The sequence below is a fragment of the Agreia sp. PsM10 genome, assembly GCF_030433855.1.
Taxonomy (GTDB): domain Bacteria; phylum Actinomycetota; class Actinomycetes; order Actinomycetales; family Microbacteriaceae; genus Agreia.
Genome location: NZ_JARUXC010000013.1, coordinates 1 through 56,905, shown reverse-complemented (window position 1 = coordinate 56,905; position 56,905 = coordinate 1). Strand labels below are relative to the sequence as shown.

Annotated in this window: 54 protein-coding genes and 3 tRNA genes (1 of these 57 cut by a window edge); 27 read left to right on the top strand and 30 right to left on the bottom strand. The window is 68.7% G+C overall.

Annotated features, from left to right (window positions below; translation table 11 throughout):
- The 3 genes from ftsH to tilS all read right to left on the bottom strand — a co-directional run.
- Positions 1-321 carry the 5' end (the start) of an ATP-dependent zinc metalloprotease FtsH gene (gene ftsH, locus QCD70_RS15015; protein WP_301217683.1) on the bottom strand. The gene continues 1,692 nt to the left of window position 1, outside the view, so only the first 321 of its 2,013 coding nucleotides appear in the window; its start codon is at positions 319-321; its stop codon lies beyond the left edge, outside the window.
- 118 nt (positions 322-439) lie between these two features.
- Positions 440-991, bottom strand: coding sequence for a hypoxanthine phosphoribosyltransferase (gene hpt, locus QCD70_RS15010; RefSeq protein WP_055944985.1), 552 nt, complete (start codon positions 989-991; stop codon positions 440-442).
- Between the two features lie 14 nt (positions 992-1,005).
- Entirely contained in the window at positions 1,006-2,034 is a 1,029-nt protein-coding gene (tilS, locus tag QCD70_RS15005) for a tRNA lysidine(34) synthetase TilS (protein ID WP_301217678.1), read from the bottom strand.
- A gap of 47 nt (positions 2,035-2,081) precedes the next feature.
- Between tilS and ppa the strand changes: the two genes are divergently transcribed.
- Positions 2,082-2,573, top strand: a complete 492-nt coding sequence (gene ppa, locus QCD70_RS15000) for an inorganic diphosphatase (RefSeq protein WP_055926874.1) — start codon at positions 2,082-2,084, stop codon at positions 2,571-2,573.
- 68 nt (positions 2,574-2,641) lie between these two features.
- On the opposite strand, the gene QCD70_RS14995 is transcribed toward ppa, so the two are convergent.
- Positions 2,642-3,967, bottom strand: coding sequence for a M23 family metallopeptidase (locus tag QCD70_RS14995; protein WP_301217676.1), 1,326 nt, complete (start codon positions 3,965-3,967; stop codon positions 2,642-2,644).
- A 218-nt stretch (positions 3,968-4,185) separates the two neighbouring features.
- On the opposite strand from QCD70_RS14995, the gene QCD70_RS14990 reads away from it, so the two are divergent.
- The 6 genes from QCD70_RS14990 to QCD70_RS14965 all read left to right on the top strand — a co-directional run bounded on the left by QCD70_RS14990 (position 4,186) and on the right by QCD70_RS14965 (position 6,692).
- A tRNA-Glu gene (locus QCD70_RS14990) sits at positions 4,186-4,258 on the top strand.
- An 85-nt stretch (positions 4,259-4,343) separates the two neighbouring features.
- Positions 4,344-4,420: transfer RNA gene (locus tag QCD70_RS14985), tRNA-Asp, on the top strand.
- 58 nt (positions 4,421-4,478) lie between these two features.
- Positions 4,479-4,551: transfer RNA gene (locus QCD70_RS14980), tRNA-Phe, on the top strand.
- A gap of 83 nt (positions 4,552-4,634) precedes the next feature.
- On the top strand, positions 4,635-5,321 hold the full coding sequence (locus tag QCD70_RS14975) for a histidine phosphatase family protein (RefSeq protein ID WP_301217673.1): 687 nt from the start codon (positions 4,635-4,637) through the stop codon (positions 5,319-5,321).
- Positions 5,322-5,349: 28 nt separating this feature from the next.
- The gene (locus tag QCD70_RS14970) at positions 5,350-5,916 is read left to right on the top strand and encodes a DUF3090 domain-containing protein (RefSeq protein WP_301217671.1); all 567 of its coding nucleotides are present in this window, start codon (positions 5,350-5,352) and stop codon (positions 5,914-5,916) included.
- Complete coding sequence (locus tag QCD70_RS14965; RefSeq protein WP_301217669.1) at positions 5,913-6,692, top strand: SCO1664 family protein; 780 nt, start codon at positions 5,913-5,915, stop codon at positions 6,690-6,692. Before QCD70_RS14970 ends, QCD70_RS14965 begins: the two co-directional genes overlap by 4 nt.
- A gap of 87 nt (positions 6,693-6,779) precedes the next feature.
- On the opposite strand, the gene QCD70_RS14960 is transcribed toward QCD70_RS14965, so the two are convergent.
- Both QCD70_RS14960 and QCD70_RS14955 read right to left on the bottom strand, forming a co-directional pair.
- The gene (locus QCD70_RS14960; RefSeq protein WP_055926857.1) at positions 6,780-7,025 is read right to left on the bottom strand and encodes a hypothetical protein; all 246 of its coding nucleotides are present in this window, start codon (positions 7,023-7,025) and stop codon (positions 6,780-6,782) included.
- Between the two features lie 117 nt (positions 7,026-7,142).
- On the bottom strand, positions 7,143-9,710 hold the full coding sequence (locus QCD70_RS14955) for an ATP-dependent Clp protease ATP-binding subunit (protein ID WP_301217664.1): 2,568 nt from the start codon (positions 9,708-9,710) through the stop codon (positions 7,143-7,145).
- Positions 9,711-10,096: 386 nt separating this feature from the next.
- Here QCD70_RS14955 and QCD70_RS14950 point away from each other — a divergent pair, with 386 nt between their 5' ends.
- Both QCD70_RS14950 and QCD70_RS14945 read left to right on the top strand, forming a co-directional pair.
- On the top strand, positions 10,097-10,813 hold the full coding sequence (locus QCD70_RS14950) for a hypothetical protein (protein WP_301217662.1): 717 nt from the start codon (positions 10,097-10,099) through the stop codon (positions 10,811-10,813).
- A gap of 304 nt (positions 10,814-11,117) precedes the next feature.
- Positions 11,118-12,443 (top strand): reverse transcriptase family protein, encoded by a 1,326-nt coding sequence (locus QCD70_RS14945; RefSeq protein ID WP_301217660.1) that lies wholly within the window; start codon positions 11,118-11,120, stop codon positions 12,441-12,443.
- Between the two features lie 7 nt (positions 12,444-12,450).
- Here QCD70_RS14945 and QCD70_RS14940 read toward each other — a convergent pair whose 3' ends face one another.
- The 4 genes from QCD70_RS14940 to QCD70_RS14925 form a co-directional block, all read right to left on the bottom strand.
- Positions 12,451-12,612: a hypothetical protein gene (locus tag QCD70_RS14940; protein ID WP_157412039.1), complete on the bottom strand. Its 162-nt coding sequence runs from the start codon at positions 12,610-12,612 to the stop codon at positions 12,451-12,453.
- A gap of 9 nt (positions 12,613-12,621) precedes the next feature.
- Positions 12,622-12,789 (bottom strand): multidrug transporter, encoded by a 168-nt coding sequence (locus tag QCD70_RS14935; RefSeq protein ID WP_301217657.1) that lies wholly within the window; start codon positions 12,787-12,789, stop codon positions 12,622-12,624.
- Positions 12,790-12,800: 11 nt separating this feature from the next.
- Positions 12,801-13,100 carry a YtxH domain-containing protein gene (locus tag QCD70_RS14930; protein WP_301217655.1) on the bottom strand — a complete coding sequence of 100 codons (300 nt, stop codon included), beginning with the start codon at positions 13,098-13,100 and terminating at the stop codon, positions 12,801-12,803.
- A gap of 78 nt (positions 13,101-13,178) precedes the next feature.
- On the bottom strand, positions 13,179-13,598 hold the full coding sequence (locus QCD70_RS14925) for a MarR family winged helix-turn-helix transcriptional regulator (RefSeq protein WP_301217653.1): 420 nt from the start codon (positions 13,596-13,598) through the stop codon (positions 13,179-13,181).
- 112 nt (positions 13,599-13,710) lie between these two features.
- Between QCD70_RS14925 and QCD70_RS14920 the strand changes: the two genes are divergently transcribed.
- Positions 13,711-14,523 carry a tryptophan-rich sensory protein gene (locus tag QCD70_RS14920; protein ID WP_301217652.1) on the top strand — a complete coding sequence of 271 codons (813 nt, stop codon included), beginning with the start codon at positions 13,711-13,713 and terminating at the stop codon, positions 14,521-14,523.
- Positions 14,520-16,181, top strand: a complete 1,662-nt coding sequence (locus QCD70_RS14915; RefSeq protein ID WP_301217650.1) for a DHA2 family efflux MFS transporter permease subunit — start codon at positions 14,520-14,522, stop codon at positions 16,179-16,181. Before QCD70_RS14920 ends, QCD70_RS14915 begins: the two co-directional genes overlap by 4 nt.
- Here the strand turns inward: QCD70_RS14915 and QCD70_RS14910 are convergent.
- A complete protein-coding gene (locus QCD70_RS14910; RefSeq protein WP_301217648.1) occupies positions 16,163-16,648 on the bottom strand; it encodes a GNAT family N-acetyltransferase in 486 nt (161 codons plus the stop codon). The genes QCD70_RS14915 and QCD70_RS14910 overlap by 19 nt on opposite strands.
- 2 nt (positions 16,649-16,650) lie before the next feature.
- Positions 16,651-17,538, bottom strand: coding sequence for a KPN_02809 family neutral zinc metallopeptidase (gene ypfJ, locus QCD70_RS14905; protein WP_301217646.1), 888 nt, complete (start codon positions 17,536-17,538; stop codon positions 16,651-16,653).
- A 68-nt stretch (positions 17,539-17,606) separates the two neighbouring features.
- Between ypfJ and QCD70_RS14900 the strand changes: the two genes are divergently transcribed.
- Entirely contained in the window at positions 17,607-18,854 is a 1,248-nt protein-coding gene (locus QCD70_RS14900) for an acyl-CoA dehydrogenase family protein (RefSeq protein ID WP_301217644.1), read from the top strand.
- 12 nt (positions 18,855-18,866) lie between these two features.
- On the opposite strand, the gene QCD70_RS14895 is transcribed toward QCD70_RS14900, so the two are convergent.
- Positions 18,867-19,442, bottom strand: coding sequence for a 1,2-dihydroxy-3-keto-5-methylthiopentene dioxygenase (locus tag QCD70_RS14895; RefSeq protein ID WP_301217641.1), 576 nt, complete (start codon positions 19,440-19,442; stop codon positions 18,867-18,869).
- 183 nt (positions 19,443-19,625) lie between these two features.
- On the opposite strand from QCD70_RS14895, the gene QCD70_RS14890 reads away from it, so the two are divergent.
- The 5 genes from QCD70_RS14890 to QCD70_RS14870 all read left to right on the top strand — a co-directional run bounded on the left by QCD70_RS14890 (position 19,626) and on the right by QCD70_RS14870 (position 25,715).
- Positions 19,626-20,714 (top strand): substrate-binding domain-containing protein, encoded by a 1,089-nt coding sequence (locus QCD70_RS14890; RefSeq protein ID WP_301217639.1) that lies wholly within the window; start codon positions 19,626-19,628, stop codon positions 20,712-20,714.
- Positions 20,711-22,303 carry a sugar ABC transporter ATP-binding protein gene (locus QCD70_RS14885; protein WP_301217637.1) on the top strand — a complete coding sequence of 531 codons (1,593 nt, stop codon included), beginning with the start codon at positions 20,711-20,713 and terminating at the stop codon, positions 22,301-22,303. Before QCD70_RS14890 ends, QCD70_RS14885 begins: the two co-directional genes overlap by 4 nt.
- Entirely contained in the window at positions 22,300-23,376 is a 1,077-nt protein-coding gene (locus tag QCD70_RS14880; RefSeq protein WP_301217635.1) for an ABC transporter permease, read from the top strand. The genes QCD70_RS14885 and QCD70_RS14880 overlap by 4 nt, the downstream gene beginning before the upstream one ends.
- Before the next feature lie 12 nt (positions 23,377-23,388).
- Positions 23,389-24,618, top strand: coding sequence for an S-methyl-5-thioribose kinase (mtnK, locus tag QCD70_RS14875; RefSeq protein WP_301217633.1), 1,230 nt, complete (start codon positions 23,389-23,391; stop codon positions 24,616-24,618).
- 368 nt (positions 24,619-24,986) lie between these two features.
- Entirely contained in the window at positions 24,987-25,715 is a 729-nt protein-coding gene (locus QCD70_RS14870; RefSeq protein ID WP_301217631.1) for a M50 family metallopeptidase, read from the top strand.
- 21 nt (positions 25,716-25,736) lie between these two features.
- Here QCD70_RS14870 and mtnB read toward each other — a convergent pair whose 3' ends face one another.
- From mtnB to QCD70_RS14850, 4 genes are read right to left on the bottom strand one after another with little or no spacing between them, the layout of a single operon-like run.
- Positions 25,737-26,390 carry a methylthioribulose 1-phosphate dehydratase gene (gene mtnB, locus QCD70_RS14865; RefSeq protein WP_301217629.1) on the bottom strand — a complete coding sequence of 218 codons (654 nt, stop codon included), beginning with the start codon at positions 26,388-26,390 and terminating at the stop codon, positions 25,737-25,739.
- Positions 26,387-27,115, bottom strand: coding sequence for an acireductone synthase (gene mtnC / locus QCD70_RS14860; RefSeq protein WP_301217627.1), 729 nt, complete (start codon positions 27,113-27,115; stop codon positions 26,387-26,389). The genes mtnB and mtnC overlap by 4 nt, the downstream gene beginning before the upstream one ends.
- Positions 27,112-28,338: a phosphotransferase gene (locus QCD70_RS14855; RefSeq protein WP_301217625.1), complete on the bottom strand. Its 1,227-nt coding sequence runs from the start codon at positions 28,336-28,338 to the stop codon at positions 27,112-27,114. Before QCD70_RS14855 ends, mtnC begins: the two co-directional genes overlap by 4 nt.
- A complete protein-coding gene (locus QCD70_RS14850) occupies positions 28,335-29,423 on the bottom strand; it encodes a hypothetical protein (RefSeq protein WP_301217623.1) in 1,089 nt (362 codons plus the stop codon). The genes QCD70_RS14855 and QCD70_RS14850 overlap by 4 nt, the downstream gene beginning before the upstream one ends.
- A 224-nt stretch (positions 29,424-29,647) precedes the next feature.
- Between QCD70_RS14850 and QCD70_RS14845 the strand changes: the two genes are divergently transcribed.
- On the top strand, positions 29,648-30,904 hold the full coding sequence (locus QCD70_RS14845; RefSeq protein WP_301217620.1) for a hypothetical protein: 1,257 nt from the start codon (positions 29,648-29,650) through the stop codon (positions 30,902-30,904).
- 127 nt (positions 30,905-31,031) lie between these two features.
- Here the strand turns inward: QCD70_RS14845 and pip are convergent, their stop codons facing one another.
- The 9 genes from pip to QCD70_RS14800 form a co-directional block, all read right to left on the bottom strand.
- Positions 31,032-31,991 carry a prolyl aminopeptidase gene (gene pip / locus QCD70_RS14840; RefSeq protein ID WP_301217619.1) on the bottom strand — a complete coding sequence of 320 codons (960 nt, stop codon included), beginning with the start codon at positions 31,989-31,991 and terminating at the stop codon, positions 31,032-31,034.
- A gap of 117 nt (positions 31,992-32,108) precedes the next feature.
- Positions 32,109-32,819, bottom strand: coding sequence for a response regulator (locus tag QCD70_RS14835; RefSeq protein WP_301217618.1), 711 nt, complete (start codon positions 32,817-32,819; stop codon positions 32,109-32,111).
- Positions 32,816-34,198, bottom strand: coding sequence for a histidine kinase (locus QCD70_RS14830; RefSeq protein ID WP_301217617.1), 1,383 nt, complete (start codon positions 34,196-34,198; stop codon positions 32,816-32,818). Before QCD70_RS14830 ends, QCD70_RS14835 begins: the two co-directional genes overlap by 4 nt.
- 5 nt (positions 34,199-34,203) lie before the next feature.
- On the bottom strand, positions 34,204-35,028 hold the full coding sequence (locus QCD70_RS14825; protein WP_301217614.1) for an ABC transporter permease subunit: 825 nt from the start codon (positions 35,026-35,028) through the stop codon (positions 34,204-34,206).
- Positions 35,025-35,951, bottom strand: coding sequence for an ABC transporter ATP-binding protein (locus tag QCD70_RS14820; protein ID WP_301217612.1), 927 nt, complete (start codon positions 35,949-35,951; stop codon positions 35,025-35,027). Before QCD70_RS14820 ends, QCD70_RS14825 begins: the two co-directional genes overlap by 4 nt.
- Before the next feature lie 161 nt (positions 35,952-36,112).
- Complete coding sequence (gap, locus tag QCD70_RS14815; RefSeq protein ID WP_301217610.1) at positions 36,113-37,114, bottom strand: type I glyceraldehyde-3-phosphate dehydrogenase; 1,002 nt, start codon at positions 37,112-37,114, stop codon at positions 36,113-36,115.
- A gap of 107 nt (positions 37,115-37,221) precedes the next feature.
- A complete protein-coding gene (locus QCD70_RS14810) occupies positions 37,222-38,166 on the bottom strand; it encodes a GlxA family transcriptional regulator (RefSeq protein WP_301217608.1) in 945 nt (314 codons plus the stop codon).
- Between the two features lie 44 nt (positions 38,167-38,210).
- Entirely contained in the window at positions 38,211-40,250 is a 2,040-nt protein-coding gene (locus tag QCD70_RS14805; protein WP_301217801.1) for an acyl-CoA dehydrogenase family protein, read from the bottom strand.
- Positions 40,251-40,552: 302 nt separating this feature from the next.
- Positions 40,553-41,818, bottom strand: a complete 1,266-nt coding sequence (locus tag QCD70_RS14800) for an MFS transporter (RefSeq protein ID WP_301217606.1) — start codon at positions 41,816-41,818, stop codon at positions 40,553-40,555.
- A 64-nt stretch (positions 41,819-41,882) separates the two neighbouring features.
- On the opposite strand from QCD70_RS14800, the gene QCD70_RS14795 reads away from it, so the two are divergent.
- On the top strand, positions 41,883-42,344 hold the full coding sequence (locus QCD70_RS14795; protein ID WP_301217604.1) for a winged helix-turn-helix transcriptional regulator: 462 nt from the start codon (positions 41,883-41,885) through the stop codon (positions 42,342-42,344).
- Positions 42,345-42,376: 32 nt separating this feature from the next.
- Here the strand turns inward: QCD70_RS14795 and QCD70_RS14790 are convergent, their stop codons facing one another.
- From QCD70_RS14790 to recQ, 3 genes are all read right to left on the bottom strand, one after another.
- A complete protein-coding gene (locus QCD70_RS14790) occupies positions 42,377-43,504 on the bottom strand; it encodes an AI-2E family transporter (protein ID WP_301217602.1) in 1,128 nt (375 codons plus the stop codon).
- 41 nt (positions 43,505-43,545) lie between these two features.
- Positions 43,546-44,256: a lysophospholipid acyltransferase family protein gene (locus QCD70_RS14785; RefSeq protein WP_301217600.1), complete on the bottom strand. Its 711-nt coding sequence runs from the start codon at positions 44,254-44,256 to the stop codon at positions 43,546-43,548.
- Between the two features lie 71 nt (positions 44,257-44,327).
- Positions 44,328-46,340 (bottom strand): DNA helicase RecQ, encoded by a 2,013-nt coding sequence (recQ, locus tag QCD70_RS14780; RefSeq protein ID WP_301217598.1) that lies wholly within the window; start codon positions 46,338-46,340, stop codon positions 44,328-44,330.
- 85 nt (positions 46,341-46,425) lie between these two features.
- Between recQ and QCD70_RS14775 the strand changes: the two genes are divergently transcribed.
- The 8 genes from QCD70_RS14775 to QCD70_RS14740 all read left to right on the top strand — a co-directional run bounded on the left by QCD70_RS14775 (position 46,426) and on the right by QCD70_RS14740 (position 55,178).
- Positions 46,426-47,319 carry an EamA family transporter gene (locus tag QCD70_RS14775; protein WP_301217596.1) on the top strand — a complete coding sequence of 298 codons (894 nt, stop codon included), beginning with the start codon at positions 46,426-46,428 and terminating at the stop codon, positions 47,317-47,319.
- Positions 47,320-47,400: 81 nt separating this feature from the next.
- On the top strand, positions 47,401-47,958 hold the full coding sequence (locus QCD70_RS14770; RefSeq protein WP_301217594.1) for an ECF transporter S component: 558 nt from the start codon (positions 47,401-47,403) through the stop codon (positions 47,956-47,958).
- Positions 47,955-49,733, top strand: coding sequence for an ABC transporter ATP-binding protein (locus tag QCD70_RS14765; RefSeq protein WP_301217592.1), 1,779 nt, complete (start codon positions 47,955-47,957; stop codon positions 49,731-49,733). Before QCD70_RS14770 ends, QCD70_RS14765 begins: the two co-directional genes overlap by 4 nt.
- A 17-nt stretch (positions 49,734-49,750) precedes the next feature.
- On the top strand, positions 49,751-50,554 hold the full coding sequence (locus tag QCD70_RS14760) for an energy-coupling factor transporter transmembrane component T (RefSeq protein WP_441004948.1): 804 nt from the start codon (positions 49,751-49,753) through the stop codon (positions 50,552-50,554).
- Between the two features lie 75 nt (positions 50,555-50,629).
- Complete coding sequence (locus QCD70_RS14755) at positions 50,630-50,908, top strand: hypothetical protein (protein ID WP_301217590.1); 279 nt, start codon at positions 50,630-50,632, stop codon at positions 50,906-50,908.
- Between the two features lie 100 nt (positions 50,909-51,008).
- Complete coding sequence (locus QCD70_RS14750; RefSeq protein WP_301217588.1) at positions 51,009-52,745, top strand: ABC transporter ATP-binding protein; 1,737 nt, start codon at positions 51,009-51,011, stop codon at positions 52,743-52,745.
- Positions 52,745-54,769 carry an ABC transporter ATP-binding protein gene (locus QCD70_RS14745; protein WP_301217586.1) on the top strand — a complete coding sequence of 675 codons (2,025 nt, stop codon included), beginning with the start codon at positions 52,745-52,747 and terminating at the stop codon, positions 54,767-54,769. Before QCD70_RS14750 ends, QCD70_RS14745 begins: the two co-directional genes overlap by 1 nt.
- Positions 54,770-54,773: 4 nt before the next feature.
- Complete coding sequence (locus QCD70_RS14740; RefSeq protein WP_301217584.1) at positions 54,774-55,178, top strand: VOC family protein; 405 nt, start codon at positions 54,774-54,776, stop codon at positions 55,176-55,178.
- Positions 55,179-55,345: 167 nt separating this feature from the next.
- Here the strand turns inward: QCD70_RS14740 and QCD70_RS14735 are convergent.
- The coding region (locus QCD70_RS14735) for a DEAD/DEAH box helicase (protein WP_301217582.1) at positions 55,346-56,905 on the bottom strand (1,560 nt) is incomplete at its 5' end.

Genomic DNA, 56,905 nt, shown 5'->3' with positions numbered 1-56,905 from the left:
CGGCACCTCGTCGTTGTAGCCCTTGGCCGGCGCGGCGTCGTTGACCGCGTCGATGACCTCGGTGCCCCGGGGAGTGACGTAGTAGAACTGCACCTGGGTGCCGTACTCCTTGTCGGCCTTCGCCAGGGTCAGGTCGACTCGCTGCTCGCCATCGATGATGGTGGCGGAGGAGACCTTGCCGTCTTTCAACAGCTGCAGGCCCTCCTGCGTGTCGATCTGCTTGTAGCCGCCGCCGGTGATGAGGCTGAAGCCGATCCACAGGGCGATCGCACCGAGCAGGATGTACGGAATGGGAGATCGGACGATCTTTTTAGCGTTCATGTCTCTTCATCGTGTCGAGAGGGGTGTATTCGATCGAAAGCAATCGAGGTAGTGGCAAGGGTAGCTGGCGGGCGCTGCACGCCGTCTGGATGTTCCCCGTGGGCGTAACGAATGCGGGCTACGAGTAGACGTGCGGCGCCAGCACCGCGACGTCGCGCAGATTGCGGTAGCGCTCCGCGTAGTCGAGGCCGTATCCGACCACGAACTCGTTGGGGATGTCGAAGCCGACGTACTTCACGTCGACCTGGATCTTCGCCGCCTCCGGCTTGCGGAACAGCGCGCAGATCTCCACGCTCTCGGCGCCGCGCGTACGCAGGTTGCCGAGCAGCCACGACAGCGTGAGCCCGGAATCGATGATGTCCTCGACGATCAGCACCTTGCGGCCCGAGAGATCGGTGTCGAGGTCTTTGAGGATGCGCACGACACCCGACGACTGCGTGCCCGCGCCGTATGAGCTGACGGCCATCCAGTCCATGTTGAGCGGAAGGGAGAGCTCGCGCGCGAGGTCTGCCATGACCATGACCGCGCCCTTCAGCACGCCCACGAGCAGAACGTCCTCGCCGGCGTAGTCCGCCTCGATGCTGCGGGCGAGCTGCGCGATCCGTTCGTGGATCTGCGCCTCTGTGTACAGCACGCTGGTGAGGTCGTCGGCGATGTCACTCGAAAGCACGGGGCTCCTTCACATTAGATGTCGGCTGCTGCCTGGAAGACGAGCTTCCCGGCGACCCTGACAACTCTAATGCCGGGCAGGTCCGCGCCCTTCTGCCCGTGCCAGTCGGTGACCAGCGCTGCGGCGGCCAGCGTCTGCGCGCGGCTGAGGCTCACGCCGAACTCGCTGAGCACGACGAAGCGGATGATGCGGTTGCGCAGCGCCGCCGGGTTCGCGGCGAGGGCTCCCACCGAGATGGCGATGCCGGCCTCGGCGTGCTCCACGATCTCCTCGATCGTCTCCTCCACCATGCGGTCGAGCGCGTCCGCGTCCTCCCGCAGCTGCTCGGCCGTGCGCGCCAGGGCCTCGGCGACGCCCGGGCCCAGCTCGCGCTCGAGCGTCGGCAGCGCGGTCTCGCGCACGCGAACGCGCGTGTAGGAGGGGTCGGCGTTGTGCGGGTCGATCCACGGCTCGATCCCCGCGTCGGCGCAGGCCGCCACGGTGGTCTGGCGCCGGATGCCGAGGAACGGGCGTACGAGGGCTCCCGAGACGGGCGCCATTCCGTGCAGGCTGGATGCGCCGGCACCGCGCGCGAGGCCGAGCAGAACGGTCTCGGCCTGGTCGTCGAGGGTGTGGCCGAGCAGAACCGCGACCGACCCGGTGTCGCGACGGGCGGCATCCAGAGCGGTGTACCGGGCGTCACGGGCCGCGGCCTCGGGCCCGCCCGAGCCCGGGCCGGAGCCGACCTCGACTTCTCGCACGATCACCGGGTCGAGACCCAGCGCCTGCGCCTGCTCGGCCGCTCTCGAGGCGACCAGAGCCGAGTCACGCTGAAGCCCGTGATCGACGATGACGGCGCCGGCGCGCATGCCCCGGCGGGGCGCCTCGAACGCCGTCGCGGCGGCGAGGGCCAGCGAGTCGGGCCCTCCGCTCAGGGCCACGAGCACGAGAGGTGCGTCGCCGGATGGCGGGAGCGCCTCGAGCGAGTCGCGCACGGCCCGGCGCACATCGGCGATCGCCGGCGTCAACCGGGGTCGGCGTTCGGAGGGAGTCTCGGGGGGCATCCAGTAACGTTATTGCAGTTCACGACCTACGAAGGAGAACCGCCGGCATGGCTGCTTACGACGCGATCATCGAGATTCCCAAGGGAAGCCACAACAAGTACGAAGTAGACCACGAGACCGGACGCGTTTTCCTCGACCGCGTGCTGTTCACCTCGTTCGTGTACCCCACGGACTACGGCTTCTTCGAGAACACCCTCGGCCTCGACGGCGACCCCGTCGACGTGCTGGTGCTGCTCGAGTACCCGCTGTTCCCCGGCGTCGGCGTCTCGGTTCGCCCCGTCGCCGTCTTCAACATGACCGACGACGGCGGCTCGGACGCCAAGGTCATCGCCGTTCCCGCGAAGGACCCGCGCTGGGCCCACATCCAGGACATCGACGACATCCCCGAGTCGACCCGCAAGGAGATCGAGCACTTCTTCGAGCACTACAAGGACCTCGAGCCCGGCAAATGGGTCAAGACCGAGGGCTGGCAGAACGCGGCCGCGGCCGAGCAGATCGTGCTCGACGGCATCGAGAAGCTGAAGACCGAAGGCCACTAGGCCCCTACGACGAAGGCCCTTCGACGCTCGTTCCCCGAGCCCGTCGAGGGGCCTTCGTCGTCGGGCTGCTAGCCGAAGTAGACGCCGCGGTCGGCCATCCACGGACGCGGGTCGATGGCGCCCCCGCCGACGCGCACCTCGAAGTGCACATGGCATCCGGTGGAGTTGCCCGTGGTTCCGGCATAGGCGATGAGCTCGCCGGCCGCCACGTACTGGCCCGACCCCACGTTGAGGCTGGTGTTGTGCCCGTAACCCGTGCGCACGCCGCCTCCGTGATTGATCTCGACGAAGTTGCCGTAGCCGCCGTTGTAGCCGGCGTAGCTGACCTGACCGGCCGCCGCTGCGTAGACAGGAGCGCCGCACGTTCCGCTGTTGTAGTTGAGATCGAGACCCGCGTGCAACGTGTAGTTTCCCGTGACGGGGTTCGTGCGCATGCCGTACTCGTCTGTGGAGTACGCGCCGGGGAAGGGGCTGGCCCAGCCGCTGGACACCGGGCCCGGCCCGGTACTGCCTCCGCCGCCTCCGCCACCGCCACCACCGGATGCCGCGGCCGCGGCCGCCGCCTCGGCAGCCGCCGCGCGCTCAGCCTCCATGCGCTTCTCTTCTGCGATGCGACGCGCTTCGACACCTGCGTTGTAGTCGGCCTCCGTGGCCTGCCGGTTCTGGGTGAGAACGGCGAGCTGGGTCTCGAGCTCGACCTCGTGCGTCTGCTGTGCGGCGAGCGACGCCTCGAGTGCCAGCTGCGCGGCGACGGCCTCGTCGCGGGCGGCCTCGGCCGCCTCGGCGAGTGACTGCAGCGCATCGCGGGCGACGACCGCTTGGTCGGTCAGCGACTGAGCCGTGTTCTTGTCCTGCTCGGCCGTGGCGTAGAGCTTCGATGCCGAGCCCGTGAGCTGGCTCATCGCGCCCAGCTGGTAGAGCAGGCCGTCGGCCTCGCTCGACTCGCTCGTGAAGAGGTTCACCGACAGGCCGTTGCCGCCGGACTTGGCCATCAGCGCGGCGAGCTGGCCCGCCTGCTTGATCGAGGCATCCGCCGTCGCCTGCGCAGCCGCGGCCTGGCTGTCGAGCTCATCGGCCTTGAACGCGGCCGTGTCGTACTTGGTCTGCGCTTCCTGATACTCGGTTCCACGCTGGATCGAGAGGGACTCGGCGGCCGCCGTCGCGTCGCGGAGCGCTGAGATCAGATCCTGGATGTTCTGGATCTCGGCCTGCTTGCTGGACTCGTTGGACTGAGCGGCCTGAACGTCCTCCCACGTGGGGTACTCGTCGGCGTACGCGGGGGCCGAGAGCACGGAACCGGTGGCGACGAGGGCGACCGTGACCGTGATCGAGCCGAGTAGGTGACGGAGACCCCAGGGGCCGCGGCGTCGACGTCGACTGGTCGTGGCGTTCAATGGTCCCCCGGGTGGTGGTGAGCGAACTTAAGTCACTCGAGTAACAGTGGCAACAGGTGTCACTCTAACAACAGAGCGTTTCGTCCTGCTGAGATCATGACTGCTTCGGGGTCCGAAACCCGGTACATTCCGCGTCGAGTCGCATCTCGGGCGGTGGACGCCCGACCGAATTGGCGAGAGCGAGAAGTGTGTGGCATACTCGTTGAGTTGTCACCAACGGCCCTATCGTTTAGAGGCCTAGGACACCGCCCTTTCACGGCGGCAGCACGGGTTCGAATCCCGTTGGGGTCACATTGGTAACAGCATGCAGAACCACCAGTACGAAAAACACAGCACAACCACGACAACTTAACATTCAGTACAGATTCACCAGTATGGCCCTGTAGCGCAGTTGGTTAGCGCGCCGCCCTGTCACGGCGGAGGTCGCGGGTTCAAGTCCCGTCAGGGTCGCCAAGGCGACAAGCCCAACCGAAAGGAAGGGCTTTTTGTCTGTGAGCGACTTCGGTCACTCGCCTCTGTAGCTCAGTTGGTAGAGCGTTCGACTGAAAATCGAAAGGTCACCGGATCGACGCCGGTCGGAGGCACTGTCCCATCCCGCGGCTTCTACGCGAGGTGGGACTTTTTTGTTTAACAGCTGCCTGTTTGAGCACCTGTCTAGGCTGAAGACATGGGCACAGTCATTCTCGTGCGGCACGGCCGCACCCAGGCGAACGTCGACGGCATCCTGGCCGGGCGCACAGCGGGCGTAGATCTCGACGATCGCGGGCGCGAGCAGGCCGCCGCGACGGCCGAACGGCTGATGTCGGTTCCCCTCGTCGCCGTCGTCTCGAGCCCCCTCGATCGGTGTCGCCAGACATCCGCCCTCATCCTCGATCGCCAGCAGGGCTCCGCCGATCTCGTCGTCGAAGACGGCATCACCGAGTGCGACTACGGCGACTGGCAGGGCGGCACCCTGAAGCAGCTCAGCACGGAGAAGCTGTGGAAGGTCGTGCAGTCCAACCCGAGCGCGGCGGTGTTCCCCGGAGGCGAGTCGCTCGCCGCCATGCAGGCGCGCGCCGTCTCGGCCATCCGTCGCCTCGACGCGGAGTTCGAGGAGAAGCACGGCCCCGGCGCTGTCTGGGCCGCCGTGAGCCACGGCGACATCATCAAGTCGGTGCTCGCCGACGCCTACGGAATGCACCTCGACCTGTTCCAGCGCATCAGCGTCGGGCCGGCGTCCGTCTCGATCGTGCGCTACGGCGCCGATTCCCCGAGCGTGCACGCCACGAACACCGAATCGGGCGACCTGTCGTGGCTGCGCACCGCGCCGGCGCCCGCAGATGCGCCCGTCGGCGGTGGCGCCGGACCGGCCTGACCCCGTTCTGCGCTCGTAGACTAGACACATGCCTCCCCTCGTCCATGGCTTCGATTGGCCCGACCGGGTGGTGGTCGGCACGATCGGCCAGCCCGGCTCCCGTTCCTTCTACCTCCAGGCCCGCACGGGCAGACGCGTCGTCAGCGTCGGCCTCGAGAAGCAGCAGTCCGCTGCCCTCGCGGAGAAGATCGAGGAGATCCTCGACGAGCTCATGAGCCAGGAGGGCAACCCGGCCAGCGTGCCCGCCACGACCCCGGCAGAGCTGGTCGACAACGACCCTCTCGACCCAGTCGAAGAGGAGTTCCGCACGGGCACCCTCAGCCTCGGCTGGGATCCGTCGACGGCACAGGTCGTCATCCAGGCCTTCCCCGTCGTCGAGATCGAGATCGACGAAGATCAGGACGAGCTCGAGCTCGACCTCACCGACATCGAGCCCGACGAGATGCTGCTCGTGCGCATTCCAGTGGGCTCCGCGCGGGCCTTCGCCAAGCGCACCCTCGAGGTCGTCGGCGCGGGCCGCCCGCTGTGCCCGCGGTGCGGCATGCCCATCGATCCCGAGGGGCACGTCTGCGACCCGCTCCCGGGACTGGAATGACCGCGGCGCCCGACCCCGACGGCGCCCAGGGCGCCGAGCTGGTGATCACCGGGCGCATCACGACCGCGTCGAACGCGACCTTCCTCGCCGAGCTCGGCGAGACCGTCGTCGTCTACAAGCCGGTGGCGGGCGAGAATCCGCTCTGGGATTTTCCCGACGGCACCCTCGCCCAGCGGGAGGTGGCCGCGTACCTCGTCTCCGAGGCCTTCGGATGGAACGTCGTTCCCCGCACCTGGCTCCGTGACGGCCCGATGGGCGTGGGCATGGTGCAGCTCTGGCAGGACGTCGACCCCGATCAGGATGCCGTCGACCTGGTCGAGCCGGGAACGGTGCCCGACACGGGCTGGCGGCGGGTGCTCGACGGCACCGATGAGAACGACCGCGAGGTCACGCTCATCCACGAAGACGGCGATGCACTCAGGCGCATGGCGATCTTCGACGTGGTCGCCAACAACGCCGATCGCAAAGGCGGCCACATCCTGGCGATGCCCGACGGGCACAGGCACGGGGTCGATCACGGCCTCACGTTCCACGAGGAGCACAAGCTGCGCACCGTGCTGTGGGGCTTCGTCGACGACGAGCTGCGCCCCGACGAACTCGCCACGGTCGATCAGGTGCGATCCGCGCTGTACGGCGAGCTCGGCGAGCAGCTTGCAGAGCTCATCACCCCGCTCGAACTGGATGCGCTCGACGCCCGCTGCGAGCGCCTGCTCTCGCGCGGCCGGTTCCCCGCACCGCGCGGCCACATGCCCGCGGTGCCGTGGCCCCTGTTCTGAGCAGGTGCGCGGCATCCGCGCCCGTACGGCGCATGCGCTGCGGGTCGAGCGGCAGCGGATGCGCCGACAGGGCGCGGATGCTGCCGGCTACTCCTCGGTCTTGAGCGCGAGGCCGATCGCGAAGAACGTCGGCGCCCAGTGGCCGATGAAGATCCCCCAGCGGTCGGACTGCGCCTTGTCGTCGGACTTCTTGGCCCGCGACGCGAGCCAGGCGACGAGGGCGAGACCGATCGACGCGAAGCCCGCCAGATAGGCGTACTCACTGCGCAGCCCGAGGTCGTGAGCGGTGCGGATCGGGTTGAACCCGGCTTTCTCGATGACTTTCTTTGCCATGATGGCGACCTTTCGTCAGGAGCCCGAACGGGCCTGCCGCCACTGTGACACGAGAGAACGCCCAGCCCGCAGGGATTGCGCGGACTGGGCGTTCTCGTAGTATCCCTGCCTCTCGGACTATGCCGCGAGCGGCACCTCCGCCGTGGCCGAGACCACGCTGAGCCGGCCGTCGACGACATCGACCGAGACCGCGCCGCCATCCAGTACCGCGGAGCTGACGAGCAGCTCGGCGATACGGTCGTCGACCTCGCGCTGGATCACCCGGCGCAGCGGACGGGCTCCGTACTCGGGCTCGTAACCGTTCTCGGCGATCCAGTCGATCGCCGACTCGCTGATGTCGAACGAGACGTGCCGCGCGGCCAGACGCGACCGCGTCGCATCCAGAAGCAGGGCCACGATCTGCCGCAGCTGCGGCCGGTCGAGCTTCGTGAACAGCACGATCTCGTCGATGCGGTTGATGAACTCCGGGCGCATGGCCTCGCGCAGCTTGCCCATCACCCGGTCGCGCAGTGCCTTGTCGTCGCCGAAGCCGTCTGCGGCGTTCGGGGCCGCGAAGCCGATGGGGCCTCCGCGGCTCGCGAGGAACTCGGAACCGATGTTCGACGTCATGATGATGACCGTGTTGCGGAAGTCGACCGTGCGACCCTGGCCGTCGGTGAGGCGTCCGTCGTCGAGAACCTGCAGGAGCAGGTTGAAGACGTCGGGGTGCGCCTTCTCGATCTCGTCGAAGAGCACCACGGAATACGGGTTGCGCCGCACCCGCTCGGTGAGCTGGCCTGCCTCGTCGTAGCCGACGTATCCGGGAGGGGATCCGACGAGACGCGACATCGTGTGGCGCTCGCCGAACTCGCTCATGTCGAAGCGCACCATCGCCTTGTCGTCGCCGAACAGCGACGAGGCGAGCGCCTTGCCGAGCTCGGTCTTGCCGACGCCGGTCGGGCCGAGGAACAGGAAGCTGCCCACGGGCCGGTTGGCGTCGCCCATGCCGGTGCGGTTGCGGCGCACGGCCTTGGCGACGACCGAGACGGCGTCGTGCTGGCCGACGACACGGTCGTGCAGTTCGTCCTCGAGCACCGCGAGGCGCTCCCGATCGACCTGGGTCAGGCGGGAGGCGGGGATGCCGGTCGCCCGAGAGATCACGGCGGCGATCTCGGCCTCGTCGACGACGGCCTCGGCGGTGGATGATGCCGACGGCCGGGCAGCCGACAGCTTCTCGTGCACGCCCTCGATACGGTCGCGCAGGCTCGACGCCTCCTCGTAGTGCTCGAGAAAGACGGCCGAGTTCTTGGCCGCCTCGAGCTCGCTCAGCTCTTCGAGCAGGGCGGAGGTGTCGATGCGGGATCCGAGCTTCAGGCGCAGTCGAGCGCCCGCCTGGTCGATCAGGTCGATCGCCTTGTCGGGCAGGAAGCGGTCTGTGACGTAGCGCGCCGACAGCTCGACGGCGCCGCGGATGGCCTCGTCGGTGTAGCGCACGCCGTGGTGCTCCTCGTAAGCGCCGCGGAGCCCCGAAAGGATCGCGACGGCGTCCTCGATGGAGGGCTCACCGACCTGAACCGGCTGGAAGCGCCGCTCGAGTGCGGAGTCCTTCTCGATCGAGCGGTACTCCTTGAGCGTGGTCGCGCCGACCACGTGCAGTTCGCCGCGGGCCAGCCGGGGCTTGAGGATGTTTCCGGCATCCATGCCACCCTCGCCCGAACCGCCGGCGCCCACGACCGTGTGCAGCTCGTCGATGAACACGATGAGCTCGGTCCTGTGCGCGCTGATCTCGTCCATCAGCGTGGTGAGGCGCTCCTCGAAGTCGCCGCGGTAGCGGGTGCCTCCGAGCATCGCCGGGAAGTCGAGAGAGACGACGCGCTTGTCGCGCAGCTGCTCGGGCACGTCGCCGGATGCGATGCGCTGGGCCAGGCCCTCGACGATCGCCGTCTTGCCCACGCCGGCCTCGCCGATCAGAACGGGGTTGTTCTTGGTGCGGCGCGACAGGATCTCGACGGTCTGCTCGATCTCGTCGGCACGGCCGATCACGGGGTCGAGGCCGCCGTCGCGGGCCATGGCGGTGAGGTCGGTGCCGAACTTGTCGAGCATCGGGGTCGTGGATGCGTCGGCCGCGTCGGTCTGCGCGCTCGGCGCCTGCTCGCCCAGGGTCTCGCGCAGGCCGGACTGCAGGGCCTCAGGCGTGATGCCCGCGGCCGACAGCACCTGCCCGGCAGGAGCATCCTGACTGATGACGAGCGCGAAGAAGAGGTGCTCGGGGTCGATGTAGGTCGAGCCGGAGGCGCGGGCCACCTGGTAGGCGTGGAAGAGCGCACGCTGGGCGGACTGCGTGAACACGGGCGCCTGGTCGCTCTGGCCGGACTGCGCCTGGGGCAGGCGCTGCTCCGCGGCGTCGGCGATGTCGGCCGGGCGCACGCCCAGGCGGGCGATGACCTCGGCCGCGGGCTCGGTCTCGGCGAGCACACGCAGAATGTGCAGCGCGTCGAGCTCGCGGTGGCCGTGCTCGATGGCGAAGCGCCCCGCGGATGCGAGGACCTCGTGGGTGCGCCGGCTCATGAGTCGGCTGATGTCGATGGAGCGCCCGGCCTGGGCCGCGCGCTCGCCCTGCAGGTAGCGGGCGAGGAATTCGTCGAACGAGTTGCTCCCGGCTCCGTCGGAGTCGGGGGAAGAGTTGGGGTCGAAGCGATCGGGCAAAGTAACCTCCTGTGAAACTTGAGTGCCTTCGACTCAACTCAACAAAGCAGAGCGCGATCTATTCCCGCCTGCCCCGAGCACGCTGAGGTGCGGGTTGTGGCCGCTTCGATTCGCGAGGAAGCGGCCATCTCCCGCACCTCAACGCTCCCTGTGGAGAGCTGGAGCGGCGGGAACTCGAAAGTTGGCACCATGTGCGCATGAGTCCGCGTGCACCGAGGCCGTTTCACCATCCCAACAGGGCCTTCACGGTGAGGGAAGCGCGGGAACACGGCGTCTCGCGGCGCAGGCTACGGGCTCTCGATTTCGATAGGCCGTTCCATGGAATCCGCGTTGCCTCACAAGAGCTGGTCTCTCTCGATGATCGCTGCCGTTCATTTCTGCCCCGGATGCCACAAGACGGCGTCTTCAGCCAGGTCACGGCTGCGGGGCTCTACAGGATCCCTCTTCCGCTTCGGCTGAGTACGTCGACCGAGCTGCATGTCTCCGTTCCTGCGACGCGACGTGCGGTCGATGCGAAAGGAATCATCGGACACAAGGCGACCTTCGGCTCCGACGACTGGGACAAGCGATTCGGATTCCCCGTCACGACACCGGAACGCACCTGGTGCGGCCTCGCTTCGGTGCTCACCCTCCCCGAGCTCGTGGCCGCTGGTGACAAGCTGATCGCTCGACGGCTCCCGCAGACGACACGAGCCGCGCTCGAACGGGCCGTGTCCACCTACACGTCGCGGCGCGGCATTCGGAATCTTCGACGCGCACTCGGCATGCTCTCCGACAGGGCGGAGTCTCCGAGAGAATCGCTTCTGCGTGTCGCGATCATTCTCGCGGGGCTGCCTGAGCCGACAGTCAACATGCGCGTCTTCTCGGCCAAGGGAGAGTTCTTGGCCCGAGTGGACCTCTGCTACCCCCACCTCAAACTCTCCCTGGAGTACCAGGGGGACCACCACCGCGCCGACCAATCGCAGTGGCGTCGAGACATCTCGCGTACACGAGCATTGCAGGCCGAGGGATGGACTGAATTGCAGTTCACCCAGGTCGATCTCGACCACCCCGAGCACTTCCTCGAAGAACTTCGCACGATCCTTGCTCGTCTCAGCCACTGAAGTTCGGGGTATGGCCGCATAGATGCGAGCCGAAGCGGCCATTTCCCGCACTTCAGCCCTGGGAGTGAACAACAACCGCGCTCGACGGCGTCGGAGGCTGCCGTTAGCGTGGATGGATGCGACGGACTGCGGGCGAGGTGAACGGCGTCGCGAGACGATCGTTCTCTCCGGGGTCACCCCGGGGCACACATCCCAGCCAGAACGCACAACCGCAGGCACCACACCGCGCTTCGCGCGGCCGGGTGCCCGCACCGATCGATCGGTCGCCCGCGGTTCGTCGCGCCCCCATGCTGTCGGCGGCCGCGTGACGCGTCCCTCGATCGCCTCCGGCCTCTCGCACGCCCTGCTCGCCTCGCCCGAGTGGGCGTTCGACCCGCTGGTGGATGCCTGCGGCCGGGCACTCGGGGCACGCCCGGGCTGGCTGTGGCCGCTCGTCGACGGGGTCCTCGACGCCTATCGACGCCCTCCCAGAGACGCGCATCGCGAGCTCGCCCGGTGGATCGAGCAGAGCTCGGCATTCCGGGATGCGCTCGAATCCGCTCACGAGTCGCAGCGAGAGATCTCCCTCGTGCATCTCGAGACGGCACCGGCGCGCATGGCCCCCACCTCGGCGGCCGTGCCATCCATCGACGGGCTCGGCGAGCTCGCCGACTTTCTCGAGGTGACGTCAGGGCAGCTCGACTGGCTCACCGACACCGCGCATTACAGCCGCCGCACCCCGCGCGGCCGGCTGCACCACTACAGCTACGACTGGCTCGCCCGCCCAGGACGCGCGCCCCGGCTGCTCGAGGTTCCGACTCCGCGCATGCGGCGGGTGCAGCGACGGGTGCTCTGCGACATCCTCGGCGCGCTCCCCCTGAACGATGCGGCGCACGGCTTCGTTCCCGGCCGCTCCGCTATCTCGGGCGCGGCGGCGCACGCCGGCGCCCACACGCTCATCACGCTCGACCTCAGCACCTTCTTCGCCCGGGTGCCGGCACGCCGCGTCTTCTCCGTATTCCGGCAGGCCGGGTACCCCGAGGCGGTGGCCCACGCGCTCACGGGCCTGTGCACGCACGCGGTGCCGCCGTGGGTGGGTGCCCGGATGCCGCCGGGCGGCTCGCCCGAAGAGCGCGCGGCTCTCCGAGACGCGATCTCGCGGTCGCATCTGCCCCAGGGCTCGCCGACCTCGCCGGCCCTGTCGAACCTGACCGTGCGCCGTCTCGACTCCCGGCTCACCGGCTGGGCCGCGGCATCCGGTGCCGTCTACACCCGCTACGCCGACGACCTGGCGTTCAGCGGCTCCGGCCTGCGCGGGCGCGCCTCGACCTTCATCTCAGGGGTCGACAGGATCGTGCGTGCCGAAGGGCACGTTCTGAACAGGGCGAAGACACACATCGCGTCGCGAGGAGCCCGGCAGAGCGTGACGGGCCTCGTCGTGAACGACGGCCCCTCTGTCGACCGGCCCACCTTCGACGAGCTGAAGGCCCTTCTGCACAACTGCGTCGTGCACGGGCCGGCGAGTCAGAATCGCGCCGATCACCCCGAGTTCAGGGCCCACCTGCTGGGTCGGCTGACGTGGGTCTCCAGCGTCAGTCCGACCCGCGGCGCACGGTTGCGCCGAGACTTCGACCGCATCGATTGGTCGTGATTCGACGCTACTTGCCTGCCAGGGCGGCGCAGCGGGGGCACCGGGGGTAGCCGTTGGTTCCGAACTTCTTGTTCTCGAGCGGAATCGCAGAGCCCTCGGGGCACGTGCGCTCGTCGTGGAAGACGTGCGTGTCCTGCGGCTTCTTCGAGTAGTACGGGTTGACCTTCATGCACCCAGTCTACGAATCGGCGTCGGCGCCCGCTCCGGGCCGGAACGCCGCGTCGTCGCGGATGTCGATGCGGGTCGCCCCGTCATGCTTCGACACCTCGATGCGCGGCTCGGCGTCGACCTCGGTCGACTTCGGCGCCGTGGTCAGCTGGTCGTGGCGCTTCTCGTCGGCGTCCATGCCTCTCGCCCTCAGTCGTTCGCCTGGGCGGAGGAGGGCGACGAGGTCGAGGGCGACGTGTCGGCCGACGACGAGCCGGTGACCTTGTCCTTCGCGGCCTTGGCCACGTCGACGAGCTTCTCCTGAACGACCGGTGCGGCCTCGCGCACGAGGTCGCCGGCGTCGGAGACCGCCTTCTGCACGTGCGGGTCGTGCCAGACGTCACTGGCACGTGCCTTGAGCTCCGTGTACTTCGCGCGTCCGGCCTTGGTGCCGAGAACGTAGCCTGCGGCCAGGCCCACGCCGAGTCCGAAGATGAGTCGTGCTGCCATGATGGGCTTCTTTCTACTCGGAAGGATGCGGAGCCTCCAGAGTGGCACGATCGATTGAATGCTCACAGGGCTTGCGCTTCAGGCCTCCGGCTCCCAGCGCTTCGCCGCCGATGCCGAGATGATCGACAGCAGTGCGGCCCGGAACGCCTCGGGATCGTCGACGGTCGGCATCATGTCGCGCTCCAGGGTGTGCGCCGAGTTCCACACGTCGACACCGGCGGGCGTGACGGTCACGACATGACGACGCCGGTCGCTCGCGTCGGCTCGTCGCTCGACGAAGCCTTCGCGCTGCAGCCGCTCCAGGGTGCGGGAGATCGTCTGGTTCTCGACCCGCGCGAGCCGGGCCAGATCCGTCTGGCTGCGGGGGCCTTCCTGCAGCAGATGGAGGACGACAAGCCCGGCGTGCGTGAGACCCAGCCGATCGAGCGTCTCGATCCAGGCGTGTTCGACGAGCCGTGACGCGGTGGCCAGCAGCCGCCCCGTGGGCCACTCATGCATAGCCGGGCCGGCAGCGGAAGCCCCCCGGGCTTCTGTCGTCGGCTCCTCGCTCATTGTCCAAATGTAGGCTACCGTCGATTAGTAAGCTGGCTGACTAATTGAGAGGCGCCCCATGTCATCGACATCCATCGCAACACGCTCGGACCGCGCCCGCCAGGTCACCGTGGCCGTCAGCGCAGTGATCGCCGTGGTCGGATCGTTCATCGGCTCGGGAGCCGCGGGCGGAAGGCCCATCCAGAACGCCGCCGGCGGAGCGCTCGGCGCCGACTCCACCCCGATCGCGCCCGCCGGCCCCGCCTTCTCCATCTGGTCGGTCATCTACCTCGGCCTGCTGGCCTACGCGGTCTGGCAGCTGCTGCCCGCGCAGGCGTCCGCGCCGCGGCAGCGCCTCGTCGGCTACTGGGTGGCGGCCTCGCTCGTGCTCAACGCGGCGTGGATTCTGAGCGTGCAGTTCGACCAGCTCGCCCTCTCGTGCGTCGTGATCGTGCTGCTGCTCGCCGTGCTCGCCCGCACGTTCCTGCTCCTGGTCGATGGACGCCCGACCGGTTTCGTCGAGACGATCGTGCTCGACGGAACGATGGGGCTCTACCTCGGCTGGGTCTCGATCGCCACGGCCGCCAACCTGACCGCGGGCCTCACGGTCGCGGGCTTCGACGGCTTCGGCTGGGGCGAAGACGCCTGGGCGGGGATCGTGCTCGCCGTCGCCGCGCTCGTCGGCGTGCTCATCGCTGTCCGGGGCCGCGGCCGACTCTCCCCTGCGGCATCGCTCGCATGGGGTCTCGCCTGGGTGGCGGTCTCGCGCACGACCGGCGAGCTGGTGTCGCAGCCCGCCATGATCGCCGCGATCGTGGCTGCGGCGATCGTCGTGGTCGCGACCGTCGGCATCCGGATCGCGACGCGCACCTCTCAGCCCGCACGCGCATGACCTCGACGCCCACGACCCCGACCCCCACGACCTCGTCACGCGCGCGCTGGTACGGCCTCGTCTTCATCAGTATCGCCGTCGCGCTGATCATCGTCGACTCCACGATCGTCAACGTCGCCATCCCGTCGATCGTGGAAGACCTCGACATCTCGAGCACGCAGGTGCAGTGGGTGCAGGAGTCGTACACACTCGTGTTCGCGGCCCTGCTGCTGGTGTTCGGCACACTCGCCGACCGATTCGGGCGGCGCCGTATGCTGCTGCTCGGCGTCGTGATCTTCGCCGCCTCGAGCGTGCTGGCCGCGATGGCACCGACGGGCGATCTCCTCATCGGCGCGCGGGTGCTGCAGGGGGTGGGCGGCGCGATGGTGCTTCCCACGACCCTGTCGATCATCAACGCCACGTTCCGCGGCAAGGATCGCGCCGTCGCGTTCGCCATCTGGGGATCGACGATCGGCGGCATGACGGCGGTCGGGCCCCTGCTGGGCGGCTGGCTCACGACGGACTTCTCGTGGCGCTGGGCGTTCGGCATCAACGTGCCCCTGGGAATCGTGATCGTCGTCGGACTGCTGCTGTTCGTACGCGAGTCGCGCGAGGCGACGGCCGCCGGCAGGGTGGATGCCGTGGGCGCGTTGCTCTCGATCGTCACGAGCGCGACACTCGTCTTCGGGCTCATCGAGGGCCGAAGCCTCGGCTGGTGGACGGTGGACGAGCGCATCACGATCAGCGACTGGAGCTGGCCCGGAGACCTCTCTCCGGTGCCGATCTCGTTCGCGGTCTGCGTCGTCGCGGGTGTGCTCTTCGTGCTGTGGGGCAGGCGACGGCAGCGCGCCGGGCTGAGCACGATGCTCGCCTTCGGGCTGTTCCGCATCCCGTCTTTCCGCAACGGCAACATCGCCGCCATGATCGTGAGCCTCGGCGAGTTCGGCATCATCCTCTCGCTGCCCATCTGGCTGCAGAATGTGCTGGGCTACGACGCGCTGCAGACCGGGTTCATCCTGCTGGCGCTGGCGATCGGCTCGTTCGTGGCGAGCGGATTCGCGGGAGCGTTCGGCAACCGCATCGCGCCCGTCGCCATCGTTCGGGTGGGTCTGGCCGCCGAGATCATCGGGGTCGCCGGCATCGCCGTCGTGATCGGGCCCGACACGGGCTGGGGCCTGCTCGTGCCGTTCCTCTTCGTCTACGGATTCGGCGTGGGCCTCGCCACGGCGCAGCTCACGGGCGTCGTGCTGAAAGACGTGCCCGTCGAGCAGAGCGGGTCGGGCTCGGGTACGCAGTCGACCTCGAGGCAGATCGGATCGGCGCTCGGCATCGCGATTCTCGGCACGGTGCTCTTCACCACGGCTGGTGCGCAGCTCGACACCCGGCTGTCCGACGCGGGCGTTCCGGATGCCCAGCGCGAGCAGGTCGTGTCGGCCGTCGTCGACAGTTCCGGCGCGGCGATCGCGCAGCTCGCGGCCGATCCGTCGACCGCTGCGCAGGCGGAAGCGGCGAAGATCGCGTTCTCCGACGGAACGAAGTACGCGGCATTCTCGGCGGCCGCGTTCCTATCGCTCGGATTCCTTGCGACCCTGTCGCTCGGCGGCAGATCCGAAGGTCGGGATGCCCGCCGGAGACGAGCCGACGACGTGAAGGATGCCGCTCAGGGAACCCAGCGGTAGAGCTTGTCGGGCTCGCCCGCGGCGTCACCGGCGGAATGCCGACCGGTCGACCAGCCCTCTCGAACGAGCGAGAATCCCACGCTCTCGAGAAAGCGGATGGCGACCGCATTGCGCTGGAACGCCCAGAGCTGCAGGCCCTCGGGGCTCTCCCGCTTGGCGACCTCGATCAGTCGGTGCCCGACGCCGAAGCCCTGCGCCGTGGTGCGCACGAAGAGCTGGCTGAGCCATCCGTCATGCAGCGCGACGACGCCCACGATGTTGCCGTCGACCGTCGCGACCCACGCGTCGGTCTTGTGCAGCAGCACATTCGATGTCCACCAGCGGTCTTCCTCGATCGTGTTGCGGCCGCCGAGCCACGGCATCGAATCCTCGGTGGAATAGTGGATGACTTCGGCGATCGCATTCGCATCGCTCGAGTCTGCACGGCGCACGTCGTCGATGTGCGTCGTGACCCTCTCGCGCTTCATGGCTACAACTCTGACCCGCTGATCGAGAACGTGTCGCAGCTGCCGGCGCCGTTCTTCAGCCCGGTCTGGAACCACTTCTCGCGCTGCTCGCTCGATCCGTGCGTCCACGTCTCGGGGTTCACCTGGCCCGAGCCCATCTCCTGGATGCGGTCGTCACCGATGACCGACGCGGCGTTCAACGCGTCGGCGATCTGCGCATCCGTCACCGGCTCGAGGAACGTGACGCCGTTCTCGTCTTCGGTGGTGGATGCCGCCGTCACCCAGGCGCCCGCGAAGCAGTCGGCCTGCAGCTCGGTGCGAACGGAGTCGGACGTCGGCCCCGTATCGGTGCGATCGGTGCGATCCATCACGCCCGCGAGGTTCTGAATGTGATGGCCGAACTCGTGCGCCACGACGTACATCTCGGAGAGGGTTCCGCCGGTCGCACCGAACTGGGTGCGCAGCTCGTCGAAGAACGAGGTGTCGATGTAGATGGACTGATCGGGCGGGCAGTAGAAGGGGCCGGTGGAGCTGGATGCCTGGCCGCAGCCGGTGTTGGTGGCCGCAGTGAAGAGCACGAAGTCGGCCGGCGGCGTGTAGGTGATCCCGAGGGCCGGGGCCTCATCGGTCCAGTAGTCGTTGAGCGAGTTCTCGGCGCCCACCATCAGGCACTCGACGTTCGCGTTCGCGTCGGAGCCGTAGTCGCAATTGTCCAGGGACTCCTCGCTCTGGGTGCCCTGCCCGGCCTGGCCGCCGCCCGCGAGGCCGGTGAGGTCGACGCCCAGGACCTGCGAGAGCAGGAAGAGCCCGATGACGACCACGGCGCTGCCGCCGCCCACCGCGATGCCGGTGTTGCGGCCGCGTTTGGAGACCCGGCTCGTGTCGAGCTTGGCGTTGTCATTGAACGTCATAAGAAAGAAACTAGCGCCTTGGAAGGCACCCGGGCAGTCCCCTGCCGACAGGGCACGGCATAGTGGTAATGAACGTTTTTCACGCACCCCACCCGACCGGAGCCGAAGCAGTGTCCGACGAGCACTCCCCCATCGTGATCACCACCGAGCAGGCCGCGCTGCACGCGGCCGAGGCACTCGCCGAGAGCTTCGCGGCCGACGCGGCCCGAGCCGACGCCGACGGCCGCGCGCCGTTCGAGCAGATCGCGGCGCTGCGCGCATCCGGTCTGCTGCCCGCTCTGGTTCCGACCCGCCTCGGCGGCGGCGGGCTCGACTGGCACACCGTGCTGCGGGCGCTCCGCCCGATCATCCGCGCCGACGCCGGACTGGGCCACGTGATCGCGTACCACTTCGTGAACTCGTGGCGCATCCGGCTCAACGAGAACCAGCACGCGATCGACGATCTCTACCGCGGCCTGGCGAGCGGGGCGTGGTTCTGGGGCGGCGCAGGCAACCCACGGGATGCCGGTCTCGAGCTCACCCCGACGACCGACGGCTTCACGGTGACGGGACACAAGTTCTTCGCGACCGGCGCGCAGCTCGCCGATCGCGTGACGGCGAGCGGCACGCGCGTCGACACGGGCGAGCGCCTCGCCATCGTGATCGATGCGACGGCCCCTGGAGTCGTTCACCATGACGACTGGAGCAACATCGGCCAGCGACTGAGCGCGTCGGGATCGGTGTCGTTCACCGACGTGTTCGTGCCGCACGCGCACGTGCTGGGCCCGAACGAGCAGGACGGCGAGCTGTACCGACCCTATGGATCGCTGTCGATCCTGGCCTTCCAGCTCGCCATGAACCACATCCACGTGGGGCTCGCCGAGGGCGCGCTCGCCCAGGCGGCCGACTACGCGCGCACGAAGACGCGGGCGTGGGCGACGTCGGGTGTGGAGCGCGCGATCGACGACCCCTACATCCGGCAGACGATCGGCGAGCTGACGGCCCAGACACGGGCTGCGGATGCACTGACGTGGAGCGCGACCAACCTGTTCGTCGACGCCGCCAACAAGGAATGGGAGCTCGGCGACGAGGAGCGCGGTCGGGCGGCGGTGGAGATCGCCGCGGCGAAAGTCGTGACGACCCGCACGGCGCTGCACGTGACGTCGACCGCCTTCGAACTGATGGGCGCCCGCGCCACCAGCGAGTCGGCGGCGATGGACCGGTTCTGGCGCAATGCGCGCACCATCACGCTGCACGACCCCGTGGTCTACAAGGCGCAGGAGGTCGGCGACTTCGCCCTCACGGGCACGTTCCCGACCCCCAGCGCCTACAGCTGACCGGGCAGAGGGCTACGCGGAGACGCTCGCGAGCTCGTCGTACGTCGCGAAGCCCTTCGCGATCTCGCTGCCGGTGAAGTTTCCGACCCAGCCGTCGTCGTCGTGGAAGAAGCGCACCGAGACGTATTCGGGGCGCGTGCCCATGTCGAACCAGTGGGTGGTATTCGCGGGAACGGAGATGACATCGCCGGCCTCGCAGAAGACGGCGTTGACCTTGCCGTTGGCGCGCAGGTAGAAGACACCGCTGCCCCGGGCGAAGAACCTGTCTTCGTCGTCGTCGTGCTGGTGCTCGCTCAGGAACTTGCCCCGGGCCGTGGCCGCCTGCTCGAGGTACTCGGGCGAATCGTCGTCGACGATCGAGACCACATCGACCAGGGTGTAGCCCTGGGCCGCGTTGACCGCGTCGATCTCGTCGCGGTAGGCCTCGAGAACCTCGTCTTGTGTCGGCTCGGCCGAGAGCTCCTTGAGTTCCCAGCGGCTGAAACGGGCTCCGAGCGTGGCGAGCACGTCGGTGATGACCTGCGCATCGCGGGTCTGGAGTTCGGGGGTGGAGGCGTTGTTCTCGTCCCACACGGTCAGAAGAGTCATGGCTCAATCGTAACGATCCGGCCACGGGCGTCGCCACAGAAGTAATACGAGGTCATACGGCACGGTGCGCACAGGCGTTGCTGGTTGAATCTCACCATCGCACTCCGGCCCGGCTGCACCCCGGTCCGACCCGTTCGACCCACCCGACCCGATCGCATCACCTCAGCGCCTCCAGGAGAAACCATGGCCATCACGCGCCGCATCCCGCTACTCGTGCTCGCCGCGACGACCGTGCTCGCACTGTCGGCCTGCGCCCAGTCGAACGGCACCACCACGGAGGCGTCGACCGACGCCCCGGCCACGGCATCCGCCGCACTGCCCGCGCCCTTCGACGGCGACCCGGTGAAGGTCGCCCTCGTGCGCCAGTCGGGTGCAGGCGACTACTTCGAGGCGTGGGGCGCGGGAGCCGCGACCCAGGCCAAAGCGGCGAACATCGACCTCACCGTCACCGACGCCCGCAACGACAACGCGAAGCAGGCCAGCGATCTCGAGCAGGCCATCGCATCCAAGCCCGACGCGATCATCGTCGACCACGGCCAGACCGACACCCTGCAGCCGCTCATCACCGAGGCGGTCGACGCGGGCATCCCCGTCGTCGTCTACGACCTCGCGCTCACCGACGCCACCGGCGTCGTCACCACCTCGCAGTCCGACGAGTCGATGGCCTCGGGCGTGCTCGACCAGCTCATCGACGACGTCGGCGACGGCGCGAAGGTCGGCTACGTCTCGGCCACCGGCTTCGCCGCACTCGACCGCCGCGCCGTGGTGTGGAACCAGTACGTGACCGACCACAAGCTCGACGTGGTGTTCTCGACCGGCAAGGTGTCGGAGTCGACCGCCACCGACAACATCCCGCTCGTCGACGCCGCCCTCAAGCAGAACCCCGACGTGCAGGCCATCTTCGCTCCCTACGACGAGATCACGAAGGGTGTCGTGCAGGCGGTCATCCAGAACAACCTCGGCTCGAAGGTCAAGGTCTACGGCATCGACATCTCGAACGCCGACATCGAGGTCATCACGGCCGACGGCAGCCCCTGGGTCGCCACCTCGGCCACCGACCCCTCCGCCGTCGGCGCGGCCGTGGTGCGCTCGCTCGCCCTGAAGCTCGCCGGCCAGCTCGATGAAGACGACGTGCAGTTCCCGGCGAAGACGATCACGCAGTCGTTCCTCACCGACAACTCCATCGACAACGTCACCTCGCTGCGCGAGAAGGAGCCGAGCCTCGACCTCTCCGACGAGGTCACGGCAGACTGGCTCCCCGCCAACTCGTGATCGATTCGTCCATCCCTGAGGGAGGCGAGCTGGCGACACTGTCGCCGGTCGTCTCCCTTTCGGGCGTCTCCGTGGCCTACGGCTCGAATGTCGTGCTCACCGATGTGACGCTCGACTTCTTCCCCGGCCGCATCACCGCACTCCTCGGAGCGAACGGCGCGGGCAAGTCCACGCTCATCAAGGCGCTCTCGGGCGCCAACCCCCGTTACTCCGGCGACATCGCCATCGACGGAACGGTTCTGCATCTCTCGTCGCCCGTGCTCGCGAAGGCCCACGGCATCTCGACGGTGCACCAGAAGGTCGCCGACGGCATCGTCCCCGGCCTCTCGATCGCCGAGAACGTGGTGCTCGACGACCTCGCGAACGCCTCTCGACACCCCCTGCGCAACACGAAGCAGTCGTTTCTCGACGCTCGCGCGGCCCTCGCGACCCTGGGCCTCGACTGGCCCGACTCCCTGCTCGCGCAGGACGCGGCCCGGCTCAGCATCTCCGACGCCCAGCTGCTCGTTCTCGCCCGCGCGCTTCGGGGCACGCCCCGCCTCCTCATTCTCGACGAGCCGACCTCGGCGCTCACCGCGGCCGAGGCCGACCGCCTCTTCGACGTCCTCCGGGCACTTCGAGACACCGGCCTCTCCATCGTCTACGTCTCGCACCGCTTCGGTGAGATCGAGGCCTTGGCCGACCGGGTGGTCGTGCTGCGCGACGGGCTCGTGCAGCACAGCTCCGAGCGACCCTTCGCCTGGCACGAGATCCTGCACGACATGCTCGGTCGCGCCACCGAGCTCGAACAGACGCGGGTGGATGTCCGCCGCGGCCAGGGCGTCGTCGCCCGGGTGCACGGCGTCCCTCTTCTTCCGGCCGCAGCTCCGCTCGACCTCGAGGTGCGCACCGGCGAGGTGCTGGGAATCCTCGGGCTCATCGGGGCCGGCAAATCCGAACTGGCCGAGCTGCTCGCGGGTCTCGCGCGACCGGCATCCGGAAGCCTCGAACTCGACGGCGAGCCCTACACGCCGAAGCGGCCGTCCGACGCGCTGCGCAGCGGCGTCGTGCTGGTTCCCGAAGACCGCCAGCGGCAGGCGCTGCTTCCCGGCTGGTCGGTCGCCCACAACATCTCCATCCCGTTCCTCAAGATCTCGTCGGCGCTCGGCACCCTCCGCACGTCACGCGAGACGTCGCGCGCTCGAGAGGTGATCGACTCGCTCGGCGTCGTCACCGCGGGTCCGAACGCGTCGATCGACGATCTCTCCGGCGGCAACCAGCAGAAGGTGGTCGTGGGCCGGTGGCTCTCGGCGAGCCCGCGCCTCGCTCTTCTCGACGAACCGTTCCGCGGGGTGGACATCTCGGCCAGACGCGAGATCGGCGACAGGCTCAAGGAGCTCGTCGCGACAGGCGATGCCGGGGCCGTCGTGCTCTCGAGCGACGTCGACGAGATCCTCGAGGTGGCCGACCGCATCATCGTTCTCGTGGCCGGGGTCGTCGAGCTCGACGCCTACGCCGACGAGACAGACAGGGCGAGCATCGTCGGGGCCTTCCTCGGCGCCCGAACCCGAGACCAGCGCAGCACGCACGACGAAGGACACCCGAAATGACCAGCGCTCCCGTCGCCCCGAAGACCACATCGACCGGGCCGACCAGGCCGACCACGTCGCTCGCCGAGCGCGGGGCCGCCTTCGTGGTGCGCTGGGGCTTCATCGGGGTGACCGTCGCCCTCATCGCGTTCTTCGTGATCACCGAACCCAACTTCCGCACCGTCGACAACGTGTTCGGCATGCTCAAGTTCATCGCCCCGACAGCCATCGCTGGGCTCGGCGTGATGCTCGCGATCACCGTGGGAGGCATCGACCTCTCGGTGGGCGCCTCGGCCGGCTTCGCCGTGTCGATCGCAGCCTGGACGATGGTGATCGGCAACCAGGTCGGCGTCGTCGCGATCGGCGTCGTGCTGCTCGGCGGACTCCTCATCGGCGGGCTCAACGCGTTCCTCATCGTCGTCGCCCGCATCCCCGACCTGCTCGCTACACTGGCCACCTCGTTCGTGATCGTGGGCCTCAAGCTGCTGATCGTCGACGGCAAGTCGATCTCGTCGCAGATGTCGCTCTCCGACGGATCGACCGCTCCCGGCAAGTTCACCGCCGACTACCTGTGGCTCGACCGGGGCAGCCTCGGCCCGATCCCGGTGCCCGTGATCATCTTCATCGCGATCACGGCGCTGCTCTGGTTCATCCTCGAGCGCACCCGCTGGGGCCGCGCCCTCTACGCGGTCGGCGCGAATGCCGAAGCCGCCCGGCTCGCCGGCATCCGGGTTCAGCTGTACCGCACCGTCGCCTACATGGGCTGCGGCCTTCTCGCGTCGATCGCCGGCCTGCTGCTCGGGGCGCGCATCGGCCAGGGCGACGTGTCGGCCGGCAACTCCCTTCTTCTGGATGCCGTCGCGGTCGCCCTCGTGGGCGTCTCGGTTCTCGGCATCGGCAGGCCCAACGCGTGGGGAACGGCGCTCGGCGCTATCCTGATCGCCGTGATGGTCACCGGGTTCACCATGGTGGGCCTGCCCTACTACGCGCAGGACTTCGGCAAGGGAATCGTGCTGCTCATCGCGCTGCTCTTCAGCTTCACGTTCTCGCGCCGCCGCACCGTCGTGACGGCCGGCAGCACGACCGCATCCTAGGGACTTGTCCTCATGACCGATTTCAGCCAGCTCTCCGTCGATACCGTGGCCGCCTACCTGGCCCAGCGGCCCGCGCTCGCCGCGCGCATCCGCACCGACGGGCCGCTCGACGTGGTCGAGGTCGGCGACGGAAACCTGAACCTGGTGTTCATCGTGCACGACGACGCCGGTTCGTCTCTGGTGCTGAAGCAGTCGCTGCCGCACGTGCGCACCGACCCGAGCTGGCCCATGACCCGCGAGCGCAGCGCCCGCGAGGCCCTGGTGCTGCGAACCCACGAGGCGGCCGACGCCGAACACGTGCCCGCGCTCTACGACTTCGACTCCGCGAACTATGTGCTCGCCATCGAGAATCTCAGCGACCACGCCGTCTGGCGCGGAGAGCTGAACGAGGCACGGGTGCACGGGTTCGCGGCGGCGGAGATCGGGCGGTACATCGCGCGCACCGCTTTCCACACCTCGGTCTTCGGACTCGACCCTCTCGAGCAGAAGAGGCTGGCCGCTGCGTCGATCAACCCCGAGCTGTGCCAGATCACCGAAGATCTGGTGTTCACCGAACCGTACATCGAGCACCCGCACAATGCTGTCCTGCCCGAGAATGAGCCCGACGTCGCGGCCCTCCGTGCGGACCGCGCGCTGCTCACCGAGATCGGCATCGCCAAGTACCGGTTCATGACGAGCGCGCAGTCGCTCATCCACGGCGACCTGCACACGGGATCGGTCTTCGTGCGCGACGGCTCGGACGGGGTGTCTGCTTCTGTTCGTGCGTTCGACAGCGAGTTCGGCTTCTTCGGGCCCACCGGCTTCGACCTCGGTGCGCTCTGGGGCAACTTCGTGATCGCCGCGGCTCGGGCGCTGGCGCTGGGCGCTCCCGACCGGGCATCCGAGATCCTCACGCTGCCCGCGTCGCTGTGGAATGCCTTCGAGGCCGAGTTCCGGTCTCTGTGGCCGTCGCGCCTCGACCCGCGGGTCTGGGGCGACGAGGTGCTCGAGTCGCTGCTGGCGGAGTTCCGGCAGGATGCTGCCGTCTATGCGGGCGCGAAGGCGATCCGGCGCATCATCGGCTTCGCCAAGGCCAGCGACATCGAGACGCTCGACCCGGTGCTGCGCGAGGGCGCGGCCCGCGGTGTGCTGCGTGCGGGCCGCGCGCTCGTGCTCGAGCGCCGGGCGCTCGACACGGTCGAGGCGCTGTCGGCCGAGACCGCCGCGATCCTCGCCTCCACGGTCACCCGCTTCGAGTTCTGAGCAGCGGCGCCCCTGCGCGCGCTGCGCCGGTCGAGTGCACACGCCCCGCACCCCAAGGCGTCGGTCGAGTAGCCGCGCGAAGTACGAGCCGGCGTATCGAGACCATGCAGGTCGGCCGCCAACGGGCGGAAGTCCGTTCATCCGACGTCGTATACGGGCTGGATCCACTGATCTTCGCCCAACTCCATCCGTTTGGGAGGAGATTCGCCACCCCGATGCACTATTCACGTCGGATGTGCGCATCTCCTCCCGTTTGACAGACGGACGGGTCTCGATACGGCCGCAAGCGGCCTACTCGACCAGCGCAGAGGGGTGCTGGCGGCCTACTCGACCAGCGCACTCCGAACCCCGTCGCCTAGGCTCGTCGCGTGGATGCACTGCTCGCGTTCTGGGAGCGCGTGACCTCCCAGCAGCCCGCCCTCCCCGCCGCCGAGAGCTGGATCGCCATCGCGGTCGCGGCGGCAGTCGTGCTCTTTCCTCCGACCTGGCGCCTCTCGCGGCACGCCGTGACCATCGCGCACGAGGCCGGCCACGCGCTCGTCGCGACCCTGACCGGGCGAAAGCTGTCGGGCATCCGGCTGCATTCGGACACCTCGGGTGTGACCGTCAGTCGCGGCAGACCGCGCGGACCCGCGATGATCGCAACGCTGCTCGCCGGCTACACTGCTCCTGCAATTCTCGGGCTCGGTGCGTCGTGGATGCTCGGGGCCGGCTATGCGACCGGCATGCTGTGGGCGCTGCTGGCGGCCCTCGTGCTGGTGCTCGTTCAGGTGCGCAACTGGTTCGGCCTGTGGAGCGTTCTCGTCTCGGGCGCACTCGTCTTCGCCGCGACGTGGCTGCTCGACGAGCGCTGGCGCGCACTCGTCGCCACCGCGGTCGTGGCGTTCATGCTTCTGGGCGCGCTGCGGGCCACGATCGAACTGCAGCGGGTGCGACGCGGCGGCCGTGCCCGCAACTCGGATGCCGACCAGCTCGCGCGTCTCACCCATATACCGGGCATCGTCTGGGTCGGGGTGTTCCTGGTCGTCGCGTCGGGCTGCGCCGTGGTCGCCGGCGCCTTCCTCGGACTCACTCCCCTGCCGAGCATCGCGGGCTGAGCCTGTTCCAGGCCGCGGCGGCTACCGCCTGGCGAGCGCGATCTGCAGCAGCGCCTCGGTGAGCTCGAGGTGCCAGCGAGCCTGGCGCAGGTCTCTGCCCCAGGCGTAGATGCCGTGGTCTGCCACGATCAGGGCGGGCACATCGTTGCTGCCAGCGGCAGGCCGCACGTAGAGCGCCTCGAACGCGTCGCCGAGCACGGCCATGTCCTGTCCGTTGGCGATCACGGGAACCGTCACCGTCTCGCCGTGGGCGGAGTGCCCGATGCCCTTCAGCATCTCCAGGTCGCGCAGCACCACGCCCCCGGGCCAGTGATGCCCCGCCGCTACGGCCGCGAGCGCGTGCACGTGGATGACGGCTCCCGCACCCGTGAGCGCCGCGATGCGCGCGTGCAGTCCGGCCTCGGCCGACGGACGTTGCTCCGATCCGCCCTCGCCGATCACGCCGATGCCATCGGCGTCGACGACCACGATGTCGGCGGGTGTCAGCTCGCCCTTGTCGAGACCGGATGCCGTGACCGCCAGGCGAAGCGGGTCGCGCCCCAGCGTGACGGACAGGTTGCCGGCCGTTCCGGGCATCCAGGCGCGCGCGGCGAAGCGCGCACTCTCCGCCGCGAGCGAGGCGCCGACGCGGTCGAGAACCTCGGACGTCACGGGCCCGTCGTCGAAGATGCTCACGGCGCCGTGACCTCGACGTGCTCGAACGACGAGACCACGGGGGCGGTTCCGAAGTCGGCACCGAAGAACGGCTCGCCCTCGCGCGAGAACGCGACGACCTGCCATCCGGCGTTCTGGGCGGCGCGCACCTCGTCGGGGTTGTCGGTGAAGAAGACGAGCTCGCCCGGGTCGACCCCGAGGCGCGCGGCGATGGTGTCGTACGACGACGCCACCTTCTTGGGGCCGGCGTTCACCGTGTCGAAGTAGTCGATGATCAGGGGCGTGAGGTCGCCGTCGGGCGAGTGCCGGAACCACGGCACCTGCGAGGTGACCGAGCCCGACGAGAAGACCGCGATCTCGACGCCGTTCGCGTGCCAGGCGCGCAGGCGCGGAATCACGTCGTCGAAGAAGTGCGAGTTGATCTCGCCTCGGCGGAAGCCCTCGGCCCAGATCTGCCCCTGCAACGTCTTGAGGGGTGTGGCCTTCACGTCCTGCGCCATCCAGTCGTGCAGTACACCCACGACCTGCTCCGTGTCGGCGCCCGAGGGCAGCCCGGCGTCGGCGATGGCCTGCGCCCGCGCCTCGGCGACGGCAGCGTCGTTCGCGTGCGCGTCGAGCCAGCTCTGCAGGCGGGGGCGCGCGTAGTCGTAGAGGTCGCCCAGGATGAACCCGGCGGCACTCGTGGTGCCCTCGAGGTCGACCACGAGGGTGCGCGCGGTCAGCGAGAGGGATGCGGTGTCGGTCACGGTGTTGCTCCTGGGTTCTCGGGCGAGGTCGGGTCGTCGGTCAGGGTGAGGGCCGTGGCGGTTCCGGTCACGATCCAGTGCCGGGCCGCGTCGAAGACGGCGCGCTGGGCGGCGGGCGCGGCGTCGGATGGCAGGGTCTCGAGGTCGGCGGCGTGCGACCAGCCGGCGACCCGGCGCATGGCCTCGACGCCGGCGAAGCGCCAGGCATCCGAGCGCACGCTCTCGAGAAGATCGTCGTCGACGTCGACCGAGTCGTCGTCGTCCCAGACGTCGACGAAGGCCTGCCAGCTCGCCACGATCGCGTCTTCTCGAGCGGCGGCGAGACCCTCGTGTCCGGCGGCACGCGCGGCGATGGATGCGATGGCAAGGTTCGACCAGAACAGCCCGAGGTCGAGACCGATCGGCCCCACGAAGCTGAACTCGGGGTCGAAGACGGTGACCTTCTGGGTCTTCTCCGGAGTCGACCCGATCATCACGGATCCCGAGTGCAGGTCTCCGTGCAGCAAGGCCTGGGAGGCGTTCTCGAAGCGGTCGCGCACGAGCGCCACTCCGGCCTGCACCTCTGCGTCTTCGTAGAGCGCGGCGACGCGTTCGTCGAGCGACGGATGCCACCAATTGTGCTCGTGCGCACGGAACGGCTCGTCGAGCACCACCTCGGTGGTCAGCCGGCACAGCTCGGCGTTGGCGGAGTCGGCCACGAGCTCCGCATGGGCCGAGGCTCCAAGAACCTGGGCGCTCGTGGCGAGGCTGAGCTCGCCCACGAAGCGACCCACCACGTCGCCGACCGCGCCGTAGTCGATGTACGACACCGCCCGCCCGGCCGTCGCATCCTGCACCTGGCGCACCAGCTCGTCGCGCAGCACCTCGAGGGCCGACAGGTCCTCCATGACCATGACGAAGCGGTCGAGGTCGACGTGCACGATCGAGGGCACCGCATCCGGAACCAGTCGGCCCAGCAGCTCGTATGCTCTCGCCTCGGCGCCGATGCGCGCCGGGTCGATGGGCCACTCGGGGCCGGCAGCCTGAACGAACGGCGGCGCCTGCTTCACGGCGACGCTGCCGAGCGGACCCGCCGCGATGAACACGCGGTTCATGTTGCCAGCGGTCACCTCGCGCACAGTCACGTCGGCGGGTTCGTCGGCGAGAGCGCCGAGCAGGCCGACGAGGGAGAGATAGCCCACGACCTCGTCGCGATTCGTGAGCAGGGCGTAGTCGAAGGTCACGAGTTCTCTCCGGCGAAGTAGTCGGCGATGCTGCCGGGGGCGAAGTCGCCGCGGTCGGTCACGATGCGGGTGACGAAGCGCGGCGGCGTCACGTCGAAGGCCGGGTACCACGCGTCGGTGACGAGACCGGATGCGGTGCGCGTTCCGAGCGTCGACAGCACCTCGGCCGGGTCGCGGTCTTCGATCACGATGTCCGCGCTCGACGCGAGCGTCGCATCCGGGGTCTGCACCAGCGCGTAGAACGGAACGTCGAACGCGTTCGCGGCGATCGCCAGGCCCAGGGTTCCGACCTTGTTGGCGATGCTGCCGTCGAGGCTGACCCGGTCGGCCGCGGTGACGAGGGCGTCGATCGGGCCGAGCGAGGAGCCCGGGGCGAGGGCGGCCGCGCCCATTCCGTCGGTGATGAGGGTGACGTTCTGGCCGAGCTCGCGCAGGGTGTGCGCGGTGAGCCGGGCTCCTTGGAGGTAAGGGCGCGTCTCGGTGGCCACCCAGTCGTAGTGCCTGCCGGCCTCGTTCGCGGCGCCGACGAGCTCGATCAGGTAGGAGTCCATCCAGCAGTGGGTGAGGATTCTCGCCCCATCGGGCAGCAGCTCCACCGCATGCCGCGCGAGGCGACGACTGCGCTCGTGGTACTCGTCGAGGCCCTCGCGCACCGCGGCGATGGCACGCTCCACGAGTTCGGTCGTGCTGGTGGCCGGTTCGATCGCATGCAGCACGAGATCGACGGCCTCGCGGGGGTGTCCGTTGGTGGGCCGGGCCGTGGCGAGCGCGTGGCCTGCGGCGGCCATGGATGCGCGTGCCGCGTCGACCGTGAGGCCGCGGGCCTGCAGGGCAGCCAGCTCGAGGCCGGCGTACGCGGCGTAGAGGGGGCCGGAGCTCTGGGTGACCATCGCCCGGATCGCCTCGGCGACCTCGAGGGGGGTCTCAGCCCGCACCCACTCGGTGTGCTCGGGAAAGACACGGCGATCGAGGATGAGCACGGCGTGCGCGCCCGAGCGCTCGTCGCTGACGAGGCGCACGGAGTCGTCGAGCGTCGCGACCGGCTGCCTGGCCCCGGCGCGCCTCGGCTCATCGATGTGGGTCACACGCGCTCCTAGCCTCGGGGGAAAGCCCCCATCGAGGATACCGAGCTTTACCGAACGGGATTCCGCCCGATCGGCCCACCTTGTCAACTGAGGACATATTCGGTGGAACCCCTCATGAGAACGATCACATCAGCACCCAGGAGGAGTTTGTCCTCAGTCAGCCGCGCGCCCACCCCGCCCTACGATGGAACGACCCCCGCCCGAGCACCGATGGAGAGCAGCACATGCCCACGAGCAAGAAGCGATCGAGCGCGAAGAAGCGCACCGGGGTGTCCCGCTCCGTCGGCACCTCCCCCACCGCGATCTCGGCCCTGACCCTCGCGTTCGGCAGCTGGTACAAGGCGCATGCCGAGGGGCTCGACGACCACCCGACGCCCGAGGCCATGCTCGCCTCCTTCTCCCGCACCGCCTCGATCACCGCCGCCCTTCCCGGCAAGCGCACCCTCGCGCATCCGGTGCCCGACACCCTCGATGCCCTGCTCGACTGGTTCGACGAGGCCGACGACTCAGAACTCGACGACCCGATCTGGGACGGCGCCTCGGTCGTCGATGTGCTCGACCACCTGCTCGACTTCCTCATCGAGACCGAACGGTGGACGGGCACGACGGCCGAGCTCGAGGAGAGCTCCGAGATCGTGCACGAGCTCATGGGGGACGAGGGCGGAGCAGCGTCGGGCTTCTTCACACTTCTGGTCGAGAGCCTCGAGACCGTCGAGGCCGCCCCGGTCGATGCGCAGCTCGCATCCCTCGATCGCTGGGCGCCGATCTCTGCGATCGCCCCCTTCGTCGACTGGATCGGGGCCGAGAAGACGCTCACGGCGACCGGTGCGCTGCGCACGGCCGACATCCCCGTCGCGACCTCGATGCTAAGCCTGCCCGAGCATCGTCAGGTTCCCGGGGGCAGCATGTGGGACTCGCAGCCGCTCTCCGCCTGGTGGTACGCCCTCCACGAGACCCGCATCGTCACAACCGAGGGCACGGCCCTGCGGCCGGGGCCGGGGGTCGACGCCCTCGGCGCCGAGGGTGACGCGGGCCTCGACCTGCGCGTGGCCTTCATCCGCCACTACCTCACGTGGTGGCTCACCAGAGAACTGGATGCGGACACCGAGCTGGGATCGGAGGTCACGATCCGGGTCATCGGCCAGCTCTGCGTGGCCCTGTCGCCCGAGCTGCTGCCCGGAGCATCCGTCGACGCGCTCAACCTCGTGTTCGACGACGCCCGGCCCGACCACGACGACCCCGACGACGAAGGACTCTTCGGCGACGACGACGAGGAGCTCTCGGCCGAGGTGCACCGCCTGTCGAACGAGTACGCCTCCGAGCGCACGATCGCGGTGCTGGGCGAGCTCGCCGCCTCGGGTGCGCTGGCCGAGTCGCCCGTCGCGACCGGCGGCATCCGCTATGCCGTCGAGCCCGACCGGGCGCACGCCTTCGCCCGAGCCCTGCAGCAGGCCATCGGCGGCTTCGTCGACGACGAATGACCACCCCCGTTCCCTGAGCTTGTCGAAGGGGAGCTTGTCGAAGGGCGTTTCGACAGGCTCAACGAACGGGGCGTTTCGACGGGCTCAACGAACGGGGCGTTTCGACAGGCTCAACGAACGGGGCGGCTCACACGGCGAAGCGGTCGGTCGCCTCGATCAGCGCGTCGAGGATTCCGGGCTCGTCGAAGGCGTGGCCCGCATCCGGAATGAGGCGGAACTCCGCCTCGGGCAGGGCCCTGTGCAGGTCCCACGCGGTGATGGCCGGCGTGCACAGGTCGTAGCGGCCCTGCACGATCACGGTCGGAATCTGACGCAGCACACCGGCGCGGGCGATGAGCTGGCCGTCCTCCATCCAGCCCTCGTTCACGAAGTAGTGGTTCTCGATCCGCGCGAACGCCAGGGCGTAGGTCGGGTCGGCGAACGCCGCGACCAGCTCCGGTCGTGGCAGCAGGGTGATGGCGGATGCCTCCCATGTCGCCCACGCGACGGCCGCCGGCCCGTGAACGGCCGGGTCGGGGTCGTTGAGCAGCCGGTGGTAGGCCTGGATGAGCGCGCCCCGCTCATCGACGGGCACCGGCGCGAGGAAGCCGGGCCACAGATCGGGCAGCACCTCGTTCGCCCCCGCTCCCTCATAGAACCAGGCGAGCTCTGAGCGCCGCAGCGTGAAGATTCCGCGCAGCACCAGTTCGGTCACGCGCTCGGGATGCGTCTCGGCATACGCGAGCGCGAGGGTGCTGCCCCACGAGCCGCCGAACACCTGCCAGCGATCGACCCCGAGGTGCTCGCGCAGCCGTTCGAGGTCTGCCACGAGGTGCCACGTGGTGTTCGATGCGAGGTCGAAGGAGGCGTCGCTGGCGTGCGGCAGGCTGCGGCCGCAGCCGCGCTGGTCGAGTACGACGATGAGGTAGCGGCTGGGATCGAACAGGCGACGGTGGGCGGGGCTCGAGCCAGCACCCGGCCCTCCGTGCAGGAACACCACGGGCTTGCCGTCGGGGTTGCCGGAGCTCTCCCAGTAGATCGACTGCCCGTCGCCCACCTCGAGGAGGCCGGAGTCGAACGGATCGATGTCGGGGTAGAGGGTGCGCATGTCTTCGATTTTACGGAGCGCACCCGACCTCGATCACCGGTGCCTGTTGCCCGGCGCGACGGATGTTGCCGGTCGCCCGGGCACATTCGTCGCGCCAAGCAACAGACGCGGCCACCGCTACCGGCCCACGAGGCCCGTCTCGTAGGCGAGGATCACGGCCTGAACCCGGTCGCGCAGCTCGAGCTTCTGCAGGATGCGGCCCACGTGGGTCTTCACCGTCGACTCCGACAGCACGAAACGAGCGGCGATCTCCATGTTCGACAGACCCTCGCCGATCGCGGTGAGCACCTCGAGTTCGCGCTCGGTGAGCACGGCCAGCCGGGAGGCCGAGGCCGTCTGCGCGGCCCCGCCCGGCGCATCCGGAAGGCTGTCGCCGAACATCGTGAGCAGCTCTCGGGTGATGCGCGCCGACACGGCCGCGTCGCCGGAGGCGACTGCCCGGATCGCCGAGGTGAGCTCGGCGGGCCGCGCGTCCTTGAGCAGAAAACCGCTCGCACCCGCGCGCAGGCCTGCGAACGCGTATTCGTCGAGGTCGAAGGTGGTGAGGATGATGATGCGGCTCGCCGGCTGATCGCGCACGATCTCGCGCGTCGCCTCGATGCCGTCGAGCACGGGCATGCGCACATCCATGAGGATCACGTCGGGTCGCAGGCTGCGTGACTGCCGAATCGCGTCGCGGCCGTCGCCCGCCTCGCCCACCACCTCGAACCCCGGCTCCGACTCCAGCACCATGCGCATGCCGACGCGCAGCAGGGCCTGGTCGTCGACGAGCAGGATGCGCACGGTCGGGTGGTCGACGGGGGCGGCTGAATCGGGGGCGAAGGTCATAGGGCCGGGCTTTCTGGGTGGGGAGGCGAGGTGTTCGGCTGCGGCACGGCCGAGGGGATGCGCGCGTGCACTCGCCAGCCGCGTGGCTCGACCGGCCCGGCCTCGACCGTGCCTCCGTAGAGGGCGACGCGCTCGCGCATACCGATGAGCCCGCGGCCGGAACCGATCGATGCGGATGCCGCCGCGGCGCCGCCGCCAGAGCCACCGGGCGTCGGCGCGAGCCCGTCGTCACGGACGGTCACCTCGGTCAGGCCCGGAGTCGTGAAGTCGACGGTCACCTCGACTCGGGAGGGCGTGCGGGCGTAGCGCAGCGCGTTCGTCAGGGCCTCCTGCACGACCCGGAACACGGTGAGCTGGGCCACCGAGTCGTCGGGAACGGAGCCCGACACGGTCAGAGTGATCGGCAGCCCTGCGGCGCGGTACGAGTCGACGAGGGGACGCAGTTCGTCGAAGGTGGGCTGCGGCGCCAGCGGGATGGCGGCCGACGACTCGTCGGCGGGCTGGTCGCCCGAGGCCTCGGTGAGCACTCCGAGCACCCTGCGCATGTCGGTCAACGAGGTGCGACCGATCTCGGAGACGTGCGCCATCGCATCCATGGCCCTGCCGGGGTCGCTGGTGGCGGCCCGCGTCGCGCCGTCGGCGAGGGCGATCATCACGGTGAGGCTGTGGGCCACGATGTCGTGCATCTCGCGGGCGATGCGGGCGCGTTCGGATGCCGTGGCGAGCTGCGCCTGCGCGTCTCGCTCGCGGGCGAGCTGGGCCGCGCGGGCGAGGAGCGCATCCATGTAGCGTGCCCGGTTGCCCACGGTGATGCCGATGAGGGTGGCGATGACGAAGATCATGCCGTAGCCGAAGAAGGCGATGAGCAGCACGGCCACATCGAGCAGGCCCCCGGCGACGGCGCCGAGGGTGGCGGCGGCGGTTCCGATGATGGTCCAGAGCCACGCTGACCTCGCCGAGCGGTAGACCGCGAGCGCGTAGAGGGCGATGACCAGGGCGATGCCGCCGACCGACGAGCCGGTCGTTCCGGGGAAGACGGCGAGCAGCAGGGCGCTGGAGACGCCGGCCAGGATGCGGGGGACGAAGCGTCTGAAGAGGATGGCGGCGGTGGTGACGAGCGACAGCACGGCCGACAACGCGGTGATGGCGAGCGACGAGGCGTTCGCCGAGGCCACCACCGAGCCGATCGAGGCGTAGTAGAACAGCCCCATGAGCACCGCGTCGACGATCCACGGATTGCGCCGGAAGAACGTGCGGATGAAGCCGGGCGGCTTGGGTAGGCCGAGTCCCTGGGGGTCGTAGTCCTCGGCCCTGCGCGGCCTCATGACGCGCGACGATCCAGCCTGGGGCCGGGGCACCATGGCTGGATCGATCGACACGAGAGCTACGCGTCCCTTCGCTTCATCAGAACGGCTGCGGGTACAAGGGTGACCGCGACCCATCCGAGCATAACCAGCAGCGCCTGCCAGGGCTCGAAGGTCGAGCCCGTGTAGTAGAGGCTCTGGCCTGCCGTTCCCGGCAGCCAGCTCGCGACGACCCCGGCCCACTCGGCGGGGATCAGCTGGAAGATGGTGGGCACCACGAGCAGCAGTCCGAGGCTCGCGGCGATTCCGCCCGCGGTCGAGCGCAGTGCCGCGCCGATGCCGAGGGAGATCAGCCCGATGAAGACGAGGTAGCCCGCGGCGCCGAGGAACGACAACCAGAGGCCCGGCTCCAGCGGTGCCGCGTCGACGCCGTTGCCGGCGAGGATCGGCATGGTGACGAGATAGCTGACCACGATGGCGACGAGCGCGACCACGAAGGTGGCGACCGCGAACACCAGCGCTTTGGCGGCGAGCACGGGGAGCCGGTTGGGCACGGCCATGAATGACGAACGGATCTGACCCGTCGAGTACTCGCCGCTGATCACGAGCACGCCCAGCACCGCGATCACGAGCTGGCTGAACAGCACCCCGAGCGTCGAGATGCTCACGGCCGCCTGAGTCACCTGCTGGGTCGTCGGCTCGGTCGTCATCGGACTCGTGGTGAGCGCGAAGATCACCGCGATGCCCACCTGGATCAGGACGATGATCGAGAACGACCACCAGGTCGATCGCAGACTGCGCAGCTTGATCCATTCGCTGCGCAGGATGCCGGCGGGAGACAGGCCGCGACCGGTCACATCGAGATGGGTGGCTCTGGCCACTTCGGGTTGGGCAAGGGTGCTCATCGGACGACCTCCGGGGTGACGGACTGGGTGTGGTATTCGACTTCGTCTGCAGTGAGACGGAGGTAGGCCTCTTCGAGCGAGCCGGTGACGGTGGTCAGCTCGTGCAGCACAAGGCCGTTGGATGCGGCGATGCCGCCGATGGTCGCCGCCGAGACGCCGGCCACGTCGAGCGTCGACCCGCTCGCAGAGGTGACCTGCACATCCGGGGCGGCGAGCAGCCGGGCCAGCTCGGCGGCCTGGGGGCTGGAGACCCGCACGGACGTGACCGCGCCCTGGCCGACGATGTCGGCCACCGGGGCGTCTGCGATGACGCGGCCCCGGCCGAACACGATGATGTGGTCTGCGGTCATGGCCATCTCGCTCATGAGGTGGCTCGACAGCAGCACGGTGCGCCCCTCGGAGGCGAGGTGCTTGAGCAGCCCGCGCACCCAGAGCACGCCCTCGGGGTCGAGCCCGTTGATGGGCTCGTCGAGGATGAGCGTCTGCGGGTCGCCGAGGAGCGCCGCCGCGATGCCGAGGCGCTGCCCCATGCCGAGCGAGAACCCGCCCACTCGCTTTCCGGCCACGGCCTGCAGGCCGGTGAGGTCGATGACCTCGCGCACGCGGGCCGCTCCGATGCCGTGGGTGGCGCCGAGCGCGAGCAGGTGGTTGTAGGCCGAACGGCCCGAATGGATGGCCTTCGCGTCGAGCAGGGCTCCGACCTCGTGAAGAGGGGCGGAGTGCTCGGCGTAGAAGTGGCCATTCACGCGTACGCTGCCCGAGGTGGGCCGGTCGAGCCCCACGATCATGCGCATCGTGGTGGACTTGCCCGCGCCGTTCGGGCCGAGGAGGCCCGTGACCTTGCCCGGCCGCACCGTGAAGGTGGCGGCGTCCACCGCTGTTCGTTGGCCGTAGCGCTTGGTGAGGGACTGTGCTTCGATCATGTCGATCTCCTGTCGATTCACGTCTATGAAGTGGACGTGGAGGAGGCCGACCCTCCCCCACTTCTTCGAGGTTAGAAGTGGACGGAGTGTGGCGAATCGCCCGAGAGGACGGTCTTGATCGGAGCGTGTCGTACCGGGGTACTACCTCGGCCCCACGGCTTCTACGACACCCGCGCCATGAGCTCGAGCGTGTCGATCACACGATTCGAGAAGCCCCACTCGTTGTCGTACCAGGCGACCACCTTGATATGCCGGCCGTCGACGCGGGTGAGGGCGGAGTCGAAGATCGCCGACGCCGGCTGGTCGACGATGTCGCTCGAGACGAGCGGCTCCTCGGAGTAGTCGAGGATGCCCGCGAGCGTGCCCGATGCGGCGGCGCGGTAGGCGGCGAGGACCTCGTCGCGGGTGACATCGCGCGACACCGTCGTGTTGAGCTCCACGATCGAGCCGACAGGAACGGGCACCCGGATCGAATCACCGGAGAGCTTTCCCTCGAGGTTCGGCAGCACGAGCCCGATGGCCTTGGCCGCACCGGTCGTGGTGGGTGCGATGTTCACGCCTGCTGCCCGTGCGCGGCGCAGATCGCGGTGCGGACCGTCCTGCAGGTTCTGCTCCTGCGTGTAGGCGTGCACCGTCGTCATGAAGCCGTGCTCGATTCCGGCCAGGTCGTCCAGCACCGCGGCGAGCGGCGCGAGGGCATTGGTCGTGCACGAGGCGTTGGAGACGATCACGTGGCGCGCCGGATCGTAGGCACCGGTGTTCACGCCGAACGCGAGCGTCACGTCTGCGCCGTCCGAGGGCGCACTCACCAGCACGCGCTTCGCGCCGGCCGTGAGGTGCGCTCGGGCGGCGTCGGCGGAGGTGAACCGGCCCGTGGCCTCCAGAACGATGTCGACACCCAACTCGGCCCAGGGCAGGGCGGCGGGCTCGCGTTCGGCGATCACCCGGATGCGATGACCGTCGACGAGCAGGTCGGTCCCGTCCACCTCGACGGCGCGGTCGAAGCGACCGTGCGCGCTGTCGTACCTGAGCAGATGGGCGAGCGAGTCGGGGGCGGTGAGATCGTTGATGGCGACGACCTCGAGCGCGCTGTCTCGATCGAGCAGAGCGCGAAGGGTGTTGCGCCCGATACGGCCGAATCCGTTGATGGCAATGCGAGTCATGGAAGGTTCCTTTCGTTCCGTCTCCCATGTTCGGCGGACCTGCACGCCGTCACCAGTGGCTGGAACGACGTGACTCGAAAGGATCTCGCCACTCGCGTGATCCGACCTCAGGCCGAGAAGGTGTGACGGTATTCGGTCGGCGACGTGCCCAGGATGCGCCGGAAGTGCAGCCGCAGATTGGCACCGGTTCCCAGCCCCACCCGGGCGGCGATCTGCTCCACCCCGAGATCGGAGCTCTCGAGAAATTCCCGCGCGACGTCGACCCGCGCCCGCAGCATCCACTGCATCGGCGTGTAACCGGTGTCTTCGACGAAGCGACGCGAGAAGGTGCGGGCGGAGACCCGGGCATTGCGGGCGAGCATGTCGAGGGTGAGCGGATCCGCGAGGTGCGCCAACGCCCATTCGCGAGTGGTCGCGAAGAGGTCGCCGAGAGGCTCGGGCACGCTGCGCGGCACATACTGCGACTGTCCGCCGCTTCGGTACGGCGCCGCGACGAGGCGACGCGCAACGTGATTCGACAGCGCGACGCCGTGGTCACGGCGCACGAGGTGCAGGCACAGGTCGATTCCGGAGGCAGCACCGGCGGATGTGAGCACATCGCCCTCGTCGACGAAGAGCACATCTTCATCGAGACGCACGAGCGGATGCTTCTTCGCCAGCGCCAGGGTGTAGTGCCAGTGGGTTGTCGCCCGCTTGCCGTCGAGCAGGCCGGTCGCCGCAATGGCGAAAGCCCCGGTCGAGATCGCCGCGAGCCGCGCACCCCGCTCGTGGGCGGCCACCAACGCGTCGAGCACGTGGGACGGCGGATCGATCTGGGCGGGCATACGGTAGCCGGGCACGAAGATCGTGTCCGCCTGCGCGAGGGCCTCCAGCCCATCGGCCACGTGATACGAGAGACCGTCACCTCCTGTCACCAGGCCCGGAGCCGCTCCGCACACCCGCACGTCGTAGGGCATGCTCGGGCGGTTCGAGAAGACTTGCGCCGGTATGCCGACATCGAGAGGTTTCGCTCCCTCGAGCACGAGCACGGCGACGCGGTGATTGCTGGCCATGACCTCAGCCTGCCCGACATCGCGGTGCAGCGGGGACTACTGGTCTAGATGCGTTCCTTCTGCTTCTTCGACAGGGTCTTCTCGTCGATGGGCGCCTCACCGCTCGCGCGCTGCTCCGCGTAGTAGTCGCGCGCCTCCCTCTGGCGCTCGGCCTCGGCGCCCGTGGCGATCGACGCGCGGATGTGCTCGGGGCCGTAGCCGAAGGCATCCACCAGGTCTTGGGCGTGCGGCCGCAGGCGCGCGATCAGACGGTCGATGTAGGCGGTCACGGCCTGCGCGCGCTTCGGAGAGAGCCTGCCGTTGATCAGGTACCACGCCAGGTGCTTCTCGACGAGCCCGAGGCCGAAGAGGTCGCGCACCCAGGTGAGAACGATGCGGGTGCCCTCGTCGTCGATCTCGTCGAGGGCGTCGGTGAACGCCTCCCACTGCAGCAGCTCGGCGTGAGCCCGGGCGGCGTCGATGACAGCGCTCTGGTTGGCGTTGAACAGGTCTGCGGCAACCTGCTTCGACGACTTGGTGCCGGGTCGCAGCCTGCCGGCCACCTCGGCCACCATCGTCTCGACCCGGTCGGTCAGCAGGGCACGCTGCGCTCCGGTCTCGCGCAGCTGTTCCACGCTGCGGGCGACAGACCCCCTGTCGGAGAGATTCTGCGCGAGGGTGCGCAATCCGGTGCCGCTGACCGTGCGGTCGGCGGCCTGCTCCACGACATAACGCGCGAGAACCCCGACATCGGCCTTGGCGAAGCGGCGACTGTAGTCGGTGAGCAGGCGCTTGGCGACGAGCTGCAGCAGAACATGGTTGTCGCCCTCGAATGTGGCGTACACGTCGAGGTCGGCCCTGAGCCCGACCAGGCGGTTCTCCGCCAGGAATCCCGCACCCCCGCAGGCCTCGCGGGCCTCCTGCAGCGTGTCCAGCGCGTGCCAGGTCGAGAGCGGCTTGAGCGCGGCGGCAAGGGTCTCGAGGTCTTGGCGGTCGGCGTCGGTGTCGGTCGCGCCCGAGAAGACGCCGTCGAATTTGGTGAGCAGCTGCTCGTGGGCGAAGCTCGCCGCGTAGGTCGTGGCGATCAGCGGAATCAGCCGGCGCTGGTGCACCTGGTAGTCGAGGATCACCTCTTCGTCGGTGTCGCTGCCCGCGGTGAACTGCCGGCGCTCGTTGCCGTAGCGAACGGCTATCGCAAGCGCCACCTTGGCCGCGGCGACCGATGCTCCATCGAGCGAGACACGACCCTGCACGAGGGTGCCCAGCATCGTAAAGAAGCGGCGGCCGGGGCTCTGGATGGGCGACGAATACGTGCCGTCGACATCCACATCGCCGTAGCGGTTGAGCAGGTTCTCGCGGGGGATGCGCACGTCGGTGAAGTGCAGGCGTCCGTTGTCGATGCCGTTGAGGCCGCCCTTGAGCCCGTCGTCTTCGCCGCCGACGCCCGGCAGGAACTGCCCGTCGGCGTCGCGAAGCGGAACGTAGAAGGCGTGCACGCCGTGGTTGATGCCCTCGGTGACGAGCTGGGCGAAGAGCACGGCCGCCGTTCCGTGGATGGCGGCGTTGCCGAGGTAGTCCTTCCACGCGCCGCGAAACGGGGTGTCGATCACGAACTCCTGGCTGCCCACATCGAAGGTCGCCGTGGTGGCGATCGCGGCGACGTCGGAGCCGTGCCCCGTCTCGGTCATGGCGAACGCCCCCGGAACCTCGAGGCTCATGATCGCGGGCAGGAAGGTCTCGTGGTGGTACTGCGTGCCCAGGTGGAGAACGGCGGCGCCGAAGAGCCCCCACTGCACACCCGACTTGATCTGCAGCGACGGGTCGGCGGTGACCAGCTCTTCGAAGCCCGCGATGTTGCCGCCGTGGTCGTCTTCGCCGCCGAGGCTCTTCGGGAAGGCCTTGTGCACTCCCCCGTGCTCGACGAGCAGCTCGAGCTGGTGGAAGACGGTGTCGCGGTGCTCCTTCAGGGACTGCCCGTCGACCCGCTGCATCTCGGGCCTGCCGGTGAGCCTGCGAGCGGCGATGCGCGCATCCGCCCACGTGCCCAGCAGGTACTGGCCGAGCGCGGCCGTGTCGATGCGGGCATCCGCCTTGTCGATCGCCATGCCGGTCGTCGTCTCGCCGAGCTTCTCGCTCTCCTCGATCCGGTCTGCGAGCTGGATCGAGCTGTCGCCGGTCGTCTCGTTCTTCACCGCGTCCACCATCATTGGCCTCTTCCGTGCGCTGTCGTCACATCTGCGTCAACGCTACGAGCGCCCGGGCGGGCACGAAAATCGACCGTCCCTGCCCTACAAAGAGCGCTCGCAGACCGAGGCGGCCCGTTGATGATGTCTACAGCCGAACGACCGTAACGCAGGCGCTCCCCCACAACGCCACCGCGACGCCGGTCACGCGGCCGACACGTCGATCACGCGGCCGGCACCTCGACGAGACGCGCCTCTCGTCGCCGCGCCGCGACATCCAGCGTGGTCGCCGCGATGAGCGCGAGGCACAGCACGGCCACGCCGGGGGCGACGAGGTCGATCGCCGCGTTGAGCCCCAGGGCCGTCGCCAGCGCGCCGGCCACGACCGCGGTGATGGCCTGCAGCAGGTACGAGAACAGGTAGAGCAGCGAGAGCGTACCGCCGCGGTGCTCGGGAAGGGCGGTGCGGTTGAGCAGCGTCAGCCCGCCGGTGAAGACGAAGGAGTAGCCGACCCCGCCCACGATGCACCAGACGACGAAGAGGGCGATCGAGCCCTGTGCAGCCGTGAGCTCCATGACGCCGAGGCCCGCGATGCTGATGACCGCTCCCACGATCAGGGACACGTGTGCCGGAACCTTCTGCAGCAGGAGCGCGGTGACCCCGATCGCCACCGACGAGATCGCGAGCAGAGCGCCGACGATGAGCAGGTTCGTGGTGCCGGTGAGGTCTCGCGCCATCGACGAGCCCAGCGACAGGAAGATCGCGCCCACGCTGTAGGCCACCACTACACCCAGCGTCGAGGCGATGAAGGTGCGCAGCAGAGAGCGGGGCACGTGGATGCCCGACGGCTTCCAGCGCGCGGGCCGTCCGTCGGGGCCGACGGCCCGGGGAGGGTTGTCGCGGCGCATGAACCACACGACGGCGAAGGCGAGACCCGCGAGAACGAACAGCACCCAGAAGCTGAGCTGCAGCGGCCATGGTGCGTACTGGGCCAGGCCTCCGCTCACGAAGAGCACGAGGGTCAGGCCCGTCGACGTCGACACTGTGGTGAGCACCGAGGCGAAGCGAGGGTTCTTCGAGAGGTTGTTCTCGACGAGCGCGGCGCTGGCCGCACCGAGGGCGAAGCCAGTTCCGACGCCCTGCAGCACCCGGCCTGCGAAGAGGAAGCCCACGTTGGGGGCGACGGCGAAGACGAAGGCCGATGCCACGATCAGGCCCACGCCGATGAGCATGGCCCGCCTGCGGCCGATCGAATCGGAGATGCCCCCGGCGAGAAGGAGGACGAGCAGCAGGGCGACGGGGTACGTGCCGAAGATCGACGTGGTCACGACCGGGGAGAGATCCCACTCCGCGGCGTAGCTCGGGTACAACGTGGATGGGGCGCCGCTGGCCCAGAGGCAGAGGGCGAGCACGGCGGCCGCAGCCCAGAAGCTGCCTCTTCTGCCCCACTGTCGGCGGGTGCGAGTAGTTCCGGTCTCGGTAGCGGTCATTTCGCCACCATACCCGCCTGACTTGGAATTTCCAATTCAGATGCGGAAGACGTATCGTGGGGCCATGGCGCACGCATCCGATACCCAGCCCCGCTGCTCGATCGCCCGCACCATGCAGGTTCTCGGCGAGAAATGGACGGTGCTGATCGTGCGCAGCGCGTTCCAGGGCGACAGCCGGTTCTCCGAGTTCCGCGACAGGCTCGGCATTCCCACCGACGTGCTGTCGGCGCGGTTGACGACCCTGGTGGATGCGGGCATCTTCGAGCGCCGCAGCTACAAGGAGGCCGGCTCGCGTGAGCGGTCGAGCTACCACCTCACCGAAGCGGGCTCAGAGCTCAAGAAGGTTCTGGCAGCCCTGAGCGAGTGGGGAACCGCCCATCGGGCCAGCGAGTTCGGGCCCAGCGCGCTCTACGTCGATCGCAATTCACACGAGGTGAGCGTCGAATTCGTGTCGGCCACAGGCGCGACCCTGGAGTGCTCCGATGTCGCCATGGTTCCGGGGCCCGGCGCGACGACCACCTGGTAGCCCTGCCCCCGCCGGTCAGCTCACGGCCGGCGCTACTTCAGTTCCTGCCTCGGGAACACGACCTTCTGGATGATGATGATCGTCGACGCCGCCACAGGGATGGCGACGAGCGCCCCGAGGATTCCGCCGAGCGTGCCGCCGGCGACCGCAGCGATCACGACGACCGCGCCCGGAACCGAGACCGCGCGGTTCATGATGCGCGGGCTGAGGAAGTAGGCCTCGAGCTGCATGTAGATGAGGTAGTAGATGAGCGCGACGAGCGCGGTCAGGGGCGACGCGAAGAGGCAGGTCAGCACGATGATGAGCGAGCCCGTGAGGGTTCCGACGAGCGGGATCAGCGAGAACAGGAAGGCCACGAAGGCGAGCAGCACGAACTGCGGTGCCCCGATGATCCAGAGGAAGATCACGCTGAGCACACCGTTCACGGCCGCGAGCGTGAACTGGCCCACGACGTAGCGCCCGACTGCAGACGTGATGTCCTCCGACACGTCGATGAAGCCGGCACGCTTACTGGCCGGAACGAAGCGGTAGGTGACGCGCTTGATCGAACGCAGCGATGCGAGGAAGTACAGCGTGAGGATCAGCACGATCGTGGCGCCCGTCACTCCGCTGGCGACCCCCACGCCCACGGCCAGGATCCCGCCGCCGAGGCTCACGAAGTTGTTCGGGTCGCTCACGAAGTCGGTGACGCTCTTCACGACGGAGTCGAAGTCCACGACCCCTGAGAGCTGCTTCTCCAACGATTTTACGAAGTCGCTGTTGACCAGGCGGGTGGCGATGTCGGGAAAGTTGGTGATGAGGTTGGTGATCTGGTCGACGATCACGGGGATGATCGTGAAGAGCAGGCCCGCGAACCCGAGGATGACCGCGGCGAAGACCACCAGGATGGCCGCCCAGCGCGGCAGCTTCTTCTCGAGCCACGACACGAGGGGGTCGAGCCCCAGCGCCAGAAACAGGGCCACACCCACGTAGATCAGCACGGTCGTCAGCTGGCCGATGATACCGCCGATGAGGATCGACACCAGCACGCCGAGGCCCCCGACGAGACCGATGCGGAACGCGTTGACCCGCACGGGAGGGAGCGCGGTGCTGCCGGGGACGACGATGTCCGACTGCGGCTCCTGAATCGCAGCCCTGTGTCGTCTTCTGTTCTTCAGCATGCGAGTCCCCGTCTTGTCGTGTCGATCACGCTCACACCACCTTAGGAGGGTCTGTTGCGCCCCAACGCACGCTTGACTTTCTCGATGGTCGACGCGGCTGGCGCCTCGTTGTAGACCCCTGCCTTCTCCTGGCCCGACATGCGCTGGATGTCGTCCATCAGCACGTCGGTCAGTCTGCGTCGCGCGCGGGCGGACGTGGCCTGCCCGTACTCCGACGCGTCGATCGGACGCCCGAACTCGACGGACACATGGTGCAGCCTGGGAATGGTCGAGCCGACGGGCTGCAGCTTCTCGGTGCCGATCAGGGCGACCGGAACGATCAGGCTGCTCGAGCTCATCGCCAGCCAGGCCGCGCCCGTTCGCCCCTTGTAGATACGCCCGTCACGCGAGCGGGTGCCCTCGGGGTAGATCGCGAACGCCTCGTCCCGCTCGAGAATGGCGAGCCCCGCATCCAGCGCGTCCTGCGCCGCCTGGCCGGCACCCCGGTCGACCGGAACGGCGCCGATCGCGGAGAAGAACGATCGCGAGAGCCACCCCTTCGCTCCCTCCCCAGTGAAGTACTCGGACTTGGCGAGGAAGGAGACGTTGCGCGGAGCAACGAGGGTGAGCACGACGCTGTCGATGAAACTCAGGTGGTTGCTCGCGAGCAGCACCCGCCCCGTCCTCGGCACGTTGTCGCGGCCGATGACCGTCGGCCTGTAGACGGCGCGGGCGACCGGCGCGAGCAGGGCACGGCTGAGGAAGGTGAGCATGCGCCCAGTCTCACAGAGTGCTCATAGCCCTGACGGCATGCACTGCGATACAGAGTGTATCTATGCCCGATTCAGGATACGGCGGCGCCCGCCACGACCTCGAGGATCGCTTCGCCGTACTTCTGCAGCTTCGCTTCGCCGATTCCGGTGATGCCCCCGGCCTGAGCCAGCGATGCGGGCCTCTCGGTGGCGATCGCCCTCAGGGTCGCGTCGCCGAAGACGATGTAGGCGGGCACGCCCTGCTCCCGCGCCTCGCCCGCGCGCCAGGCGCGCAGCTTCTCGAAGAGTTCCTGGTCGGCCGGCGCGAGCTCGGCCGTGGCGGCCTTCGACTTCGACGACCCAGACGAGCGCACACTGCGGGCGGCCCGTTCGGCCTCGCGCCTCATCGACACCGGATGCCTGCCGGCGAGCACCTCGCCGCTCGCCTCGGTGATCACCAGGGTGCCGTAGCCGTCGTCGTTCACCGCGAGCAGTCCCTGAGCCAGGAGCTGGCGCACGACACCCCGCCACTGCTGGTCGCTGAGGTCTTGCCCGATGCCCCAGGTGGAGAGGCTCTGGTGATTCAACTGCGTGACCCGATCGGTGACCTTGCCGCGCAGGATGTCGATGAGCTGGCCTGCGCCGAAGCGCTGGTTGCGCTCGCGCTGCAGGCGCACGACAGTGGAGAGCAGTTTCTGGGCCGCGACCGTGCCGTCCCACGACTCGGGCGGCTCGAGGCAGGTGTCGCAGTTGCCGCACGGCGTCGACTGCTGACCGAAGTAGCCGAGCAGGTTGACCCGACGGCAGTGCACGGTCTCGCACAGGGCGAGCATGGCGTCGAGGTGGGCCGACAGCCGACGGCGATGAGCGAGGTCGCCCGGTGACTCGTCGATCATGCGCCGCTGCTGCACCACGTCCTGCAGCCCGTAGGCGAGCCAGGCCGTCGACGGCAGTCCGTCGCGCCCGGCGCGGCCGGCCTCCTGGTAGTAGCCCTCCACCGATTTGGGCAGGTCGACGTGCGCGACGAAGCGCACGTCGGGCTTGTCGATGCCCATGCCGAACGCGATCGTGGCGACGATGATGATGCCGTCTTCGCGCAGGAACCGCGACTGGGTCGACGCCCGCAGCCGCGAATCGAGGCCCGCGTGATAGGGCAGCGCCTTGAGTCCGTTGTCGGCCAGGAACTGCGCGGTCTTCTCGACCGTGTTGCGAGACAGTGCGTAGACGATGCCCGAGTCGGTGGGATGCTCGCCCTTGATGAGCGAGAGAAGCTGCTTGCGCACCTCGCCCTTGTTCTCGATGCGGTACCGGATGTTCGGCCGATCGAAGCTGGCGACGAAGTGCTTCGCCTGCTGCATGCCCAGGCGTTCGGTGATCTCGGCGTGGGTCGCCTCGGTCGCCGTGGCGGTGAGGGCGATGCGCGGAACCTGCGGCCAGCGCTCGGCGAGCTCGGAGAGGGCGAGGTAGTCGGGGCGGAAGTCGTGGCCCCATTGGGACACGCAGTGGGCCTCGTCTATGGCGAACAGCGCGATCTCGCCCTGCGCGAGGAACCTCTTGGTGGCCTCGTTGGAGAGCCGCTCCGGCGCGACATAGAGGAGGTCGAGCTGCCCGCCGAGGTAGGCGTTCTCGACGCGCGCCCGCTCCGCGGCATCCTGCGTCGAATTGAGGAACGCGGCGCGCACCCCCACCGCCGTGAGCGCGTCGACCTGGTCTTGCATGAGCGCGATGAGAGGAGAGATCACGATGCCCGTGCCCCGGCGCACGAGCGACGGGATCTGGTAGCAGAGGGATTTGCCGCCACCGGTGGGCATGAGCACGACGGTGTCGCCACCGTCGATGACGTTCTGGATGATCGCGGCCTGGTCGCCGCGGAAGGTCTCGTACCCGAACACCCGCTGCAGGGCCTCGACGGCGGTCTCCGGGGAGGTCGTCTCGACAGGCTCGGCGGACGGGACGTCTGTTCCCGAAGCCCCCGTTCCCTGAGCCTGTCGAAGGGGTGCCTGTGGAACCGGACCCTCGTCGTAGTACGGATCGTAGGGCGGCTCGTCGTCGAGGGGTGGCGGTTCGGCCTCCGGGTCCCAGGGGATGTCTGCGTTCCACGTCACGCCCAGAAGTGTACCGGCGCCCGCCGACCCCGAGCCCGCGAGCGCCCGTCTCTGTGCAGACCGGACCGCGCTAGGCTCGACATCCATGCTCGTCACCCTGTTCGGCCTCGCGGGTGCATTCGTCTACGGCGCAGCGGACTTCCTCGGCGGTCTCGCCTCGCGGCGCCTGTCTCCGTTCGCCGTCACGGGGATAGCTGCCGGGTCGGGGGCCGTCGTGCTCGTCGCCGTGTACCCGTTCGTCGGCGGAAACTGGTCGGCGGAGGCGGTTCTCTGGGGCAGCATCTCCGGCGTCTCGGGCGCGATCGGCATCTCGTTGCTGTACGCCTGTCTCGCGATCGGGCCCATGAGCATCCTGTCGCCGCTGACCGCCGTGATCTCGGCCATCGTTCCCCTGTCGATCGGGCTCGCGCGGGGCTCGGCCTTCCATCCGATCGGCTACGCGGCGCTGGCGCTCGCGCTGGTGGCCGTCGTTCTCGTCGGATTCGTGCCCGAGAAGGATGCCGTGCGGCCGAGCCTTCGCGGAATCCTCATGGCCATCGGCTCGGGCGCCACGATCGGCATCTTCCTGGTGGCCATCGATGCCGCACCCGCCGACTCGGGGCTCGTCCCCCTGTTCCTCAACCGTGCCGTCAACGGCGCGATCATGGGTGCGGTCGTGCTGGCGGCGTTTCTCGTCGCACGCCGGCGATCGGATGCGATGGCCCGGCCCGCATCCGCATCCGCACGGCCCGGCGCGGCCGGCCTTGGCGCCGCCCTTGCACTCGCCCTCGCGTGCGGCGTCGCCGACGCGGCGGCGAACGGCCTGATCCTCGCCGGACTGCGCCTCGGCGAGCTCTCGGTGACGTCGGTGCTCACGGCTCTCTACCCGGCCGGAACCATCATTCTTGCGTCGATCGTGCTGAAGGAGCGCATCGCTCCGCTGCAGGCGGTCGGCCTGGTTCTCGCGCTCGCCGCCGCCGCCATGCTGTCACTCGCCTGATCACTCCCTGATCGGCGGCCGCCCGGCAGCGTGGTTTGGTTACCCTGCCCTAAGCTGGACAGTGGAGGATCGATGAGAAACGTGAGCACCAGGCTGCTTCTGACCTGCGCCGCCATCGGCGTCGCCGGCGGCCTCGTCTTCGCGCTCAACGCCTGGATCGGCGGCACGATCGCTGCTCTCGCCCCGCTCTTCTACGGGTTCACTATCGGGGTCTACTTCGTGCCCGGCGTGGTCGCGCAGTATGTGATCAGACGCGGCGGAGTGGCTGTGCTGACAGCCAGCATCGCGGGCCTCGTCACCGCTCCCCTCCAGCCCCTCGGGTTCTGGGCCACGATCATCGCCATCGCCATCGGGGCCTTCCAGGAGCTGCCGTTCCTCGTCACGAGATATCGCCGCTGGAGCACGTGGCTGTTCCTCGTGGGCGGCGTCATCGCCGGCGTGGTCTGCGCCGTCGGCATGTACAGGACGCTCGCGAAGGACTCCCTCGACGCCGCCTCGGGTGCCGTGCTGATGTCGGGCTACTTCGTCGCGCCCGTCGTCTTCACCGCTCTCGCGGTGCTGCTCGGCGCAGCGCTCGTGCGCACCGGCGTCGCCCGCGGCCTGCGCTCCGAGCACGCTCGCAGCACTCCTGCGGCGTGACGGTCGCAGACCCGCACGACGCGGCAGCGGCGGCGGATGCGCACCAGACCCGCGCGGTCCGGGTGAAGTCGGTGTCGATCCGGCACGAGGGGCGCGACACGACGACCCCGACCGAGGTGACGTTCGACGTCGATCCGGGAGAGGTCGTTCTGCTGCTCGGCCCCTCGGGCTGCGGCAAGTCGACGCTCGCGCTCGCGCTGAACGGGCTCGTGCCGCACGCGGTTCCCGCCGAGCTCACGGGCACGGTGACAGTGAGCGGGATGCGCACCGCTCACGAGACGGTGGCTCGACTCAGCGAGCGCGTGGCCATGGTGTTCCAGGATCCTGACTCGCAGATGGTCACGGGCACACTGCTCGACGAGGTGGCGTTCGGTCCCGAGAACCTGCTGCTCGACCGGGCCGAGGTGCTGTCGCGCGCCGAGGAGAGCCTGCGCCAGGTGGGCCTGTGGGAGCGTCGGGGAGACAACCCCGACACGCTCTCGGGAGGCGGTCGACAGCGGCTCGCCATCGCCTGCGCCCTCGCGATGAAAGCCCCGGTGCTCGTACTCGACGAACCGACGGCCAACCTCGACCCTGCCGGAATCGATGAGGTCTACGCGGTGCTGCGGACCCTCGTCGTCGGCGGCGACCACGCGATCGTGCTCGTCGAGCACAACCTCGACGCGGCCATCGAGCTCGTCGACCGCGTGATCGTGCTTGACAGGAACGGGCGGCTCGCCATTCAGGGCCCGACCAGGCACGTGCTCGTCGACCGGGTCGACGAGCTCATGCGCCTCGGCGTCTGGCTGCCCGTCGCACTGCTCGCGGCGCTGCGACTCCTCGAGGCCGGCATCCGACTCGATCCCCTTCCCCTCACTCCGCACGAGCTGACCGTCGCGCTCGATGCGCAGGATGCCCTCCCCGCGCCGGTCGCCACGGGTGCGGTCGACGAGACGGGCGCGACAGGCGTCGCGCGAACACCCCCAGCTACGGAACCGGCCGTGCGGGTGACCGCACTCGATCTCGATCGCGGGCGCACCCGCATCCTGAACGGTATCGACGTGACGATCGAGCACGGCTCGTTCGTGGCGATCGTCGGAACGAACGGCGCGGGCAAGACCACCCTCCTGCAAGCCATTGCGGGCGTCATCCGAGCACCGGCCGGCCGCATCGATGTTCTCGGGCTGGACCCCGCCAAGGCCGACGCGCACACACTCGCCCGCACCGTCGGCTTCGTCTTTCAGAACCCCGAGCACCAGTTCATCAAGTCGACCGTCGCGGAGGAGCTCGCCCACGGACCGCGGCTCCAGGGCATCCCGGCCGACGAGGTCGAGGCGCGGGTGTCGGCCATGCTCGAGCGCTTCGATCTGCAGGAGCTGCGCGACGAGCATCCGTTCCTGCTCTCGGGCGGGCAGAAGCGTCGACTCTCCGTGGGCACCGCGCTCATCGACGGCGCGCCGCTGCTCGCCCTCGACGAGCCCACCTTCGGGCAGGACAGGGCGCGGGCGTCGGAGCTGCTGACCCTGCTCGACGGGCTCAACGCTCAGGGCACGACCGTGCTCGTCGTCACGCACGACCTGCAGCTCGTGGCCGAGCACAGCAGCCACATCCTCGTTCTCGACTCGGGCAGGGTCGCGGCGTTCGGCCCCACGGCCTCGGTGCTCGCATCCGACGCCCTCGACGAAGCGGGGCTGCGCAGGCCGCCGCTGGCCCGGGCCTTCCGCGAACTCGAGCGGCATCCGTCGTGGAGATCGGTCACGCGGCTCCGCGATCTGCCCTGGGGGCCGACGTCGTGACCCCGTCTCGCGCCGCCGTGTCGAAGCCGCCGATCGACCCCTACGCTGCACCTCCCGACTTCGGTCCCTGGCGCTTTCTGCACCGCCTCAATCCGCTCTCGAAGATCGCGGCTCCCCTGCCCGCCATGGCTCTGCTGCTGTTCACCCGCGATGTCATGACGCCCCTCGTCTTCTGCCTGATCGCCCTCACTCTGCTCGTGATCGGCGCCCACCTGCGTGCACGCTCCCTGCTCCTCCTGCTCGTCGCGATCCCCGTGGTCGTGGGCGTCATGTCGGTGAGCTTCGGCATCTGGGCCGATCCGGCGGCGTCGGCCGATCCGTCGGTGATCGTCGAAGCCGGGCCGCTCCACCTCACGGTCGGCGGCTGGCTCATCGGACTGGCCACCGCGCTGAGGCTCGCCGCCATCGTTCTGCTCGCGCTCGTCGGCGGCCTCACATCGACCGGGCCCGACCTCGTGCGCTCGCTGGTGCAGCAGCTGCGTGTGCCGTACAGGCTCGGCTACACGGCGCTGGCCGCGTTCCGCTTCGTGCCCCGCTTCGGTCACGAACTCGAGGTGATCAGGCAGGCGCATCGAGTGCGCGGCATCTCGGATGGGCGGGGTCCGATCGCGTGGCTCGTGCGCACGGCCGGTTACGTCGTGCCGCTGCTGGCGGGGGCCATCAGGCACGCCGAACGAGTGGCGCTCGCCATGGACTCGCGCGCCTTCGGCGCCCACCGCACACGCACCGAACGCTACTCGATCGCCTTCCGCGCCAGGGACTGGATCTTCATCGTGGTGTTCTGGGCCGCCACCGCCGTCGTCGTCGTCTTCGCGTCATGATCGGGCGGTGAGGGAGTCTCATTGAGTGAGGGGCCGATCCGACTCCCTTCACGAGACGTGACGAAAGGACAGGCGATGATGCCATCCGTCTTCACCCGCAGCATCCAGTCAGCCGCGACCGGCTGCATCCTGGGCCTCTTCACCCGGCGGCCGCACGCACCGGTCGTGCACCGCAGCACCTGGACCGACGACGATGCGTACCGCCATGCGGTGGCAGCCTTCCAGTCGGCCCACGGCAGATCCCCGAGAATCGACTCGCGGTTTCCGAGCGAGCGCCGGCTCGCACTCTGGATGCAGTCGGCGAGCGCGTCGACGCCCACGGCCAGGCCCCGACGGTTCGGCGCACATTTGTAAATCATTCCAACTAGGAATACCGTTCTACTCGAGCGTCACCGGTGCCTCTTACGATGGGCGCACAGCACGTTCACTCCTGTCGCTCTCGTGAGGAACCACCGTGGAACTCATCCGCCTCATCATCCATCACCTGAAGCCCTACACGGGCTGGGTGATCGCCGTCGTCGTCTTCCAGTTCGTCTCGACGCTCGCGGCCCTGTACCTGCCCAGCCTCAACGCCCAGATCATCGACAAGGGCGTATCGACAGGCGACACGGAGTTCATCTGGTCGACAGGCATGACCATGCTGCTCGCCTGCGTCGTGCAGGTGGCCACCGCCATCGCGGGCATCTACTTCGGCGCCCGCACGGCCATGGCCGTCGGTCGCGACCTGCGGCGCGAGATCTATCGCAAGGTCGACACCCTGGGCGCCATCGACGTCGCCAAGTTCGGAACGGCCACTCTGATCACCCGCGGCACGAACGACGTGCAGCAGGTGCAGATGCTCGTGCTGATGATGCTCAACTTCATGGTCTCGACGCCGATCATGTGCATCGGCGGAATCATCTTCGCCCTCCGCGAAGACGCGGGTCTGTCCTGGCTGGTGTGGGTCTCGGTGCCGCTGCTGTTCGTGATCGTCGGCGTCCTCGTCTTCCTGCTGCTGCCCCTGTTCCGGCTCATGCAAGACCGCATCGACGGCATCAACAGCGTTCTGCGCGAGCAGATCATGGGCATCCGGGTGGTGCGGGCCTTCGTGCGCGAACCGTTCGAGTCCGAGCGCTACCAGCGGGCCAACGAGGCCATCACGGTCGTGTCGGTCAAGGTCGGCAACCTCTTCGTTCTCATGTTCCCCGCCATCATGATGATCCTGCACCTGGCCACAGCCGCCGTGCTGTGGTTCGGCGGCCAGAGAGTCGACGCCGGCGACATCCAGGTGGGCTCCCTCACCGCGTTCCTGCAGTATCTGCTGCAGATCCTCACCGCCGTCATGATGGGTGTCTTCATGGTCATGATGATCCCCCGCGCCGTCGTCTGCGCCGAGCGCATCAGCGAGGTGCTCGCCACGCAGCCGAGCATGGCCGTGCCCGTGCGGCCGGCGCCCCGCGTTCCCACTGCCGGCCGTGTCGAGTTCACCGACGTCACGTTCGGCTATCCGGGAGCCGAACGCCCCGTTCTCGACCACGTCTCCTTCGTCGCCGAACCGGGCAAGACCACGGCGATCGTCGGATCGACCGGTGCGGGCAAGACCACGCTGCTCAATCTCATCCCCCGGCTCTACGACCCGCAGGGCGGCGCCGTCACGATCGACGGAGTGCCCGTCTCCGACCTCGACCGGCGCCAGATAGCCCACCTCGTCGGCCTCGTGCCGCAGAAGCCGTACCTGTTCTCGGGAACCATCGCATCCAATCTGCGTTTCGGCCGCCCCGACGCGAGCGACGAGCAGTTGTGGCAGGCCCTCGAGGTCGCACAGGGAGACGACTTCGTGCGGGCGAAAGAGAAGGGGCTCGACGAGCGCATCTCGCAGGGCGGCACCAACGTGTCGGGGGGCCAACGTCAACGGCTCTGCATCGCCCGGGCGCTGGTGGCAGACCCGCAGGTCTACCTGTTCGACGACTCCTTCTCCGCGCTCGACGTCGCCACAGACGCCCGCCTGCGCGAGGCCCTGTTCGCGGCCACCCGGGGCGCGACCGTCATCATCGTCGCCCAGCGCATCTCGACGATCCGGGCGGCCGACCAGATCCTCGTCGTCAACGACGGGGTCATCGTGGCGCGTGGCACCCATGACGAACTGCTCGACGAGAGCGAGACGTACCGCGAGATCGTCGGATCCCAGATGAGCATCGAGGGGGTGGCCTGATGGCTCGCAACACGAAGAAGAGCTCGTCCACCGACGAGACGCCCACCGTCATCGACGAACTCGACGTCGAGTACATTCCTACAGAGGCCGACGGCGACATGTTCGGTGGCGCGCCGGCCAAGAAGGCGCAGCAGTTCTGGCCCTCGGCCAAACGGCTGGTCGGGCTGCTCGGCCCCGAACGGGTCAAGATGAGCATCGTCGTCGGGCTGGTCGTCATCTCCGTCGTGCTCACGGTCATCGCGCCCAAGATCCTGGGGCAGGCCGTCGACACCATCTTCAACGGGGTGATCGGCTCCCAGCTGCCAGCCGGCGTTCCCCTCGCCCAGATCGTCGCCGAGACGCGAGCGTCGGGCAACAACGACTTCGCCGATCTCCTCGAGAAGTCCGACATCGTCCCCGGCCAGGGCATCGACTTCATGGTGCTGGGACGCCTCATCATCATCGTTCTGCTCATGTACATCGTCGCCTCGGTGCTCAACTGGGCACAGGGGTACATCTTGAACGGCCTCGTCATGCGAGTGGTCTTCCGCCTCCGTCAAGACATCGAGGTCAAGCTCAACAAGCTGCCGCTCAGCTACTTCGACTCGCGCCAGCGCGGCGACACCATGTCGCGCGTCACCAACGATGTCGACAACATCCAGGCCGCGTTGCAGCAGGCCTTCTCGCAGCTGGTCCAATCCGCCCTCACGGTGATCGGCATCGTCATCGTCATGTTCATCGTGTCGTGGCAGCTCGCCCTCATCGCATTGATCGCGCTTCCCCTCTCCGCGGTCATCGCGGGCGTCATCGGCTCTCGATCGCAGAAGCTCTTCGCGGCCCAATGGAAGAACACGGGCTCGTTGAACGGCCACATCGAGGAGTCCTTCTCCGGGCTCGAGCTCGTGCGGGTGTTCGGTCGCGACAAAGAGCTGGTCGCCGAGTTCGACGAACGCAACGAGAAGCTCTACTCGGCGTCCTTCGGCGCCCAGTTCGTCTCGGGCATGATCATGCCGGCCATGACGTTCGTGTCGTACCTGTCGTACGTGCTGATCGCCGTCGTCGGCGGCCTGCGCGTCGCATCCGGGCAGATGACCCTCGGTGACGCGACCGCGTTCATCCAGTACTCGCGCGAGTTCTCGCAGCCCCTCGGCCAGATCGCGGGCATGGCGAACATGCTGCAGTCCGGCGTCGCATCGGCCGAGCGCACGTTCGAGCTTCTCGACGCCGACGAGCAGAGTCCCGACGAGGTCACGGCCGAGCTGCCGGCACGTACCGACGGACATGTGCGATTCGACGACGTGTCGTTCAGCTACGACCCCGAGAAGCCGCTCATCGAGTCACTCTCCCTCGAGGCCAAGCCCGGCCACACGGTGGCCATCGTCGGGCCGACCGGCGCAGGCAAGACAACGCTCGTGAACCTGGTCATGCGCTTCTACGAACTCACCGGCGGGCGCATCCTGCTCGACGGCGTCGACATCACGCAGCTCTCGCGAGGCACACTGCGCTCGCGCGTGGGCATGGTGCTGCAAGACGCCTGGCTCTTCGAAGGCACGATTCGGGAGAACATCCGCTACGGACGACTCGACGCCACAGACGACGAGGTGGTCGAGGCGGCACAGGCCACCATGGTCGATCGCTTCGTGCGCCAGCTGCCCCTGGGCTACGACACCGTGCTCGACGCCGACGGAGGCAGCGTGTCGGCCGGCGAGCGCCAGCTCATCACCATCGCGCGCGCCTTCATTGCGAACCCGTCCCTGCTCATCCTCGACGAGGCGACGTCGTCGGTCGATACCCGCACCGAACTGCTGGTGCAGCACGCCATGGCCGCCCTTCGCACAGATCGCACCTCCTTCGTCATCGCACATCGACTCTCCACGATCCGCGACGCCGACACCATCCTGGTCATGGAGAACGGCCGCATCGTCGAACAGGGAAGCCACGACGAGCTTCTCGAATCTCGTGGCGCGTACTACTCGCTCTACATGACACAGTTCCGTGGCGAGCAGGTCGACACCGCCGAGGCCGCCCCGCAAGAGAAGGAGTAGCGCCATGGACTGGACACTCGAGGTCATTGTGCTTCCGGTGGCAGACATCGAGCGATCGATCGGCTTCTACCGCGATCAGCTCGGCTTCGCACTCGACCACGACACGACGACGACGCAGATGCGGGTCGTGCAGCTCACGCCTCGCGGCTCGGGCTGCTCGATCGTGTTCGGCATGTCGCAGATGGAACCCGGCTCGATGAAGGGCCTGCAGCTGGTCGTCTCCGATGCGGCCGCCGCTCGCTTCGAGCTTCTCGAACGCGGCGTCGAGGTCAGCGATCTCTCCATCTTCGACGCAGAGCGCGACGGCGGCACGTTCTTCTTCTTCGACGATCCCGACGGCAACAGCTGGTCGGTGCAGCAGATGACGGTGCGGGCAGAGAAGCCGCTCATCCCCCTCGACGCCCGCTGACGGCCTGCGCGGCGACGCATCCGCGTCCGTTCGGCGCATCCGCGGCCCGACGACCGGCAGCCGATACGCCGGAGAGAAGCGGATTCTCCGGCAACGCAGAAGCGCCCCCGTCCCGGAAGGGAGGGGGCGCTTCGCGTTGCCGCTGTGGCAGATGGTGCGGGGTGTGACTACACGCTGCGCAGGTCGTCGATCAGGCGGTCGCCCGGGCGGGCGTGCTCCGTGTCGGCCGTGATCTCCGCGCGGCCGAGGAGCTCGTCCATGCGGCGCTGGCGCGAACGGTTGATCAGCGTCACGACCGTGCCCTTCTTGCCCGCGCGGCCGGTGCGGCCGGAGCGGTGCAGGTAGGTCTTGTACTCGTCGGGGGCATCGGCCTGGATGACCAGGTTGATGTCGTCGACGTGGATTCCGCGAGCTGCGACATCGGTCGCGACCAGCACGTTGACCCGGCCACTGGTGAGCAGCTGAAGGTTGCGCGTGCGGCGCGACTGGTTGAGGTCACCGTGCAGGCTGGTGGCCGGGATGCCGGCGTCGTCGAGCTGGTCGGCCAGCTCTTCGGCGAAGGCGCGGGTGCGGGCGAAGACGAGAGTCTTGCCGGGGCCCGAGGCGAGCTGCTGGATGATCTCGCGCTTGTCGCGCTGCTCGATGAGCAGCACGCGGTGGTCGATCGTGGAGGAGGCCTGGTCTTCACCGGCGACCTCGTGCACCGACGGGTTCACGAGGAACTCGTTGACCAGCTGGGCCACGCCCTTGTCGAGGGTCGCCGAGAACAGCAGGCGCTGTCCGCCGTCTGCGACCAGACGCAGGATGCGCTGGACCGGCTCGAGGAATCCGAGGTCGCACATGTGGTCGGCCTCGTCGAGAACCGTGATGGTGACCTTGGAGAGGTCGAGACGACCCTGCTCCACGAGGTCTTCGAGGCGGCCGGGGGTCGCGATCACGATGTCGGTGCCGCGCTGCAGGGCGGAGACCTGCTTGAACTGCGGAACGCCGCCGAACACGGTGGTCGTGTTGAGGCCGACGGCGCGGGCGATGGGCTGCACCGTGCGGTCGATCTGCATGGCGAGCTCACGCGTCGGGGCGAGGATCAGGGCGCGGGGCAGGCGACCGGGCTTGCGGCCCTTCGCTCCACCGTTCTCCATCAGTCGCTCGACGACGGGTGCTCCGAAGGCGATCGTCTTGCCGGAGCCGGTCTTGCCACGGCCGAGCACGTCTTTTCCGGCGAGGACGTCGGGGATGGTCGCAGCCTGGATCGGGAACGGGCTGAGCGCTCCCATCGACTGCAGCTGGCGCTCGATGTTGTCGCCCAGACCGAGGTCCTTGAACGAGACACCCTCGACCTCGACCGCGGTCGTGGCCTGGGCCTCGAGGCGCTCGAGCACGACGTCGTCTACCGGAGCGTGTCCGACCGTGGGTCGGTCATCGCGCTTCGGGTAGAAGTCCGAGCCGCGGTCATTGCTGCGCTGCGGGCGGTCACCGTATGAGGGACGCTCCGTGCGAGCCGGACGGTCACCGTACGACGGGCGCTCGGTGCGGTCACCGTAGGAGGGGCGCTCCGTGCGAGCCGGGCGGTCGCCGTACGACGGGCGCTCGGTGCGGTCACCGTAGGAGGGGCGCTCCGTGCGAGCCGGGCGGTCGCCGTATGACGGGCGATCGTTGCTGCGCTGGGGACGGTCACCGTACGAGGGACGGTCGTTGCTGCGCTGCGGACGGTCACCGTACGAGGGACG

Coding starts and splice junctions, on each gene's coding strand:
- gap (WP_301217610.1), bottom strand. CDS start 37,114: ATGACTCGCATTGCCATCAACGGATTCGGCCGTATCGGGCGCAACACC.
- QCD70_RS14800 (WP_301217606.1), bottom strand. CDS start 41,818: ATGACCGCTACCGAGACCGGAACTACTCGCACCCGCCGACAGTGGGGC.
- ypfJ (WP_301217646.1), bottom strand. CDS start 17,538: ATGACGTTCAATGACAACGCCAAGCTCGACACGAGCCGGGTCTCCAAA.
- tilS (WP_301217678.1), bottom strand. CDS start 2,034: ATGCCCCCCGAGACTCCCTCCGAACGCCGACCCCGGTTGACGCCGGCG.
- QCD70_RS14920 (WP_301217652.1), top strand. CDS start 13,711: ATGTCATCGACATCCATCGCAACACGCTCGGACCGCGCCCGCCAGGTC.
- QCD70_RS14960 (WP_055926857.1), bottom strand. CDS start 7,025: ATGGCAAAGAAAGTCATCGAGAAAGCCGGGTTCAACCCGATCCGCACC.
- QCD70_RS14900 (WP_301217644.1), top strand. CDS start 17,607: ATGAACGTTTTTCACGCACCCCACCCGACCGGAGCCGAAGCAGTGTCC.
- QCD70_RS14890 (WP_301217639.1), top strand. CDS start 19,626: ATGGCCATCACGCGCCGCATCCCGCTACTCGTGCTCGCCGCGACGACC.
- QCD70_RS14935 (WP_301217657.1), bottom strand. CDS start 12,789: ATGGACGCCGACGAGAAGCGCCACGACCAGCTGACCACGGCGCCGAAG.
- QCD70_RS14820 (WP_301217612.1), bottom strand. CDS start 35,951: ATGATCGAAGCACAGTCCCTCACCAAGCGCTACGGCCAACGAACAGCG.
- QCD70_RS14925 (WP_301217653.1), bottom strand. CDS start 13,598: ATGCATGAGTGGCCCACGGGGCGGCTGCTGGCCACCGCGTCACGGCTC.
- QCD70_RS14915 (WP_301217650.1), top strand. CDS start 14,520: ATGACCTCGACGCCCACGACCCCGACCCCCACGACCTCGTCACGCGCG.
- QCD70_RS14975 (WP_301217673.1), top strand. CDS start 4,635: ATGGGCACAGTCATTCTCGTGCGGCACGGCCGCACCCAGGCGAACGTC.
- QCD70_RS14845 (WP_301217620.1), top strand. CDS start 29,648: ATGCCCACGAGCAAGAAGCGATCGAGCGCGAAGAAGCGCACCGGGGTG.
- QCD70_RS14880 (WP_301217635.1), top strand. CDS start 22,300: ATGACCAGCGCTCCCGTCGCCCCGAAGACCACATCGACCGGGCCGACC.
- QCD70_RS14825 (WP_301217614.1), bottom strand. CDS start 35,028: ATGAGCACCCTTGCCCAACCCGAAGTGGCCAGAGCCACCCATCTCGAT.
- QCD70_RS14745 (WP_301217586.1), top strand. CDS start 52,745: ATGGCTCGCAACACGAAGAAGAGCTCGTCCACCGACGAGACGCCCACC.
- QCD70_RS14940 (WP_157412039.1), bottom strand. CDS start 12,612: ATGAAGGTCAACCCGTACTACTCGAAGAAGCCGCAGGACACGCACGTC.
- QCD70_RS14755 (WP_301217590.1), top strand. CDS start 50,630: ATGATGCCATCCGTCTTCACCCGCAGCATCCAGTCAGCCGCGACCGGC.
- QCD70_RS14950 (WP_301217662.1), top strand. CDS start 10,097: ATGCCACAAGACGGCGTCTTCAGCCAGGTCACGGCTGCGGGGCTCTAC.
- QCD70_RS14835 (WP_301217618.1), bottom strand. CDS start 32,819: ATGACCTTCGCCCCCGATTCAGCCGCCCCCGTCGACCACCCGACCGTG.
- ppa (WP_055926874.1), top strand. CDS start 2,082: ATGGCTGCTTACGACGCGATCATCGAGATTCCCAAGGGAAGCCACAAC.
- QCD70_RS14910 (WP_301217648.1), bottom strand. CDS start 16,648: ATGAAGCGCGAGAGGGTCACGACGCACATCGACGACGTGCGCCGTGCA.
- QCD70_RS14805 (WP_301217801.1), bottom strand. CDS start 40,250: ATGGCGATCGACAAGGCGGATGCCCGCATCGACACGGCCGCGCTCGGC.
- QCD70_RS14785 (WP_301217600.1), bottom strand. CDS start 44,256: ATGCTCACCTTCCTCAGCCGTGCCCTGCTCGCGCCGGTCGCCCGCGCC.
- QCD70_RS14740 (WP_301217584.1), top strand. CDS start 54,774: ATGGACTGGACACTCGAGGTCATTGTGCTTCCGGTGGCAGACATCGAG.
- QCD70_RS14895 (WP_301217641.1), bottom strand. CDS start 19,442: ATGACTCTTCTGACCGTGTGGGACGAGAACAACGCCTCCACCCCCGAA.
- QCD70_RS14970 (WP_301217671.1), top strand. CDS start 5,350: ATGCCTCCCCTCGTCCATGGCTTCGATTGGCCCGACCGGGTGGTGGTC.
- QCD70_RS14965 (WP_301217669.1), top strand. CDS start 5,913: ATGACCGCGGCGCCCGACCCCGACGGCGCCCAGGGCGCCGAGCTGGTG.
- pip (WP_301217619.1), bottom strand. CDS start 31,991: ATGCGCACCCTCTACCCCGACATCGATCCGTTCGACTCCGGCCTCCTC.
- QCD70_RS14790 (WP_301217602.1), bottom strand. CDS start 43,504: ATGCTGAAGAACAGAAGACGACACAGGGCTGCGATTCAGGAGCCGCAG.
- mtnK (WP_301217633.1), top strand. CDS start 23,389: ATGACCGATTTCAGCCAGCTCTCCGTCGATACCGTGGCCGCCTACCTG.
- QCD70_RS14795 (WP_301217604.1), top strand. CDS start 41,883: ATGGCGCACGCATCCGATACCCAGCCCCGCTGCTCGATCGCCCGCACC.
- QCD70_RS14930 (WP_301217655.1), bottom strand. CDS start 13,100: ATGGCAGCACGACTCATCTTCGGACTCGGCGTGGGCCTGGCCGCAGGC.
- QCD70_RS14810 (WP_301217608.1), bottom strand. CDS start 38,166: ATGGCCAGCAATCACCGCGTCGCCGTGCTCGTGCTCGAGGGAGCGAAA.
- QCD70_RS14775 (WP_301217596.1), top strand. CDS start 46,426: ATGCTCGTCACCCTGTTCGGCCTCGCGGGTGCATTCGTCTACGGCGCA.